Source organism: Rhizobium sp. ERR 1071 (assembly GCF_007828675.1).
GTDB classification, from domain to species: Bacteria; Pseudomonadota; Alphaproteobacteria; order Rhizobiales; family Rhizobiaceae; genus Rhizobium; species Rhizobium dioscoreae.
In genome coordinates, this window is sequence record NZ_VITM01000008.1 from 57,672 (window position 1) to 115,342 (window position 57,671).

At 56.6% G+C, this 57,671-nt stretch carries 52 protein-coding genes and 1 tRNA gene (2 of these 53 cut by a window edge); 30 read left to right on the forward strand and 23 right to left on the reverse strand.

Annotation, left to right across the window (positions count from 1 at the left end; translation table 11 throughout):
- From FBZ99_RS23990 to FBZ99_RS24005, 4 genes are all read left to right on the forward strand, one after another.
- A protein-coding gene (locus tag FBZ99_RS23990; RefSeq protein ID WP_145635340.1) for a YeeE/YedE family protein crosses the window boundary here: on the forward strand, positions 1-327 show its 3' portion. The gene continues 84 nt to the left of window position 1, outside the view; only the last 327 of its 411 coding nucleotides appear in the window; its start codon lies beyond the left edge, outside the window; its stop codon occupies positions 325-327.
- A complete protein-coding gene (locus FBZ99_RS23995; RefSeq protein WP_145635342.1) occupies positions 324-755 on the forward strand; it encodes a YeeE/YedE family protein in 432 nt (143 codons plus the stop codon). The genes FBZ99_RS23990 and FBZ99_RS23995 overlap by 4 nt, the downstream gene beginning before the upstream one ends.
- Entirely contained in the window at positions 752-1,018 is a 267-nt protein-coding gene (locus FBZ99_RS24000) for a TSUP family transporter (protein WP_145635344.1), read from the forward strand. Before FBZ99_RS23995 ends, FBZ99_RS24000 begins: the two co-directional genes overlap by 4 nt.
- Positions 1,019-1,251: 233 nt before the next feature.
- Complete coding sequence (locus FBZ99_RS24005) at positions 1,252-6,003, forward strand: autotransporter domain-containing protein (RefSeq protein ID WP_145635346.1); 4,752 nt, start codon at positions 1,252-1,254, stop codon at positions 6,001-6,003.
- Between the two features lie 1,087 nt (positions 6,004-7,090).
- Here FBZ99_RS24005 and tetR read toward each other — a convergent pair.
- Complete coding sequence (gene tetR, locus FBZ99_RS24015; RefSeq protein WP_145635351.1) at positions 7,091-7,696, reverse strand: tetracycline resistance transcriptional repressor TetR; 606 nt, start codon at positions 7,694-7,696, stop codon at positions 7,091-7,093.
- Between the two features lie 74 nt (positions 7,697-7,770).
- On the opposite strand from tetR, the gene FBZ99_RS24020 reads away from it, so the two are divergent.
- On the forward strand, positions 7,771-8,988 hold the full coding sequence (locus FBZ99_RS24020; RefSeq protein ID WP_145635353.1) for a TCR/Tet family MFS transporter: 1,218 nt from the start codon (positions 7,771-7,773) through the stop codon (positions 8,986-8,988).
- 85 nt (positions 8,989-9,073) lie between these two features.
- Here the strand turns inward: FBZ99_RS24020 and FBZ99_RS24025 are convergent, their stop codons facing one another.
- A complete protein-coding gene (locus tag FBZ99_RS24025) occupies positions 9,074-9,991 on the reverse strand; it encodes a DUF1003 domain-containing protein (RefSeq protein WP_145635355.1) in 918 nt (305 codons plus the stop codon).
- 469 nt (positions 9,992-10,460) lie between these two features.
- Here FBZ99_RS24025 and FBZ99_RS24030 point away from each other — a divergent pair, with 469 nt between their 5' ends.
- Positions 10,461-11,417 carry a hypothetical protein gene (locus tag FBZ99_RS24030; protein WP_145635358.1) on the forward strand — a complete coding sequence of 319 codons (957 nt, stop codon included), beginning with the start codon at positions 10,461-10,463 and terminating at the stop codon, positions 11,415-11,417.
- A 120-nt stretch (positions 11,418-11,537) separates the two neighbouring features.
- Here FBZ99_RS24030 and FBZ99_RS24035 read toward each other — a convergent pair whose 3' ends face one another.
- From FBZ99_RS24035 to FBZ99_RS24055, 5 genes are all read right to left on the reverse strand, one after another.
- Positions 11,538-12,017: a DoxX family protein gene (locus FBZ99_RS24035; RefSeq protein ID WP_145635360.1), complete on the reverse strand. Its 480-nt coding sequence runs from the start codon at positions 12,015-12,017 to the stop codon at positions 11,538-11,540.
- An 18-nt stretch (positions 12,018-12,035) separates the two neighbouring features.
- Positions 12,036-12,791, reverse strand: coding sequence for an HvfC/BufC N-terminal domain-containing protein (locus FBZ99_RS24040; RefSeq protein WP_145635363.1), 756 nt, complete (start codon positions 12,789-12,791; stop codon positions 12,036-12,038).
- 10 nt (positions 12,792-12,801) lie between these two features.
- Entirely contained in the window at positions 12,802-13,656 is an 855-nt protein-coding gene (gene bufB, locus FBZ99_RS24045; RefSeq protein ID WP_145635365.1) for an MNIO family bufferin maturase, read from the reverse strand.
- A gap of 158 nt (positions 13,657-13,814) precedes the next feature.
- Positions 13,815-14,099, reverse strand: a complete 285-nt coding sequence (locus tag FBZ99_RS24050) for a BufA1 family periplasmic bufferin-type metallophore (RefSeq protein WP_069611435.1) — start codon at positions 14,097-14,099, stop codon at positions 13,815-13,817.
- Between the two features lie 47 nt (positions 14,100-14,146).
- The gene (locus FBZ99_RS24055; RefSeq protein WP_113331357.1) at positions 14,147-14,413 is read right to left on the reverse strand and encodes a BufA1 family periplasmic bufferin-type metallophore; all 267 of its coding nucleotides are present in this window, start codon (positions 14,411-14,413) and stop codon (positions 14,147-14,149) included.
- A 288-nt stretch (positions 14,414-14,701) separates the two neighbouring features.
- Between FBZ99_RS24055 and FBZ99_RS24060 the strand changes: the two genes are divergently transcribed.
- From FBZ99_RS24060 to FBZ99_RS24070, 3 genes are all read left to right on the forward strand, one after another.
- Positions 14,702-15,268 (forward strand): sigma-70 family RNA polymerase sigma factor, encoded by a 567-nt coding sequence (locus FBZ99_RS24060; RefSeq protein WP_113367124.1) that lies wholly within the window; start codon positions 14,702-14,704, stop codon positions 15,266-15,268.
- Entirely contained in the window at positions 15,255-15,890 is a 636-nt protein-coding gene (locus FBZ99_RS24065) for an NrsF family protein (protein WP_145635367.1), read from the forward strand. Before FBZ99_RS24060 ends, FBZ99_RS24065 begins: the two co-directional genes overlap by 14 nt.
- 237 nt (positions 15,891-16,127) lie before the next feature.
- A tRNA-Gln gene (locus tag FBZ99_RS24070) sits at positions 16,128-16,201 on the forward strand.
- Between the two features lie 103 nt (positions 16,202-16,304).
- Here FBZ99_RS24070 and traG read toward each other — a convergent pair.
- From traG to FBZ99_RS24090, 4 genes are all read right to left on the reverse strand, one after another.
- A complete protein-coding gene (gene traG, locus FBZ99_RS24075; protein WP_145635369.1) occupies positions 16,305-18,218 on the reverse strand; it encodes a Ti-type conjugative transfer system protein TraG in 1,914 nt (637 codons plus the stop codon).
- Between the two features lie 276 nt (positions 18,219-18,494).
- Positions 18,495-18,944 (reverse strand): SMa0974 family conjugal transfer regulator, encoded by a 450-nt coding sequence (rctB, locus tag FBZ99_RS24080; protein ID WP_145635371.1) that lies wholly within the window; start codon positions 18,942-18,944, stop codon positions 18,495-18,497.
- Positions 18,945-19,019: 75 nt separating this feature from the next.
- A complete protein-coding gene (locus tag FBZ99_RS24085) occupies positions 19,020-20,279 on the reverse strand; it encodes an 8-amino-7-oxononanoate synthase family protein (protein WP_145635373.1) in 1,260 nt (419 codons plus the stop codon).
- A gap of 251 nt (positions 20,280-20,530) precedes the next feature.
- Entirely contained in the window at positions 20,531-21,253 is a 723-nt protein-coding gene (locus FBZ99_RS24090) for a winged helix-turn-helix transcriptional regulator (RefSeq protein WP_186450345.1), read from the reverse strand.
- 403 nt (positions 21,254-21,656) lie between these two features.
- Between FBZ99_RS24090 and FBZ99_RS24095 the strand changes: the two genes are divergently transcribed.
- On the forward strand, positions 21,657-21,950 hold the full coding sequence (locus FBZ99_RS24095; RefSeq protein WP_145635378.1) for a hypothetical protein: 294 nt from the start codon (positions 21,657-21,659) through the stop codon (positions 21,948-21,950).
- A 230-nt stretch (positions 21,951-22,180) separates the two neighbouring features.
- On the opposite strand, the gene FBZ99_RS24100 is transcribed toward FBZ99_RS24095, so the two are convergent.
- The 5 genes from FBZ99_RS24100 to FBZ99_RS24120 all read right to left on the reverse strand — a co-directional run bounded on the left by FBZ99_RS24100 (position 22,181) and on the right by FBZ99_RS24120 (position 27,744).
- Complete coding sequence (locus FBZ99_RS24100; RefSeq protein WP_145635380.1) at positions 22,181-23,077, reverse strand: nucleotidyltransferase and HEPN domain-containing protein; 897 nt, start codon at positions 23,075-23,077, stop codon at positions 22,181-22,183.
- Positions 23,078-23,768: 691 nt separating this feature from the next.
- Positions 23,769-24,800, reverse strand: coding sequence for an extracellular solute-binding protein (locus FBZ99_RS24105; protein WP_145635382.1), 1,032 nt, complete (start codon positions 24,798-24,800; stop codon positions 23,769-23,771).
- Positions 24,801-24,884: 84 nt separating this feature from the next.
- Positions 24,885-25,661, reverse strand: a complete 777-nt coding sequence (locus tag FBZ99_RS24110; RefSeq protein WP_145635384.1) for an ABC transporter permease — start codon at positions 25,659-25,661, stop codon at positions 24,885-24,887.
- Positions 25,662-25,734: 73 nt separating this feature from the next.
- Entirely contained in the window at positions 25,735-26,634 is a 900-nt protein-coding gene (locus FBZ99_RS24115) for an ABC transporter permease (protein WP_246661192.1), read from the reverse strand.
- Positions 26,635-26,637: 3 nt separating this feature from the next.
- Complete coding sequence (locus FBZ99_RS24120; RefSeq protein WP_145635386.1) at positions 26,638-27,744, reverse strand: ABC transporter ATP-binding protein; 1,107 nt, start codon at positions 27,742-27,744, stop codon at positions 26,638-26,640.
- Positions 27,745-27,973: 229 nt separating this feature from the next.
- Between FBZ99_RS24120 and FBZ99_RS24125 the strand changes: the two genes are divergently transcribed.
- The 5 genes from FBZ99_RS24125 (at position 27,974) to FBZ99_RS33250 (ending at position 33,418) form a co-directional block, all read left to right on the forward strand.
- Positions 27,974-28,678 (forward strand): GntR family transcriptional regulator, encoded by a 705-nt coding sequence (locus tag FBZ99_RS24125; protein ID WP_145635388.1) that lies wholly within the window; start codon positions 27,974-27,976, stop codon positions 28,676-28,678.
- Between the two features lie 97 nt (positions 28,679-28,775).
- Entirely contained in the window at positions 28,776-30,137 is a 1,362-nt protein-coding gene (locus tag FBZ99_RS24130) for an aspartate aminotransferase family protein (RefSeq protein WP_145635391.1), read from the forward strand.
- Positions 30,134-31,846, forward strand: a complete 1,713-nt coding sequence (locus tag FBZ99_RS24135; RefSeq protein WP_145635394.1) for an acetolactate synthase catalytic subunit — start codon at positions 30,134-30,136, stop codon at positions 31,844-31,846. Before FBZ99_RS24130 ends, FBZ99_RS24135 begins: the two co-directional genes overlap by 4 nt.
- Positions 31,843-32,616 carry a 3-oxoacyl-ACP reductase FabG gene (gene fabG / locus FBZ99_RS24140; protein ID WP_145635396.1) on the forward strand — a complete coding sequence of 258 codons (774 nt, stop codon included), beginning with the start codon at positions 31,843-31,845 and terminating at the stop codon, positions 32,614-32,616. Before FBZ99_RS24135 ends, fabG begins: the two co-directional genes overlap by 4 nt.
- Positions 32,617-32,665: 49 nt before the next feature.
- Positions 32,666-33,418, forward strand: a complete 753-nt coding sequence (locus FBZ99_RS33250) for a winged helix-turn-helix transcriptional regulator (RefSeq protein WP_186450347.1) — start codon at positions 32,666-32,668, stop codon at positions 33,416-33,418.
- 69 nt (positions 33,419-33,487) lie between these two features.
- Here the strand turns inward: FBZ99_RS33250 and FBZ99_RS24150 are convergent, their stop codons facing one another.
- Positions 33,488-33,841 (reverse strand): MarR family transcriptional regulator, encoded by a 354-nt coding sequence (locus FBZ99_RS24150; RefSeq protein WP_095436095.1) that lies wholly within the window; start codon positions 33,839-33,841, stop codon positions 33,488-33,490.
- A 99-nt stretch (positions 33,842-33,940) separates the two neighbouring features.
- On the opposite strand from FBZ99_RS24150, the gene FBZ99_RS24155 reads away from it, so the two are divergent.
- Genes FBZ99_RS24155 through virB11 form a run of 13 tightly spaced genes read left to right on the forward strand, consistent with a single transcriptional unit; the run spans position 33,941 to position 44,046 of the window.
- Positions 33,941-34,480 carry a hypothetical protein gene (locus FBZ99_RS24155; protein ID WP_145635400.1) on the forward strand — a complete coding sequence of 180 codons (540 nt, stop codon included), beginning with the start codon at positions 33,941-33,943 and terminating at the stop codon, positions 34,478-34,480.
- A gap of 2 nt (positions 34,481-34,482) precedes the next feature.
- Entirely contained in the window at positions 34,483-35,151 is a 669-nt protein-coding gene (locus FBZ99_RS24160) for a lytic transglycosylase domain-containing protein (RefSeq protein ID WP_145635519.1), read from the forward strand.
- Entirely contained in the window at positions 35,148-35,450 is a 303-nt protein-coding gene (locus FBZ99_RS24165) for a TrbC/VirB2 family protein (RefSeq protein WP_145321873.1), read from the forward strand. The genes FBZ99_RS24160 and FBZ99_RS24165 overlap by 4 nt, the downstream gene beginning before the upstream one ends.
- Before the next feature lie 5 nt (positions 35,451-35,455).
- Positions 35,456-35,794: a type IV secretion system protein VirB3 gene (locus tag FBZ99_RS24170; RefSeq protein WP_113367162.1), complete on the forward strand. Its 339-nt coding sequence runs from the start codon at positions 35,456-35,458 to the stop codon at positions 35,792-35,794.
- Complete coding sequence (locus FBZ99_RS24175) at positions 35,787-38,153, forward strand: VirB4 family type IV secretion/conjugal transfer ATPase (protein ID WP_145635402.1); 2,367 nt, start codon at positions 35,787-35,789, stop codon at positions 38,151-38,153. The genes FBZ99_RS24170 and FBZ99_RS24175 overlap by 8 nt, the downstream gene beginning before the upstream one ends.
- The gene (gene virB5, locus FBZ99_RS24180) at positions 38,153-38,848 is read left to right on the forward strand and encodes a P-type DNA transfer protein VirB5 (RefSeq protein WP_145635406.1); all 696 of its coding nucleotides are present in this window, start codon (positions 38,153-38,155) and stop codon (positions 38,846-38,848) included. The genes FBZ99_RS24175 and virB5 overlap by 1 nt, the downstream gene beginning before the upstream one ends.
- Positions 38,845-39,075, forward strand: a complete 231-nt coding sequence (locus tag FBZ99_RS24185; RefSeq protein ID WP_113352763.1) for an EexN family lipoprotein — start codon at positions 38,845-38,847, stop codon at positions 39,073-39,075. The genes virB5 and FBZ99_RS24185 overlap by 4 nt, the downstream gene beginning before the upstream one ends.
- A 3-nt stretch (positions 39,076-39,078) precedes the next feature.
- Positions 39,079-40,011 carry a type IV secretion system protein gene (locus FBZ99_RS24190; protein ID WP_145635408.1) on the forward strand — a complete coding sequence of 311 codons (933 nt, stop codon included), beginning with the start codon at positions 39,079-39,081 and terminating at the stop codon, positions 40,009-40,011.
- 35 nt (positions 40,012-40,046) lie between these two features.
- Positions 40,047-40,334, forward strand: a complete 288-nt coding sequence (locus FBZ99_RS33635; RefSeq protein ID WP_145321877.1) for a hypothetical protein — start codon at positions 40,047-40,049, stop codon at positions 40,332-40,334.
- Complete coding sequence (locus FBZ99_RS24200) at positions 40,334-41,005, forward strand: virB8 family protein (protein WP_145635521.1); 672 nt, start codon at positions 40,334-40,336, stop codon at positions 41,003-41,005. The genes FBZ99_RS33635 and FBZ99_RS24200 overlap by 1 nt, the downstream gene beginning before the upstream one ends.
- 5 nt (positions 41,006-41,010) lie before the next feature.
- Entirely contained in the window at positions 41,011-41,889 is an 879-nt protein-coding gene (gene virB9, locus FBZ99_RS24205) for a P-type conjugative transfer protein VirB9 (protein WP_186450350.1), read from the forward strand.
- The gene (gene virB10, locus FBZ99_RS24210) at positions 41,879-43,048 is read left to right on the forward strand and encodes a type IV secretion system protein VirB10 (protein ID WP_145635412.1); all 1,170 of its coding nucleotides are present in this window, start codon (positions 41,879-41,881) and stop codon (positions 43,046-43,048) included. The genes virB9 and virB10 overlap by 11 nt, the downstream gene beginning before the upstream one ends.
- 8 nt (positions 43,049-43,056) lie before the next feature.
- Positions 43,057-44,046 (forward strand): P-type DNA transfer ATPase VirB11, encoded by a 990-nt coding sequence (gene virB11 / locus FBZ99_RS24215; protein ID WP_145635414.1) that lies wholly within the window; start codon positions 43,057-43,059, stop codon positions 44,044-44,046.
- Between the two features lie 937 nt (positions 44,047-44,983).
- Here the strand turns inward: virB11 and FBZ99_RS24220 are convergent.
- The gene (locus tag FBZ99_RS24220) at positions 44,984-45,814 is read right to left on the reverse strand and encodes a glycosyltransferase family 25 protein (RefSeq protein WP_246661193.1); all 831 of its coding nucleotides are present in this window, start codon (positions 45,812-45,814) and stop codon (positions 44,984-44,986) included.
- 1,100 nt (positions 45,815-46,914) lie between these two features.
- Between FBZ99_RS24220 and FBZ99_RS24225 the strand changes: the two genes are divergently transcribed.
- Positions 46,915-47,847, forward strand: a complete 933-nt coding sequence (locus tag FBZ99_RS24225) for a class I SAM-dependent methyltransferase (protein ID WP_145635416.1) — start codon at positions 46,915-46,917, stop codon at positions 47,845-47,847.
- Positions 47,848-47,966: 119 nt separating this feature from the next.
- Positions 47,967-49,094, forward strand: coding sequence for an acyltransferase family protein (locus tag FBZ99_RS24230; RefSeq protein ID WP_145635419.1), 1,128 nt, complete (start codon positions 47,967-47,969; stop codon positions 49,092-49,094).
- A gap of 147 nt (positions 49,095-49,241) precedes the next feature.
- Here the strand turns inward: FBZ99_RS24230 and FBZ99_RS24235 are convergent, their stop codons facing one another.
- The 5 genes in view from FBZ99_RS24235 to FBZ99_RS24255 are tightly spaced (at most 57 nt apart) and all read right to left on the reverse strand, a layout consistent with a single transcriptional unit that may run on beyond the window.
- Entirely contained in the window at positions 49,242-50,381 is a 1,140-nt protein-coding gene (locus tag FBZ99_RS24235) for a rhamnosyltransferase WsaF family glycosyltransferase (RefSeq protein ID WP_145635422.1), read from the reverse strand.
- Positions 50,382-50,383: 2 nt separating this feature from the next.
- The gene (locus FBZ99_RS24240) at positions 50,384-52,843 is read right to left on the reverse strand and encodes a class I SAM-dependent methyltransferase (protein WP_145635425.1); all 2,460 of its coding nucleotides are present in this window, start codon (positions 52,841-52,843) and stop codon (positions 50,384-50,386) included.
- 4 nt (positions 52,844-52,847) lie between these two features.
- A complete protein-coding gene (locus FBZ99_RS24245) occupies positions 52,848-55,334 on the reverse strand; it encodes an HAD family hydrolase (protein ID WP_145635427.1) in 2,487 nt (828 codons plus the stop codon).
- Complete coding sequence (locus FBZ99_RS24250) at positions 55,303-56,565, reverse strand: glycosyltransferase (protein ID WP_145635429.1); 1,263 nt, start codon at positions 56,563-56,565, stop codon at positions 55,303-55,305. The genes FBZ99_RS24245 and FBZ99_RS24250 overlap by 32 nt, the downstream gene beginning before the upstream one ends.
- 57 nt (positions 56,566-56,622) lie before the next feature.
- Positions 56,623-57,671, reverse strand: the 3' portion of a protein-coding gene (locus FBZ99_RS24255) for a hypothetical protein (RefSeq protein ID WP_145635432.1). Its footprint extends 58 nt past the window's final position; 1,049 of the gene's 1,107 nt are visible here — the last part of the coding sequence; the start codon falls outside the window, past its right edge; it ends in the stop codon at positions 56,623-56,625.

Below are 57,671 nucleotides of genomic sequence, written 5' to 3' on the forward strand. Positions count from 1 at the left end.
GCTGGCATCAGCGGTATCGTCGGGCGTCTGGCCCAAGGCGTCGGGCTGGCTACCAATCTCGCCTTCGTGCTCGGGCTGCTGCTTGGCCCGTTGGCCTACCTACTGGCATTCGGCGGGTGGCCGGTTGTTGAGATTACCGCAAGCTGGCCTCTTATTGTTGTGGCCGGTCTGCTCGTCGGCTTCGGCTCGCGCATGGGATCTGGGTGCACCAGCGGCCACGGCGTACTCGGGCTTGCCCGCCTGTCTGCGCGATCGATGGTGGCCGTCGCCACCTTCCTGTCAACCGGCATGATCGCGGTCACGGTTCTTCGAGGGCTCGGACTATGAACAGAAACATCTACCAGTTCCTCGCGGCGCTCTTGTCAGGCATAGCCTTCGGCTTCGGCCTGTCGCTTTCCGGCATGCTGAACCCCATGCGCGTCCAGGGTTTTCTCGACGTCTTCAGTAACTGGGATCCAAGTCTTGCCTTCGTCCTCGGCGGCGCAGTCATCGTCGCCTTCATCGGCGTGCAGGTCATGAAGCGGTTAAGACATCCCGCGTTCGACGACAGCTTCCAGGTACCTGGGAACCGGAAGATTGACTCGCCGCTCGTCGTCGGTTCGGCTTTGTTCGGCCTCGGCTGGGGGATTGGCGGCTTCTGTCCCGGCCCTGCCGTCGCCTCCCTGTCGATTGGTATCCCGCAGACGGTGCTATTCGTGGTCGCCATGCTGATCGGCATGACATTCCACGACCGGGTTTGGAGCAGAAGGACATGAGCTTCTCCATTTTGCCGGCCGTTGGCTCCGGTGGAATCGTTGGCTTCATGTTTGGCCTGCTCGGTGGCGGAGGCTCGATCCTGGCGACGCCGCTCCTGCTCTATGTCGTCGGCGTCGCGCAACCTCATATCGCTATTGGTACCGGCGCGCTTCGGCGGCGTTTAGCGGCCCCTGCCAAGGGTCGTTCAAAAATATTGCCTTTGAACATGGCCATGGCCGCTTACTTTTCCAATTACCTGTCGTGTGAAGTCCGGCCTCAATAACGAATGTTTGGAGTAGCAATTGCCCAACCGCGAGCGGCTGGGTGCCGTAACATAGTCGCGAAATGCGCGCCGAAGATGCATGTTGCGCAATTTTCATGTTGTTCTCTGGCTGTAAAATGCTCCTCATGATAGAGGGAATTGAAAGGCACTCCCGCGTTTGACGAGAAAGCGCAAGCACGGTGCTGACATTGGGGCGTGGGGCAGCCAGTCTGCGAAGACGTGTTGGGGATGGGATGGAAACGAAAAAATTTGCTGTGCCTTTCGTTGAGCGACGGCGTTCCTTTCTTTTCCTAACCCCTCGGGCCTGGCCGACACCACTGATGAGCGCATCGGCTTTGGCGATGGCGAGCTTTTTTACTCTGACGGATGGTTATCTTACATCGGCGTGGGCCGCATGCGGCCCGGCCGCGACCGCTCCTTGCAGCGCCGAAGGGGGTGCCGGCGTTCCAAACCGCTCGGGAAATGGTGGCGCCGGCAACGGCGATGGCGGTGGTACGAGTGTTTTCAATGAGCGGACGGGCAACATCGATGTGATCGCCGGCGATGCAAGCACAAACGGCACGGGTGGAGATGGCGCAGCCGGCGACTTTTCTGAAGGGACGGGGGGCGCCACGGGGATATCCTTTTCGGATGCTTCCGTTGTGATTGCGGCCGACGTGGTCGGCGGTGATGGGACAGCCGGCCCGGATGGCGTTGGCTTTGCAAGCGGGGGTGGTGGCGGGGGAGCAGGTATCTTTTCCGGCAAAGACCTGACCATCGCCAGTGGTGTGACCGTGTCCGGGGGCAATGGAGGTCACGGGGGCGCGGCACCCAACATCGGCGGCAATGGCGGCGGCGGTGGTGGTGGTGGTGCAGGTATAATATTGGTACTTCCCGCAGCCACCATTTACAATGAAGGTACCGTCTTAGGAGGAATTGGAGGAAACGGTGGTAGTACCTTTAGCGGCGGTGGTGGCGGCGGTGGCGGCGACGGCCTGCTCGTCTTTGGTACCGAGACGAAAGTTACCAATATCGGCTCCATTACCGGCGGCATGGGAGGCAGCCCCGGAACAGGTTCTATGGGCGGATCCGCTAGTGCCGGGGCGAGTGGCGCGGGTGTCAATCTTGGCGGCTTCGGCAGCTTTCTGCAGAACTTTGGCACAATCACCGGCGGGGCGGGAAATGGCGCAGCCGCGGGCGCGGGCATGATCACCTGGGGAGATAGTTTCATTACCAATGGTGGCACCATCGCTGGCGGGCTGAATAGCGACGGTGTGACCCGCGCCGCGGCCATACAGTTCCATGGCACCAGAAACGTCCTTCAGCTATTGGACGGCTCGAACCTCATCGGCAATATCGAAATCGCGCCAGGCGCGGGTGCGGTTATCTCGCCACTGCGCGGCGGGCTAATTCTAAACAATTCAATTGACCTGCAAGACGGTATGTCGACGATCGGCTTCGACACCAGCGCGGCCGATTTTGTCGACGCGAGCACCATCTCGGGAGCCGGTAGCGTAATAAAATCCCGCAGTGGACGATTGATCCTTACTGGGGTGAACACCTATCTGGGCGGCACGACGATCAGCGGTGGGACCCTGTCAGTCTCGTCTGACAACAACCTCGGTGCGCTTTCAGGTGCCTTGACATTCGACATGGGCACACTGCAGGCGACAAGTTCCTTTACCACCGCACGCGATATTGTCCTAGACAACAATGGAACGCTTCAGACCGATGCCGATTTTGAACTGAGCGGGGTCATCAGCGGTTCCGGGCCGCTCACGAAAACGGGTGGCGGCAAACTGACATTGTCGGGCTCTAGCACCTATATCGGCGCGACGACCGTCGCGGATGGCATGCTTAGCGTCGAAGGCTCCCTTGCCAATACCGCTGTGACCGTGGCTAGCGGTGCCACACTCGGCGGTTCCGGCTCGATCGCCGGATCCGTCACCGTGGCGGATGGCGGCATAATCGCGCCGGGGTCGAGCCCCGGCACCCTGACGGTGGGTTCGCTTTCATTTAATGGCGGTTCCATTCTCAATTATCAGCTCGGTCGCCCGGGCGTAATCGGCGGCGGTGTCAACGATCTGATCGAGGTCACTGGCAACCTTACTCTGGACGGCACGTTGAACGTCATCGACGTCGACGGCTTCAGCGCTGGTGTCTATCGGTTGATGAACTATGGCGGGGGACTGACGGATAACGGCCTGGCCCTGGGCGCTCTACCCAGCGGCGTCAGTTCGAGCGACCTCTATGTCCAAACCAATATTGCAGGTCAGATAAATCTCATCTCCAGCGTCGGCGCCACACTCGGCTTTTGGGACGGTGGCGATGTCGCTCGCCACGATGACGGCACCATAACCGGCGGCAGCGGAAGGTGGGACGCCTCCAGCCGCAATTGGACCGATGCGAATGGCGCGATCAATGGCATCTGGCGGCAGGATTTCGCCGTATTTGGGGGTAGCGCCGGTACTGTCACCGTTGACAATTCCGCTGGTGCCGTTGGTTTCACGGGCATTCAGTTCATGAGCGATGGCTATGTGATCGACGGAGATACCCTGACCGCCAGCGATGCGGCGACCACGATCAGGACCGACCCGGGCGTGGTGGCGACTATAAACGCCCAAATTTCTGGAAGCGGCGGGTTGGTGAAGACGGATGCCGGGACACTCATCTTATCAGGAGTAAACACCTATGCCGGCGGAACGAGCATTCTGGGCGGCGCCGTGCGGGTTTCCTCCGACGCCAATCTGGGCCTGACGGCGGGCGCGCTCACGTTTGACGCAGGCGTGCTTCAAACAACCGCAGCGTTCGGCACCGCCCGCAACATGACGCTCAATGGCGGTGGCGGCACGCTTCAAACAGACTCCGACCTTACCGCGAGCGGTGTCATCAGCGGCGGTGGCGCGCTCGTCAAGACCGGCAGCGGCACGCTGACGCTGACGGGCGCCAACACCTATGCCGGCGGCACGACGATCAGAGACGGAACACTCCTGATTTCTTCGGACTCTAATCTTGGCACCGAAGCCGGTGGACTAACCCTCGACGGCGGCAGCCTTAGAAATACATCCGATATTGTAACCTTGCGGGCAATTAGCTTGGATACCGGCGGCGGCACGCTTCAGACGGATGCGGACCTTCGGGTGGGTGGCATTATCACAGGTGTGGGGGAACTTGTTAAAGCGGGGGCCGGCACGCTCACGCTGACGGGAACCAACAGCTATGCCGGCAATACGATAATCAGCGACGGAACCTTGAAGCTCGGTGTTGGCGGCACATCAGGCTCAATTGTGGGCGACGTCGTTGACAAGGCAACGCTCGCTTTCGACCGTTCCGACGATTTTGTCTTTGCCGGTAGGATCAGTGGCGGCGGCAACATACGGCAGCTTGGCTCTGGCAGCATCAACCTTTCGGCCGACTCGAGCGCCTTTACCGGTACAACAACGATCTCGGCCGGCACGCTCTTCGTCGATGGTAAGCTCGGCGGAACGCTCAACATCGCTTCCGGCGGTAAACTTGGCGGCACCGGCACGGTCGGAACTACGACTATCGCTCAAGGCGGCACCATCTCTCCCGGTCATTCGCCGGGAACCCTCAATGTCAATGGCGATATCACATTTGATGAAGGCTCGACCTATGCTGTGGACATCACCCCGAGCTTGGCCGGGGACTTGATCGGAGCGACGGGTGCAGCAACTATTCATGGTGGCACGGTTGATGTGGTGAAGTCCGCTGGCACTTTCACTCCGGGCAGTCGCTGGGTCATCCTGTCGGCTGGTGACGGCGTGACGGGCACCTTTGAGCAGCTGAAGCAGAATATGCCTTTTGTGAATTTGTCGCTCTCCTACGATCCTGATAAGGTTTTTGTCGACGTCACGCGCAACGCGGTCAGGTACTGTGATGTCGCCCGCACATCCAATCAGTGCGTGGCGGCCAATGGATTAGAGAGCAGCGGGCAAGGCAATTTGGTCAATCAGGCCTTGGCGGCGATTCCCGACGCGAGCGACGCACAGCGGGCACTGGACGCGTTATCAGGTGAGATTCATGCCTCACTCCAGGGGGCGATATTGGAGGACAGCCGCTTCATTCGCGAGGCGGCGATTGATCGATCGCGCGCTGCCTTTTTGGACATCGACACGGCAGGTGCGCGGCCATCCGGGCCGGACACGGCGCCGGTGAGAGGAACTGCCATTACCGCCTGGGCGCGTGGCTTCGGCTCCTGGGGGCGATGGGACGGTAATGGCAATGCAGAATCGTTCGATCGTTCGATTGGTGGGTTTCTGCTCGGCGCTGACGCGAACGTTAACGATGATTGGCGCTTCGGCTTTGTCACCGGCTACGACCACGCCTCCAATGATCTCGCAAGCCGCGCCTCCAACGCTGGCGTCGACACATATCATATCGGTGCCTATGGTGGGTCCGAGATTGGCCGCCTGGGTTTGCGTTTCGGAACCGCTTATTCCTGGCACAATGTCGATACGACCCGGTCTGTCGCTTTTCCGGGCTTTTCCGAAACGGAAAGAGGTAGCTATCACGCAGCCACCGCGCAGATTTTCGGCGAGGCTGGATATCGGCTCGAAGGGGAGGCGCTCTCGTTGGAGCCGTTTGCTGGTCTCGCTCATGTAAATTACAATAGCAACAACTTTACGGAGAAGGGCGGCGATGCGGCTCTAAACGGATCGCGGGGCGGAGAGGACGTCACCTATTCCACGCTAGGCCTGAGGGGGGACACCCGATTTGCGCTCGGGGATGCCGAGGCTACGGCACGCGCCATGGTTGGTTGGCGTCACACCTTTGGAGACAAAGTGCCGACCGCGTCACTCGCATTTGCGGAGGGCAATCCGTACACGGTAGCTGGCGTGCCGATTGCTGAGAACGTGGCCGTCATCGAGACCGGTCTTGATCTCAATCTTACTAACGGCGCGATGCTGGGGCTCTCATATTCCGGCTCACTCGCTCGCAACGCGCGAGAGCATGGATTGCGGGCCGATCTGAAGGTGAGATTTTGAAATCCGCTTTATGGACAGGTATACGTCGCTTGTCATTTGAGATTCGATTTCCGGCGAATGATAGGGCCGCTCCCCAGCCACTCGGAAATGGCGCTTACAGCTCTAGGCTCTCCGCCATGATCCGCGCCTTCACATTATTCTGCCAACGCCGCTCTCTTGAGCTGCGTGAAGTTTTCGACCCGGTTTTGCCTTTCGTCATGACCCGGCCCCGCCTGCGAAGCATCGATCTTTTCAGGATATTAGGTCCGTCTAGACGAGTTAGTACGAAATTGTAATTCGGGGTCAAAATCTCGCGAAACTCAACAGTCTCGACGACGATGCTAACACGCGGGAGCTTGCAGCGTCCGCCGTGACCTGCACGCGGATTAAGCGCTGGTTGCCCAACCTGATCATCGATCCGCTATCAATGACTATCGGATTCCCCTCGGTGTCCTTCATAAAGCGCCCAGGCAACGTCAATCGTCGCCAGAAGAACATCGCTTTCGCTCCATCCAGCTGCGATCGCAGTTCGAACGACTTCGCTGATGATGGGCTGCAAGTGACGCTGGCATTCCCTGGCTAGATCGCCAGCGTCCCCTGATTGAGAGGCCGGAGTAAAATTTAAATCCATCCTTGTTGCCTTCGTGTAATGTCAGCTTCACCTTTCGCGGTGCGCAAGCTGCGCCCAGTAAGGGGCCTGGCGGCGTTCCTTCTTCATTTCTGCAAAAATTATTGTCGGGAGGGGACTCAAGGCAAGCAGCATGTTGCGAAGAACTGCTGCGATGTACGTTCGCTTATCGCGACGACCGACAGTGATCGCGGGTCGTTACGCCCATGCATTGAGGCATGCCCCAGGCAATTCAATAGTTGTAGAAAGGTAGATCACGTAGCTTCGGCTAGCTGGATGCTGGCTACAATTCGGGAGCGGGTAAGGCCAGCGAACGCGCGTATCGTCATCGTCTGTGCCATCATATCGACACCAGCAGATGCAGCCCGCTGTTTTACTGATTTTGACATTGTTTCGGTATTGGGCCGGATCTCGGCCGCGCTTTCGAGGCTGAGAGATGATCACTTTTCGGCCGGAACGGCCCCCCGGGCGAGCCGGTATCTATTTGTCGGTCTCGGCCCCGCTGATTAGCAGCTCGAGGCCGGCTTCGAACAGGGCTTCATGGCCTTTGGCGCGATAGACCGACAGGGCTTTGGCAAGGTTCGGATGGCTTTCGGCCACGGCATCAATTGCCGACCGGTCCCTGGAAGTGGCTTCGTGCGCCTGCTCCTCAAGCACGCACCCCACCACGTAGCGACTGATCGCGATCTGTAGCCCCAGAGCCTTCTCGGGATCAAAACCGGCAGCATGCAGGCATTCGAGCTGTGCTTCGATTGCATCGAGGTGCGGAGCATCGATCTCGGTTCCCGCATGAACGCGAGCGCCGTCGCGCCAAGCCAGCAGGGCCGAGCGAAAGCTGCGGGCATTGGCGCGCAGGAATTCCTGCCAGGTCTCTCCGGCAAGGGGTATGTTTCGGGTGTGATTTCGCCTCAGCATCTCGGCATTCATAGCCGCAAGAAGGGCCTGCTTGCCCTTGAAATGCCAATAGAGCGCGGGCTGCTGCACGCCGAGACGCTGGGCGATCAGCCGCGTCGACAGGCCGTCGATGCCGACTTCGTTCAGAATGGTCAGCGCCGCATCGACGATCTGGCTTCGATCGATTTTCATCGTCTCTCCGATTGACAGTCTCTCTCGTATAATTTATCGGCGATAAAGTTCCTTATCAATGATAAGTTTCCGCTATGAACAAGATGCTTTTGACTATTTTGGCGGTCGTCGTTCTCGATGCCGCCGGCACCGGCCTTGTTATGCCAATCCTGCCGGAGCTTCTGCTGAGCGTGGCGCATTCGCCCGAACTCGGTTGGCGCTACGGCGCTTTCCTATCGCTCTATGCGGCATTGCAGTTCCTCGCCTCTCCCATTCTCGGGACGCTGAGCGATCGTTACGGCCGCCGACCCGTGCTGCTCGCTTCGTTGGCGGGTGGCATGATCGACTACGCCTTCATGGCATGGGCGCCAGGCTTCTGGTGGCTGTTCCTTGGCCGTGCCATCGCCGGCCTGACCGCGGCGAATGCCGCGGTTGCGAGTGCTTGCCTCGCCGACATCACCCCGGAGCAGCGCCGGACGCGCGCCTTCGGGCTTCTCAGTGCCTGTTTCGGCATCGGCTTCATCCTCGGACCGGTCATCGGTGGAGTACTCGGCATGATTTCGCTACGTGCGCCTTTCGTCGCGGCCGCGATTCTGGTGATGGTGAATTTCGTCGTTGCGCTTGTCGCGCTGCCCGAGACAAGAACGGCGAAGCCCGAGCGGATCGATCCGGCGGCCTTTCATCCGCTGGCGGCGCTGCGCTGGATCGGTGCGTTTCCAGCGCTGGTGCCGCTGCTCTTCATGTCCATCCTCCTTGCCATTGTCGGCGAGGTCGGCGGCACCGTCTGGGTGCTCTATGGTCAGGACAAGTTCGGCTGGGACACGGCGACGGTCGGCCTGTCTCTCGCTGGTTTCGGCCTGTTCCATGCGCTCGCCCAGGCTTTTTTCGCCGGTCCCTTGAGTGAGCGCTGGGGCGAACGCTGCGCGCTGATGGTCGCGATTGTCTGCGACGGCGCGGCTTATGTCGCCATCGCTTTCGTCACACGGGGATTTCTCGTCTTTTTTCTGTTCCCGCTCTTCTGCCTCGGCGGGATCGGCCAGCCGGCGCTGCTGTCCTTGATGACCAAGCGCGTGGGTCCGGACGAACAGGGGCGTTTGCAAGGTGTGCTGACCAGCCTGACGAGCCTCGCATCGATGATCGCGCCTCTGGCGATCAGCGAGATCTACTTCGTCTCGAGGCATGTCTTTCCCGGACTGATCTGGGTACTTGGTGCTTTGCTCTATCTCCTATGCGTGCCGGTTCTCTTCGCAAACCGCCAGCGGGCAGATCGACAGAAGGACGGAGTGCGGCACCGGCAAGTGGAGCCGCGGTGAGCGGCACCCTAGCGAGCTAAGTGAATGGGCAAGCGAACAATCCTGTCTATGCAGGTACGCCGGTAATGGCAGCCGCTTGCCCATGTCAGTTGACGGAATCGTCCGGATCGGAATCCTTGACCTTGGTAAAGAGGCTCTTCAGCGCACTGGTCTTCGCCTTCGCTGCCTTATTGGCCTTGATCGCCCGGGTCGCCGCCTTGGCCTGTTCCAGCATCATCTCGATCTGGATCTGCTGGATTTCGGTCAAGCGCTCCCACTGGCGATTGAGGAGGTGGTCGACCTTTTCATGCAGGTGACGGATTTCCAGTTCGGCTTTTAGGTTGACCTTGTAGTCGTTGAGGGCACGCAGGCGGTCCTTTTCTTCCTGGCGGCGCTGGCTCATCATGATGATCGGCGCCTGGAGTGCTGCGATGGTCGACAGAACGAGGTTTAGCAGGATAAACGGATAGGCATCGAAGGCCTGCTTTTCGCCCATGGCAAGATTGATGCCCATCCAGACGGCGAGAAACAGACAGAAGGAGATGATGAAGGTCCAACTGCCGCCGAAGGACGCGACGCCATCGGCCATGCGGTCGCCGATCGAGCGGTGGTCCTCATAGTCCTCTTCGATGTTTTCCGCCAGCGTGTCATGTGTCTTCAGGCTTTCGACGACCTCGTCCTCGAGGTTAGAAAGCTCGCCGCGCTCCACCGTCAGCAGCTCGGCGATATATTGAGCGCGATAATCGTCCATGACCTTGCGGCTGATATAATCGTCGGCACGAAGCTCCGGATGCTTCAGCCGCATGAAATCTGCGAGCGACGGTCGGAGGTCATCGACATGCACGGCATCTTTTTTCTTGAGCACCTGACCGGTGATGGCGTCGACCAGCTTGACGGACTTGGCCTTCGCCTGGGCAAGGCTTTTGGTATAATCGTCCATCTCCACCACGGTTGGGCTTTCGCCCTCACCCGCGTCGAAATCGACGATGCCTTCCGCCGGCTCAAAGGTCTTCGCTTCTGTCATCTAAGGGGCCTTCTTTGACGTTTTCTCGCTCATTTAGCCAATAATGCGAACAGGAATATGACTGTTAGAAGACAGGGAATATAGCGACAGATACATGCCGCCATCTTCCGTCTGCAATTTTTCTCTTCCAATCGTTCCTATCAAGTTTCTAGCGCCATTATCCTAAGCAACGGCAAACGCGACGGCCTTCCTTGCGATCCGCTCCGCCGGACCGGACCGGGCCCTCAAAAACAACCGTTCCGGGCGATTTTGCAAATGTTTTCAAAAGCCTCACGTGTTTCTGCGAGAATTTCCACCACTTCATTCAGGTTTTGGCTTCTCGGCCTCTTGACCAAGATCGTCCCACCTCTATTTGCGGCGATGCAGCAGATATTCGAGATCGCGAATAAATATCGAAGTTTCAAATGATTACATCAACGGGAGTTGGGCCTGTTGCCACGGGTTTTGCACATGTGCAGAAAGGATAGCTATGCACAATTCCCCGGCAAATGACTTGGAGTCCGTCGCCCGGCAGGGCGGCCGTTTCAAGCGTATGGCTGTCAGGATACCGACTTACCTGACCGATCTCAAAGAAAATCCGGCTTGGTTGCCCATGTTCCTGCTAGCCAGGACCCTGCCGTTTCGGCGCATCCATTGGCTGGCCACCAAGCAGCCCGTCAGACTTCCGGTTTCCGGCACCTCGATGTTTGCCGGCACTGAGCGCAGCGCCGTCGTCAACGCTCTGCGGACCGATGGCATCTATCCGAGCCTGATGCTGCCGGATCATATTCATCGAGAAATCGCAGAATTCGCTTCCAACACCGCCTGCTTCGGCAATTTCGACAGGAAGCTCGAATTCGTCGCAGGCGAACATAAGGAGGCGGAGGCTCGTTTTGGGCGGCCGATTCTGAGCGGACACTTCTTCGAGCGCTCGCTCGATTGCGAAGCGGTCATGGCGGTCCAGCGCGATCCGCTGCTGATCGACGTCGCCCGCCAATATCTCGGCGGTCAGGCCAAGGTGATCACCACCCGCATCTGGTGGAGCTTCCCGACCCAGGCTTCCGAAGCCGACCGCAGCCTCGCTTCGCTCGACAAATACCACTTCGATCTCGACGATTGGCGGATGCTCAAATTCTTCTTCAATCTCGTCGATGTTGATGAGGGCACCGGCCCGCATGTCTTCGTCAAGGGAAGTCATCGCCGCCGCCGGGTCCGCCATCAGCTGACCTTGCTTGTTGGGCATCCGGCTAACGAGGTGCTCGATTATTATGGCGAGGCGAATGCGCTGACGCTGACCGGCAAAGCAGGCTTCGGCTTTGTCGAAGATCCCTTCGGTTTCCATATGGGCACCGTGCCGACCCAGAAACCGCGGTTGATGATGGAGGTGGGTTTCGGAGTTTCGAAGCCGTCGCGTCGCCGCTTCCACGGAGAACCCGTCCTGCGTTAAGGCACCTCGCGCAGAAGTATGCATTGGCTTTCAGACGACGACATGCGCGGAATAAAACGCGCATTTAACAGCATCATGGAGCGCCGCTCGTATTGGCGCTCCCGTCTACCGATCTCAGGCTCAGCGCGTGAACCGCCTGACCATCAGGTGGTCGAGCGCGATACGCCCAGGCCCACCTGCGATGATCACCAGAAAGCAGGTTGCCCATGTGCCATGCGTCGGCCAGGCATCGGGATAGACGAAGATCTCGATGACCAGCGTCATGCCAAGCAGCGCCAGCGCCGAGAGCCGGCTCGCAAATCCGATGACGAGCAGAAATGGGAAGAAATGCTCACTGAAAGCGGCAATATGGGCGGCGATCCAGGGATCGACCAGCGGTAGCTTGTATTCCGTCTGGAAGAGATAGACGGCATTGTCGGTCACGTGCCAGCCATCCACCTTAGTCTGACCGGATTGCCAGAAGACGGCGGCGATAGACAGCCGCGCGATAAGTGCGATCAGGTCATGCGGGATATGGTCGAGAAGCTTTAGGGCGCCATAGAGCCTTTGGGCCACGGTTTCTCGTTCGGCCGGAGCGGCCGTCATCATCTGGTTCTGCATTTTGGTTCTCCCTGGCGTTCAGCGAATGGCCATGAAGGCGCCTGCCGTGAACGCGCCGGCGAGGTTGGCGGAAAGATCGAAATTGGCGGCTTCAGCAAGAGCCGTCTCATAGGCCTGGCCAAGAGCAGCGCCAGAAAACAGCTCTTCCAGAAAGGTTGCGCCACCCGGCGGCAGGCGATGCACCTCGACGATCATCTGCGGGCGAATGACGAGGGCATCCTCGCCCGTCCAATCGCTAATATCTTCGAGTTCAATCTCGCCGGTGTTCATCGCCCAGATGGTGACGGCTGGATAGGCGGAACGTGTGACCGAGGCGGAAGGATGCGGCACGAAAGCCAGTTCCGCCAGACCGGCCGGCTCGATGGTCGCCACGAGCGCCGCATCGAGCGGCACGGCGTCCGCCGCATGATAAGCCCGCCCCCGGAGCGCCTCCAGTCGCATGACATCGGGCAGATAGGGGATTTCCTGCGCCGGTTCGAAACTCCCGGCGAAATCGGGGAAGTCATCGCCATAGGCAAGCAACAGCGGCGAGCGCGGCGGATGCAGCCTGATGAACTCATGCGCCATGGCGGCGAAGAATTCCTCGCCGACGATCCTTTCCGCAGCCGGAAAGCGCGAGGCGAGCGCGCCGATCAGGCCGATGGCGACATTATTGCGATAGACACCGAAACGCCGTGCCGGCTGTGGGCCATTCCAGGCCGTCAATCCATCGGGCACCGCGAGAGCGGGATCGATGAGTGCTGCGGCGAATTCGCTTTGCGTGACGAGAGACATCGATCCCTCCTCAGGCTGCTCTGCGTGCCGCGGCACGCTTCAGGATGGCATCGGCCGCTTCGGCCTCAGCCCTTAGAACCGGCCATTCCGGCACGTCATTATCCCATTCGACCAGGCTGGCTACTGGACCGATCCGGCCGATGAGCTCTTCATAGAGCGCCCAGACGGGATCTTTCACCGGCGTATCGTGACTGTCGATCAAAAGCGGCGCACCGGCATCGTCGACGGTTTCCGAATGGCCGCTCAGATGGATCTCGCGCACCCATTGCACCGGGAAACGCTTGAGATAGGCGCGCGCGTCCATGTGGTGATTGGTGGCGGCGACGAAGACATTGTTGACGTCGAGCAGCAGGCCGCAGCCGGTACGTCTGGCGACCTCGGCTAGAAATTCGGTTTCCTCGATCGTGCTCTCTTCGAACAGAAGGTAGGTAGCCGGATTCTCGAGCAGCATCTGACGGCCGAGCGATGTCTGCACCTGATCGATATGGGTGCAGACTTGCGCCAGCGTCGCTTCGGTATAGGGCAGGGGCAGAAGATCGTTGAGAAAGGTCGTGTCGTGGGTCGACCAGGCGAGATGTTCCGAAAAGCTCTCCGGCTCGTAGCGATCGCAGACGACCTTCAGGCGAGCGAGATGCTCGCTATCCAAAGGCTGCATCGAGCCGATGGAGAGGCCGACGCCGTGGATGGACAAGGCATAATCCTGGCGCAGCCTGCCGAGTTGGGCATGTGGCGGACCACCAGCACCCATATAGTTTTCCGCATGGACTTCGAAGAAGCCAATCGACTGCGTGGCGTCGTTGATCGCGGCAAAATGCTCCGGCTTGAAGCCGACGCCGGCGCGACGGGGGAGTTCTGACGGTTTCATTGCGGGCCTCCGGATTGAGCAGTTCCAGCAAAATTGCGCAGCGGCATCGCGTCCGAAATTGCGCAAGAACAAAGTAATCAATCATTCCGTTTAGGAGGCAGGCGGCGCCGGTAAAGGATGCGCCGCCCACACCTTTGCGATGCTTATTCAGACCGGGGTCAGACCGGGGCCGGACCCTGCATCAGGGTACCATGGCCGTTCGGCGTCTTGATCGTCTCGCAGGTTCCGGCGGGAACCAACTTCCACGAATTGCGCTGATAGTCGACTTTCGACGTGCCGGCGCAAGTCGTGCCGGGGCCGGCGGCGCAATCGTTCTGGCCCTTGAGGGCGACACCGTAGCATTTTTCCTTGGCATCGGCGGCGGATACGGTCGTTGCGCCGGCAACCAGCGTCACCGCCGTTGCGACCGATGCGGCCAGGGCGAGTGCGGACATCTTGGTCATGATAAACTCCTTACGAGCGATGATTGACGATCAATCCGGTTTTCGGATCAGGCCGGTGTCAACGAGCCGTGGCCCTTCGGGGTCTTCATCGAGGTGCAGGTCCCGGTGGGAACGAGCTTGAAGGACATCTTGTCGTAGCTCATGGTCGACTTGCCGGCGCAGTCATGCTTGCCTGCGGCGCAATCGTTCTGGCCCTTCAGGGCGACACCATAGCATTTTTCCTTGGAATCGGCCGCCGAAGCCGGAACGGCGACGGATGCAAGTGCCGATGCGATCGAGCCGGCAATGGCCAGGGTGAGGATGCTGTTCTTCATGGATCTGTCTCCTAGATGAATGCGAGCCGTCATTGGCTTGCATCGAGGTCTACGGAGCGTCTCGAGCGGATGTTACAGCCGCGTCAGAATTTTTTTTCGAGATCCGTCACTTATAGTATGCCGGCTCTGCCGCGGTAGGAAATAGCCGGGCGGATGTGGGGCAAGGCCGACAAGTGCGTGGGTAGAAGCGCATTTGGCGAAGAACCCGCCGTTGAGACGAAAAGGCTTGAAAAATAGTTGCCGTTGCCGGTAACGAAAGCCTGCGGTCCCGCGTAGAGGAGATGTCGGATGAATCATTCGGCGCGCGAAGAGGAATGGGCAGTCTGGATGCGCGCGGCGATCGGCGGCGATGCGCAGGCCTATCACCGTTTCCTCACCGCGGTCGCGCCGCATCTGCGCGCCATGGCGCGCCGGCGCTGCGATCAGCTGGGTGCGCCGGTAAGCGAGGCCGAGGATGTGGTGCAGGAAGTGCTGCTCGCCATCCATCTGAAGCGCGGCACGTGGGATTCATCCCGCCCGATCGGACCCTGGCTGTCGACGATCGTGCGCAACAAGCTGATCGACAGCCTGAGAAGGCGCGGGCGGCATATGAGCGTACCGATCGATGATGTGATCGATTTCCTGGAGGCGGAAGAGCATACCGATGCCTCGGATCGGTTTGATGTCGATCGTATGTTGGAGCGGCTTAAAGATCCGCAGAAGACCATCGTGCGCTCGATTTCCGTCGAGGGAAGCAGCGTCCGAGAAACGGCGGACCGGCTGAAGATGACGGAAGGGGCGGTGCGCGTCGCGTTGCACCGCGCGTTGAAGATGCTTGCGGCTTTGTATCGGAGTGAGACCAGTGAAAACCGATGACCTCATCAATCTTCTGGCGCAGGACGCGCCGGTCCGCATGCGGATCGGCAAAGTCCTGACCCTGGCGGTCGTCGCGGGCATCCTGATCAGCGGCGGTATCTTCTTCGCCATGATCGGCTTTCGCGCTGATATCGATACAGCGATGGAGACCGTCCGTTTCCTGTTCAAGTTCGTCGTGACCATCGCGCTTGCCGCAACAGCCTGTGCCGTCGTCTTCCGTATCGGGCGGCCGGGTGCATCGCTGCGCCTCTGGGGTTGGACGCTGCTCTTGGCGCCCATCTTGCTGCTTGCCGCCGCAGCCGTCGAAATGGCCGTCATGCCGGCCGACAGCTGGAGCGCGCGGATGATCGGGCACAATGCCCGCTTCTGCCTGACACTCATCCCGCTGCTTTCGGTCGGGCCACTTGCCTGCTTCCTTTACGCGCTGCGCTATGGCGCGCCGGAAAAGCCGGGGGCGGCCGGCGCCGTTGCTGGCCTTGCCGCCAGCGGCATCGCCGCGACCTTCTATGCCTCCAATTGCACAGATGACAGCCCGCTTTTCGTCCTGCTCTGGTATCCTATCGCGATCGCCATGGTGACCGCTGTCGGATATGTCCTCGGCAAGCGCCTGTTGCGCTGGTGAGACGATTGAAGACGCGATCGCGAAACCGGCGAGTCGCTCCTCGGCGGCTGACTCTGGCCATTGGGCCAGTACGGCTTGCAAATCTGCTGGCAGCATGCGGATTTGTGACCTATCATGATGGTTTGGTGCGACTCTCAAAAAATCGCATTTTCCTGCGTTAAAGTGTTTGCATCCGCGGCAAATTCGATTATAGAGGCCCTGCTTTCCCCGCAGGGGCATTCAACGCCCGGCGGCTGTTGGGAAATAGTTCAATGGTAGAACAGCGGACTCTGACTCCGTTAATCTTGGTTCGAATCCAGGTTTCCCAGCCATCTGATTTCATATAGTAGAAACAAGCATTTTCGATGGGCCTCGTACCCAAGAGGTACCATTGTTCGTATCTCTCGCAATAGGCTTCAGCTTTATCGCCAATGCCTAGAACTTCGCAAAACGATTGACCTTTGCCGCCACATCCATCTCCTTGCGACGGAAATAGATCGCCCGTCCGCAGCGAATTGGACTGTGGCCCTGTACAATGATGATCTGCTCGTCCTTGCGCATCGACTGAGTGATTTCGTGCGGCATAATCAGCGGCCGGCGCTGGAAACTGATGCTTTCGGATTTGCGGGCGCTGCTGTTGGAGTTGCTCCAGCCGACATTGCGCGAACGTCCCCGCACTTCAACGGTCATCTCTCCGCATTGGGCGGAGACATTGCGCGCCGTGTCGAGTGCCTTGATTGCGGCGTACGACGTGAAGGCGCAGCCTTCGATCCAAGAGGTTGCTCCGTCCTTTCCGAAATGACGCTCGAGCTGGCCGACGGATTGGTACATCAACATCAGTGTGATGCCATACTTACGTCCGCGGTCGCGCGCTTCTTCAAGAATACGCATGTAACCCAGCAGATCGACTTCGTCGAGCATGAAGAGCGCGCGCCGGCGGAAGTTGCCGTCGGCCTGGACCATGGCGTTGATCAGCGCGCCGCTGATCACTCGGCCAATGCCGGGATAGGAGCGCAGGATCGATGCGGGGATGTTGAGGAAGACGTCCTTCCGTCCGGAAGCGATGTCGCTCGATTTGAACGCATTTCCGCAGACGAGCGCAGCATAATTGTCGAGCGACAACCATTGCGTATCCTTGGATGCGGTGGAATATACGCCCGAGAAGGTCTGCTCCGTCATGTTGGTGAAGACACCGAGTGTCTCGCGAATAAAGGCGGACGCGGAGTTTTCCTGGATGTCGCGCAACATGGCAAGCACCGATGGTTCGGGTTCGGAAACGATAAGACGCAGGCTACGTAAGTTACGGCGACCAGCGAAATCCGGCGATAACATCACATGTGCCAGAAGCCCAGTTAGCAGGTTGTGCGCCTGGTTCTGGAAATAGGAGCCAGTCGAAGTATCGAAGCGTAGGCTCTCCGACAAAAGCATATGTGCGATCCCTACGATGTCCTCTTCCTTACGCGTCGATCGCTCGATCCCATCAAGAACGTTGAAACCCATGACCGGATTAGTGGGGTCGAGTACCATGACTTCCCGGTCGATCGCATGGACGCGATGATCGAGAACTATCGGCGCGATTTCGGTTGATGGATCGAGACAGATCAGTGGCCCCTTGTAGCGCAGCGCTGTAGGAATGACATTGCTGGTCGTCTTGAAGCCGCCGGAACCTGCGAAGAATAACATATGGGTGGAATCGAAATTCTGATTGAAGGTCATGAGTGGCGCCTTGCCACCCTGCCCCCAAGTCCCGGGATCGTTTGGATCAAAAGGCAACTTATGAACGCGATCACGGTCGACGCGGTAGCGCTCGCCGACAACGATCTCTCCGTCCGAGGGGAAGAGCTTAGCCACTTCCGGCATGGGTAGCCAATTAGCATCTCCGAAAATGCCGCGCTTGGCCCGCTTGATCGGATCGGGAACGACGATCGAGATCCGCGCGGAGATTGCGACAATACCAAATCCGAGAATGATCGCGGTAACAGAGAAGGCGTCGAGATATGCGAGCGCCTCGTTCCATGTGACGGCACCATTCTCCACCCATGGAACCAGACGGGCATACTCCCGCTGAGCGTAAAATCCTGCCACCCATAAAAAGCAAAGAAGGCTCGCAAGAGCGATAGGCCGACGGCGATGTAGCGGCAATACCGAAATCGTCAGAAGTGAGGTGATAGGCCCGAGAAGGAGATTGGGAAGAGGAACAGCTCGCAGGAACCAATAGGTCATTCGTGGCGGCATGCCGATCGCCAAATCCTGCCATTGCCATCCAGTGATACAGAGTGTTAGCGCTGTCGCTGCGACCGGCACCAGGGTGAGCAGTAAGCTTGGATGTAGTCTGTCTTTCAGCGCCATGAATAAACTTTCTCGGGTTGCAGTATTTCCGGTTCATGATAGGGCACTTTGAACGCAGTCCTTCTAGTCTGCCGACGATCTGCTCCCCGTGCCGGACTAGCTCGGGGGTCTGCCTGGCTCCGATCTTCTGGTTGATGGCCGCGCTACGTGCGCAACATCGTAACGGCGGTGCTGACGAAATTGATACTGCTGGTTCGCGCCGAGCGATCGAGGCGACGAGGTTGCCGAGCCGAAATGGCACTAATCTTATTGCCAGCCTCAAACCCACCGCGGTCCTTAATGCTCCATTCTATGTGAAGGCAAGTGAGGCGGTTCACGTCCCGCATCGAACCACTCGATCGCGTCATTGGAGATGGCCGCGAGTTTCAAAAGGCTACCCTCGAGAAGCGTTCGGATTCCGTAGAAAATAAGGAGGTTCCGGGCAGAAATGCGAACAAATACACCATCGTTGGTCGCCCGTATGATGGCGCAGCCGTCATCAAAGTTCAGAAATCTGTCGGCTCCTTCAGTGACCGCAGATTGGCTATCGTACCAAAACTGCGGACCCCGCTCGGCAACAAGATCCGTAGGGCTGAGAGTTGCGTGTTCTTTCTCGCATTTGAACCTTCTTTCCCGCCCGTTGGAGATTATTGAAGGGCATAGCTCGGCAGCTTTTTGGCAAATCTGCTCAAGCGATACATCGGCATCGGATAAGGTAACGTAGGTTTCGGCGATATATTTCAGCATATCGATCTCGTCGGCCTTTAAGCTGGCGTTGCGGCTAGTTTCCTGTGTCAGTCAGAATGACGCTGATTGGGTCGATCATGGATTTGGTCCTCCTTCGGCGAGCGCCTCGTTGATCGCATGTCCCAACCCTTCAATTTCCCAAATGCCGTGCCCAGCGGTAGGGCAGACCCGCAGGCCCGCCTTGGCCTTTGCGACGGTGGGAAAGAAGATCGCCGAGGTGTAGAAACCTTTGTTGAGAATATGGGCCGCGGCACGAATGGATTGTCTTTCGCTGCCGAACTCTATGGTGCGGATTGGTAGCTTTGAGCCGGCTTGCTGGCTGGCAACCATCCTGTCGAAAACAGCTAACCGAGCCGCAAGCGCATCCTGGCGCAACTTGAGCTCATCGGTGCGGTGCAGCGCCTGAGACGCCATGGCAGCGCCGATTGCCGCCAAATTAAGCGACGCGGAAAAGGCGTAGGCGATCGAGAAGCGCCGGAACAATTCTTCCTGCCGAGAAGTGCCGAGCATCAGCAAGCCGCCCGACGCTCCAAAGCCTTTGCCGAGCGATGCAGCAATGATTGTGCGCTCGCCAAGGGCTGCGCCGACTTGGGATCGTACAAAACCCTCGCCAGACTTTCCGAACAAGGAAACGCCATGGGCATCGTCGATATAAAGAAACAGGCCGTAGCGATCCTGGAGTGCGAGGAGGTCGGTAATCGGCGCACTGCCGCCCATGGAATAGACGCCATCGCACACATAGACTACGCGATCGTTGCGCCTGCAAATATCCTCGAGTGCGTTCAGATCGTTATGAGCAATCGTTTCAATCGGGGTTTCAGCGGCGATGACAGGTTTGTGAAATGCAAGCGTCGCATGCGCTAATCGGTCGAAAACGACCGTAGGTCTTTTATTCTCAGTGAGATATCCGGAGGCTAGGAGTGGTAGGGCACTCATATTCGCGGCCAGGACCGTCGTGTAGGTTATCACCCGCGCCGTAAACAAGTCGGAGAGCGCTTCTTCCAGCTTGCCTAGTAGGCTGAAATTAAGCCTCGTTCTTGCGCAGGACCAATGGAGCGCCTTGCATCGCTGCACCGCCTCTATTGCGCCTTCGAGGATGAGCGGGTGATTGTCGAGGCCGAGATAAGAGCAGCGAACGAAGTCAGTCACTTGTCTCTTCTGAGGCGCCATGGGCAACATGACGGAGCGATCCTTATCCGGATCAACGTATAGCGCCATGACCCCCTCCTGCTCGGCCGCAGCAAGGTTTTGGTCGGCGGAAACAATCACGCTGTGTGTATTGCGGTAGGGTCGCGACACAGCGTTAGCGGTGGGCGGATGATGATCATCGCTCATGGGAATATCCAAATTGTTGGTAGTGGAACAATGATGCCGCAGAAGATGGATATCTGCTCCAGCACATCGCATCTCACTGAGGATGCGATGCTATTTTATTGCCGTGGAATGGGGCCGCGAACAACGATCGTTCCGGTAATATTGTTTGAAGGTTCTGTGACGCCAATGTTTCGAACGCGAGAGGCTTGAGAAACACAACAGGCGGAACGTCAAATTGATGCTCAACGGAGTCTCTCCGCAATCTCGGTGCCCTACGAAGCCCTATCTGCCCACTGACGCTCATCCAGCGCATAACCGGTAGCTCGCACCGTGCGGATAACATCGCGACCTAGCGCAGCTCGCATGGTCCGCCGGAGGCGCCCGACATGAACGTCGACGGTGCGGGGCTCCACAAAGGTACCTCGCGGCCATGCAGCCTCGATGAGATCGTCGCGGCTGAAAACGTAGCCTGGTTTTTGTAGAAAATGCTGGAGAAGGCGAAATTCGATCGGACTGAGTTGGACATCCATGCCGTTGCACTCGACGCGCCTTCTATCGAGTTGCATCGTGATTTCCGCATAAATAAGCGAATTGCCGGAAGCTTTTTCCGTGCAAGATCTTGCGTTGTCGTCTGGCGATAAATCTGAGAGATAAGATAGAAAACGCTCTGGGTTGAACGGGCGTATGAAAATTTCGCTCACGCCGGTTTTGAGCACTTCGAGATAAAGTTGTTGATTGCCTGCTCTCACGAAGACCGCGATCGGTAGCGCTGTATCGGTCAGTGTCCCTCTGATCTGGCTGACGAGATCACCGATGCGGAAGGCATCGCTATGATAGTCTATTATCACGGCCACCAAGTCATCGGATTTGATGCTAGCGAGAGCCTCCTCCGCTCCTTCCACCAGTGAAGCTTCAAAACCTCTCATGTTGAGGATCTGAGCGAGCAGAAGGTAGAATTCGTAATCCGTGGAGCAAATGAGGATGAGTGGCTTCATTGATGATAACCTTTCGATCAGTGGGCGGCAGCACGCAAAAGATGAGAGGGTCGGAGACTCTGCATAACCTTCGAACATTTTGACGCAACAAAAATACCCGCAAGAATTGCGATATTTCCTGCTTCTTCCGAAAATCGCAGCAATTTACCTGTCATAAATGTGCATTGCACGTAAAGAGGGAAAATGATATTTGTTCGATCACAATTTTGTTGCATCAAAAGGAGGCGCTCGCGAGCGAATTCGGTTGGCTCGCCCAAGATTCACGGGTTGGTGTACGTTGAGATAAAGTAGGAAGTGGCCAGGGATCACACGACATATGCGGCATCCGCGGTCGTGACTCACTTGTGAGAACAAAGTCCGGCCAAATTTCGTCCCGTGCCGGACATTCACGGGAGAGCTTCCTATGACTTTTGCGGATCCATCAAAATATCCCCAGCCACCGTCCTCGGCTGATGACATCTCTATTTGGTGTGATAAGGACCCTGCGCTCACGGCCCTGGCCGCAAAAGCGGCCTATGGTACCGATGCCACCCTTGCTGTGGCTTGGTGCGCTTTAGGCGCGAAGGTGGATGGACGTGCTGCCGACGGCCATTTCTGGTTCAAGGTTTTTTGCCTGCTGAGTGCTAGCGAAACGCAGATGCGGGCTGTTCGACCGGCGCGGCGCGGATTCGGTAACGCAGACGTCAAATTGAATTAGGTTTCCTGTAGCCAACATGGCCGGGCGGGACCGGTATCTCTGTGCTTCTCGGTAACGCCCCACCACTCGAGTATCGGCCGCGCTAAGCGATGGGAGTGCGGATAGAGGGGAGTTTCCCAAGATGGCGGAGCAGGGCAGGACGGTGATCCGATAAGGGCCAACTGCCCTGAGAAAGACGGCGGCACGGCCGGCCGGCGGTAGGAAGGTTGACCAGCGCTTGCTAACAGCGCTCAGAGCTTTTTCCGCAGCTTTTCGATATGCTCCTCACAAATCGCTTTTACCAGTTGCTGCAGTGCGTCCGTACGTTCGCCAAGCCAGACGAGCGCTTCTTCGGTGATCTTGAAATGCTCGGAATAGCGGGCTTTCACGTAGGCGTGGTTGATGATGTTGAACCAGGCAGTATAGCGCTGCCGATCTTGTGGCCAGATCTCAGCAAGCTGCCGATCACGACCTTCTGCAAGTGTCCTTAAATGGTTGAGGTTATGTGAGGCAGGGCTGTAATTCGTCAATGTCAGCAGTAAGGTCGAATACGCCTGTTCAATCGCTTGATGGAGGAGGAATGCTGCTTCATCCGTGTCGCCTTCGCTTGCGGAAAAGCGAGCAACCTTAAGAAATTTCTCGCTTTTGTGAAATCTCTTAAAATGCTGTTGAGCGACGCGATATTTCTCCGCTGGTGTGAGCGGCTTGGGTTCGACAAGTTCCTCATCGTCGAGTTCGTAGAGAACGATGCCGTCGCGCCGGATTTCGCTGAAGAAATAATTGCCGAGTTTCAGTGCTGTGTTGACCTCACGCAGCGAATGGACGTTGAGGCTGACCGGCGGCTTGATGATACGAGGAAAGCGATCGGCCGCCTTGCGCCAGTATGAACCGAAGTCGGTCAGCTTGCGATTGTTGACGATTACCAGCAGATCGTAGTCGGACTTATAGCCTTTGCCGATGTTCTCTTCATCGACCCAATCGCCACGAGCATAGGAGCCGAAAAGAATGATCTTGAGGATGCGACCCTTCTTCTTGAAATCGGCCGTACCTTCCTTCAGTGCATCCTCGAATTCTTCATGCACGATATCGACAATCCGCGACAGTTCGACGCGTTTGCGTTCCGGCAGATGATCGAGGCTGAACTTCATGGAGAGCGGGATCCTTTCTGATGATTCCAGTTCTAGGTACGATCCGGTTGCAATGCCAGTCCGATTTTGAAGCTATCCCAACCGGATAACGTAGCGGAAGAGATCTTTCAGCCCTTTGATCGAATTCGGATTTCGAGGGCGCCTGCTCAATAACGTGGTCGACATAGGTCACGATAAATTCCGCATGTTCCCTTTATGTTCTTATGTTTGAAATGAGAAGTCAAGTTTGACTTTAGAGCATTAAGGGGGCGTCGCCTCTTTATAGGGCGGCCGATAAAGATCAATTGGCATCCGGGCATTTTCCCCTCTGAGACTGCAGGCGGCTATGTTATTGTCTTTGCGATATACCCGGTCACCGGGGACCTCTCGGCATCCACCGACGGATTGCCTCGATGCTTTTGGTGCCGTCCCAATTGCAAGCCGCTCCCGTTGATAAACGCAAAACCAAAGAGAGGGCAGCGGCGCGCGGCAAAGGGGCATTTCTGCCTGCTTGCGATGCCTCATTGGGCAAGAGAGGTCCGCTCGGCTCCCAGCCTTTCTGTTCGCAGACGGACCTCCTGCCAATGTTTATAAGGAAGCATCGGCGTCGGATTCGTAGCATTCATCGAATGGACATTCGCTGAAGGTTCATCTTTCCAACGTCACGGCGCCGGCATGATCATGCCCAATGTTTTCACATCCTTATCCTGCTTTAGCGGACCCAGTTGTTCCACCGCTCCAGCAACTCCGAGGCATGATCGTTGATCCATTTGGCATCGGGGATGACGATACTGTCGCGCACGTCTTCGGCGCTCGGCATTTGATCGCGAATCGCTTGCGGCATCATCATAATCGCCGCGCTGCTTGGTGGCGTGCAAAGCAATGCCTCGCAAACCTTGGCCTGGATCTCTGGCGAGTCCAACCAGAAGGCGATGAGCTTCAGAGCATTGTCGCGATTGGGGGCACCTTTGATAACCGTGAGACGATCCCCTACCAGAAATGCCGCCTTGTTCGACCAGGCGATTGAACGTCCTTCTGCCTTGAGCGCGCTGGCCCTCGTTAGCCAAATCTGTCCGATGCTGTAATCCCGCTCACGGAATCCCTGGACGCTCTGATCTCCGGTTTTCCACCAAAGCGAGATGGATGGCCGCAATGCATCAAGTTTCTTAAGCGCACGATCGACGTCGAGCGGAAAGAGGTTCTCGCGTTTGACACCATCTGCCAAAAGGGCAGCCGCCATGACACGCCAAGGATCGTCGAAATTCGGAAACGAGCGTCCGCCAGGGAACTTCGAAGTATCCCACATATCCGCCCAGGTGATGGGCTCGTTGCCTTTGAAGGCCTGCGGATCGTAGGCCATCAATGTGGCTGTCGAAAACAGCCGCACGCCGGCCGGGATGCAGGCATCGGAAACGAGATCCTGACGGTCCTTAAACTGTGTGCAAAAGCTACCGAGCGGTTCAGAAATAGCCAGATGATCGTTTGAGCTCACCTGGATTTCTCCATCGGGGTACAGATCCCAGCTGATATTGCCAGTTTTCACCATAGCGGTCGCTTTAGCGCGCATCTCGGCGTTGGTTGCCGCTACGGAAATGACCTGGATACCCGTCTTGGCGGTGAACGGCTCGAACCACCATTTGCGTAGCGCTGCATCATAGGCGCCGCCAGTCGTGGCGATTACGACCTGCTCACTGGCAAGTGCTGGATTGGGCGTTTCTCCCAGAAGAATGGCTGCGCAAAGCATAGCAATGCCGCTCAGCCGGATGGCTGCTCTTATTGTCATCAATGTTTCCCTCTTATGTCCCGCCTGCGGCGGGTGTTTTTGCCGCTATTGCTGCTCCCGGCGGCTGTTCAGGAGATGTATGGAACCCATCAAAAGCAGCGAAACGGCAACCACGATGACCGAGACGGCGGCAATGACAGGCGTCAGGTTGAAATCGATATCCTCGAACATTTTCCGGCTAATCGTCTTCCCGCCGGTATCAGAGATGAAGAATGCCACGGTCGCTTCATCGAAGGAGGTCAGGAACGCAAAGATCGCGGCGGTCGCGACGGCCGGCGCCAGATTTGGAAGTGTCACGGCAAAGAAGGCTCTGAGCCGCCCCGCTCCGCAGCTTAAGGCCGCCAGTTCCAACAGAGGGTCCATTCTTCCCAGCGCTGCGGAAACGATGATAACGACAAAAGGTACCGCCAGCACCGAATGGGCAAGGACGAATCCCGTCAGATTCCCGGTCAGCTGCAAAGGTGAGAAGACCAGATAGAGCGCCACGCCGAAGACGATTGCCGGGACGATCATCGGCCCAAGGCATAGGGCCTGCAGCAGTGCCCTACCCGGTAGTTTGCCACGTACAAGAGCAACCGCCGCCATCGTCCCGATGACCGTCGCTACCACGGTGGCTAGTGCGGCGATCTGCAGGCTGAAAATGGTCGAGCGCACCCAGTCGGGATCGGACAGATACGCCTCGAACCAGCGTAGGGTCAGTCCCTGCGGTGGGAAGGTGATATAGGAGGCATCGTTGAGGGCCAACGGTATCACCAGCAGCGTCGGAAGGATGAGAAAGAAAAGCACCGCCGCGATCATCAGATTGGATGTATGTCGTGCCATCCATGGCCAGACCGAACGATACCGGCGAGCCTCGGACGATGGTGTTGCCAATCGCTGCGTAAAGGATTCAGATTCAATGGACACTGTTCAAACCTTTGCTGAAAGAAAGTGCACGGCGAAAGAGCAGCACCAGCAGCAACGTCGCGGTGAGCAGGATGACCGAGAGGGCGGCCGCAAAAGGCCAATCCAGAAGGACGATTGTCTGTTGGCCGATCAGGGTCGCCATCATCAGCGCGCCGGGTCCACCGACTAGGGCGGGCGTGATGTAAAAACCGATGGCGAGAATGAAGCAGATCACACAGCCGGCGAATACGCCGGATAGGCTGAGTGGAAAGGTCACGCGCCAGAAGGCGACGATCCGGCTGGCGCCGAGATTTCGTGCCGCTTGCTCATACGCGCTCGGCACCGAACGCAAGGCCGAATGGATCGGCAGGATCATGAAGGGCATCAGCACATGCGTCATCGCGAGAATGACAGCGCCCTCCGTATAGAGCATTTTCAGCGGCGTTGAGATAATACCGAGCTGGATCAGCCCGTCGTTGATGATGCCGTTGCGACCCAGCAGTACGATCCACGCATAGGAGCGTACAAGCACCGAAGTCCATAGCGGAATGAACAAGCATGCCGTTCCGAGCTTTACCCACTTGGCGCGCATGCGCGCGATCGCATAGGCGGTCGGATATCCGATTGCAAAACAGGCAACGGTTACGATCGCTGCGATGCGGAAGGTTCTGAGCAGGACCTGAATATAAAGTGGACTGTCGAACACACGTTGGTAGGGAGCAAGTGGGGCTTCCCCGGAAAGGCTGATGCCGATAAGCCTGAGCACCGGATAGACGAAGCCTCCTGCCAAGAGGAGGAGCAGTGGCAGGATCAGCAAGATGGCCAATAGCGGCGAATAATGCTGACTCGATCCTGTAAGGATCCAACTGCGGAAAGTGCCGGTTGATTGTCTCGCGAAGGATGATGCCACGGATTAGACCTCCGCTTTTGCAAACAGCCGCAAGGCGTTCGCTTCTGGGATGACGTCAACCAAGTCTCCCTGATGAAGGCCTGCCGCTACATTTCCGACGGGCATCTGGATCTGGAGGAGGCGGTCATCGCTGTTCTGGGTTCGTACGAAGAAGAGGAAAAACGAACCGGCGAAAACAGTTGCATCTATGGTGCCTGTCAGAATGGCGCCGCGGTCGCGACCGTGAGGGGCTAGCGACAGCCGTTCGGGGCGAACCGCGATACTGACAGCTTGGCGTGGGGAAAAGGGGCTTGCCCCGTCTTCGGCAGCCGCCGCAACAACGACATTGCCGCCTTTTGGCCGTATCATGTACTTCCCGTTATCTTGACCGAGATATTCGCCGTCGAGAAAGTTCATGCGGCCAATGAAGTCTCCGACAAAGGCTGAGGCAGGCGAACGGTAAAGATCGAGCGGCGATCCCACTTGAGCCAGGCGACCTTTTGCGACCACCGCAACGCGATCAGACATTGTGAGTGCTTCCTCCTGATCATGCGTCACATAGACGACGGTCGCCCCAAGGCGTTGCTGCAAGCTCTTGATTTCCAATTGCAGCGCTTCCCGCAGTTTCTTGTCCAGGGCCCCAAGTGGTTCGTCCATCAAGAGAACGGGCGGCTCGAAGACGATCGCCCGAGCGACGGCGACGCGTTGCTGCTGACCTCCGGAGAGTTGATGGGGATATCGATCGCCATAGCCGTCGAGATGTACCTGCGCCAGTACCGCCTCGACCTTGCGGCTGATGAGACCTTTGTCCATTCGGCGCATGCGCAACGGAAAAGCAATGTTGGCCGCCACCGACAAATGCGGAAAGAGCGCATAGCGCTGGAACACCATACCGATGTTGCGCCTGTTTGGTGCCACATAGGTAACATCGCGCCGGCCGATCATGATCTGGCCGTTGCTCGGGCTCTCGAAGCCCGCAATCATCGTTAGTAGCGTCGTCTTGCCAGAGCCCGAAGGACCAAGGATCGACAGGAATTCACCTGCCCGGATGGCAAGCGAGATGCCATCCACGGCAAGCGATGTGTCATATCGCTTTTCAAGCCCTTGCAGCGTAAGTGCTTCACCAATCAAAGTCCCTCTCCTTATTGTTGTCGTTATGAACGTTGTCGTTTGCGCCGGCGCTGCAACTCACTCACCGATCGCTTGGCTTCTGGTCCGGTTCCCGAATTGAACTTTGGGAAGACGGGAATTTGCGAACGTGCTATGACTTTTAATGTCACATAATGTTTGCAAGCACGTCGCTTTTCATTTTTGTTGCAACAAAATGAACGTTTGTCAAAGGAAATTGGAGAAATTTTCAATGGAAATCGCACCGGATGACGAAGGCCATCATCGACATCAGCCCAATCGATTGGGCGAAATGGCATACAGCAACATGAAGGAGCGACTGATCCGAGGCGCTTTCTCCCCCGGAGATAAGCTCACAATTCGGGCGGTTTCGGAAATGCTGGATGTCAGCACAACGCCCGCTCGTGATGCTATTAACCGCCTGGTGATCGATGGCGCGCTCATTTATTCCGGCCCGAAAACCGTTATCGTTCCTCACTTAAGATTGTCGGATCTCGAGGAGATCACGCAGATGCGCCTAGCCCTGGAAGGGCTTGCGGCGGCGCTGTCCGTCAAGGCTGCAAGCGAGGCGACGATCGAAGAACTGGAGCTACTTCAGGCGAAAATTGACGCCGCACTAGACGAAAAGCGTTATTTTGACGCCCTCTGGCATAATAAGGAGTTCCATTTCGCGATCTACCGTTTGAGCGGTATGCCCTATCTTTTGCAGACGATCGAGACCCTGTGGCTGCGGGTTGGTGCGTCATTTAATGGCCTCTACCCAGAATTTTCCGAGACCCGCCACGGTGCTCGCAACCATCGTGCCGCAATAGAGGCGCTCGTTGACAAGGATGCCGCGGCCGCCCGAGCCGCCATCGAGAACGACATTCGTGATGGATTTCGCCAGATGAAGAAAATCACCGCTGACCACGATCAAAGGAATCTCTCTCGTCGCTGAATAATTATGTTGCACTTTCCTTCTCTCCGTGTTTTTTTGTTGCAACAAAAATGTGAACGGGGTGCGAACGCGCATCTCGACATAGAGAGGGCAAGGCATGCTTCATCAGGATTTTCCATCATTTCGGCGCGCAGCGCTCAGATCGCGCTCGCAATATTTCTTCGAGCGAGGGCGGATCGTGTTTCCCGATGGAACCACGCGCGTCACCGTCGAGCGCGACCCTCTGCCAACGTATATTTCTCGTGGTGAGGGTGCCTATCTGATTGATGTCGACGGCAATCGGCTCCTCGACCTCAATAACAATTTCACGACGCTGATCCATGGTCACGGTTACCTCCCCGTCGCCGACGCGATCGCAGATCTGCTGCAGAAAGGAACCTGTTTTTCCAATCCAACGGAGCACGAGCTGGGATTGGCGGAATTGCTCGTGCAGCGCATTCCCGCGATCGAGCAGATCCGCTTCGTCAATAGTGGCACCGAGGCCGTCATGTTTGCTATCAAGGCGGCCCGCGCCTTCACCGGGCGGTCGCGCATTGCCCGCGTCGAAGGAGCCTATCACGGTGCCTATGATTGGGCCGAGGTAAGCCAAGGCGCGTCGCCCGCATCCTGGGGCCTCGCGGACGCCCCCGCATCCACGACCTCTTATATCGGTGCGCCGCAAAGTGTCGCCGAAGAGGTCGATGTGATCCGTTTCAATGATGTCGAAGGCCTGGAGCGAAGGATGGCCGCGTCTGGTGGCGACCTTGCTTGTATCCTGATGGATCCCATGCCGAGCAGGGCAGGTTTGCTCGCTCCTGAGCCAGCCTTCATCGAAGCCATTTCCGATCTGGCCCGACAATATGGCGTTCTCGTCGTAGCCGATGAAGTGCTGAATCTGCGTCAGGGATATCGCGGTGCATCGGCGCGTTTCGGGCTAGTGCCGGATCTTATCGCCGCCGGGAAGATTATCGGCGGCGGCTTCCCAGTCGGCGCGGTTGGTGGTCGCAAGGAGGTGATGGCGGTGTTCGCAAGCTCAGGCGCGAGGCCAGCGGTCCCACAGGGCGGTACCTTTTCGGCCAATCCGGTGTCAATGGTCGCAGGAAGGGTGGCGATGGAGGCACTGACCTCGGCAAGCTTCGAGCGTCTTGATGAAATGGGTGCGCGTGTGCGCGACGGTCTTTCTGCCGCGATCGTGCGTCACAACGCGCCATTTATCGTTACGGGTTCGGCTTCGCTTTTTCGCATCCACCCCAAGCGGCAGGTGCCCCGTGACTATCGGCATGCTTTTCCGACACCAGAACAGAACAGTTGGATGACCAATCTGACAAGCCATTTCCGTCAACTCGATATCCTCCTGCCCTTTGGGGCCGCCGCCTGCCTCTCCACGGCGATGACGAATACCGATCTTGATTTGATCGTCGAAGTCTTCGGCGATTTTCTCGAAACCTACGAAGCCGATTTTGCTGGAGCAACCGTATGACCTCGATGTCTATAGAAACTGTCGCCGAATGCCTGGCTCGCTCGCTGGTGCGCCACGACGTCACCCATATATTTGCCCAGAGCCTCCCATCAGCGCTCATCCTCGCTGCTGAAGCGGCAGGCATTCGTCAGGTCGCTTACCGGCAGGAGAATATGGGCGGCGCCATGGCCGATGGCTATGCTCGACGATCCGGAAAGATCGGCGTGGTGGCCGCCCAGAATGGTCCGGCTGCCACGCTGCTGGTTCCACCCATGGCCGAAGCGCTGAAGGCGAGTGTTCCGATCGTAGCACTTGTGCAGGAGGTCGAGCGTGATCAGATGGATCGGAACGCATTCCAGGAGCTCGACCATATCGCGCTCTTCCAATCCTGCACGAAATGGGTGCGCAGGGTCATGGTCCCGGAGCGAATCGAGGACTATGTCGATGCCGCCTTCACTGCTGCTGCCTCGGGTCGACCCGGGCCGGTCGCTTTGCTGCTGCCCGCCGATCTGCTGCGTTCGGAGCTCACTGTCAAAACCCAATCACGATCTCTGAATCTTGGCCATTGGCCGCTTGATCGGTCGTCCCCTGATCGCGCGAGTTTGCAAAGGGCAGCGGAGTTGATCGCGAATGCCCGCAATCCCGTTGTAATCGCGGGCGGCGGTGTCCTCGGCAGCGATGCCTGCCATGAACTTGCCGCGCTGCAGGATCTGGCTGTACTCCCAATTTTGACCACCAACATGGGCAAGGGCGCGGTCAATGAGTATCATCCGCTTTCGGCAGGCGTGTTGGGATCGCTCGTGGGTCCCAGGTCACTCGGGCACCATACGGCTGCTCTAGTCGGTGACGCAGACCTTGTCATTCTGATTGGAACCCGAACCAATCAGAATGGCACGGATAGCTGGCGGCAAATTCCTGCTGGTGCTCAGGTGATCCACATTGATGTCGATCCTCAGGAGATCGGCCGCAATTATCAAGCGCTGCGCCTGGTCGGGGATGCGCGCGAGACGCTCAGAGAGCTTGTTCATGCCCTGAACGGGCAAGATTTATCCCTACGTCGGGACCAACGGACTGCTATTAGTGACCGTATAGCCGAGTGCTGGCGGCGGTTCGATGAGGATCGGCATCAGCTCATGCATGCTACCGCCTCGCCGATCCGCCCGGAGCGCATCATGGCAGAACTGCAGGCGTCATTGACACCGCAGACGACCGTCGTTGCGGATGCAAGCTATTCATCGATGTGGGTCGTCGGCCAATTGCGATCGCTTGACTCAGGAATGCGGTTCCTGACGCCGCGCGGTCTTGCGGGACTGGGATGGGGCCTGCCTCTGGCTCTTGGCGCAAAGGCAGCGAGGCCCGAGCATCCGGTGGTCGCCATCATTGGCGACGGCGGGTTCGCCCATAGCTGGGCGGAGATGGAAACAATGGTTCGTTCCGATCTTCCCATAACCATCATCCTTCTCAACAACGGAATCCTCGGTTTCCAACGGGATGCCGAGATGGTGAAGTTCGGGCGCTTCACATCGGCGTGCCATTTCGCGCCTGTCGATCATGTGCAGATCGCTCAAGCCTGCGGATGCCAGGCAGTGCGCGTTGAGGATCCAGCCGAGCTCACGGCGCATCTACAAGGTCGACTGGCAGGCAAGGGGCCGCTGTTTATCGAGGTCATGACAGATCCTGAGGCTCATCCGGCGTTATCCTTGTTTGCCGGCTTGGATGAGGCTGCATGATGCCAGAGCCGTCTCGCATCGCCGTCGTGACAGGAGGGACGAGCGGTATCGGATTGGCGACGGCGCGAAAGCTATTGGCGGCGGGGCATTGCGTCGCCGTCTTCAGTCACAGCGCTAAAACTGTGACTGACGCAATTACCTTGCTATCCACGGAGTTCGGATCTGGACGGGTCTTGGGCCGAGTTGTCGATCTGTCGGATCCTGTGGCTGTTACCAATTTCTTCGAAGAGCTTTCATCCACCTGGGGAGATGCCGAAATTCTCGTCTGTAACGCCGGGATATCGCCGAAGGGCCTTGCTGGCGCTCGGCCGTTCGAGGATATCGGGCTGGAAGAATGGAACGAAGTGCTGGCCGTTAATCTGACCGGCGCCATGTTATGTTGTCAGGCAGTCCTCAGGGGAATGCGGCAGGCGGGGTTCGGACGCATCATTTTGATCGGATCGCTCGCCGGACGCACACGCCCTCGTATCGCCGGTGGCGCTTACGCCGCCAGCAAGGCAGCACTGGCCGGGCTGATGCGAGCGCTTGTCGGGTCGTGTGGTCCTTTCGGTATAACCGTTAATCTCGTGGCGCCTGGCAGGATCTTGACGCCCTTGACTGGCGATACCAATACGCCGGTCAATCGGGAGGCGATTACACGCATTCCTTCCGCCAGACTGGGAACGCCGGAGGACATCGCCGCTGCCATTGCCTTCCTGGCGTCGGAGGAGGCGGGTTTCGTGAATGGTGCCATCCTCGATATCAACGGTGGCGAATATGCGCCAGCCTAGAGCCGTACAACGGTCCAGCGGGTCCAACTTCAAGCGCTCCGATGCGGCAGTGAAGCTCGAAGTGGCGGCCTGCAACGAAGTCATTATCTGGACCTGCGATGCAGAGCTGTTCCTGCCGTTTAGCTATATCCTGAAGACGGAAGGCTTTCTTCCCTCTTTGGCTTGCAGCGCCGAGGATGTTCTGGCTTCCTGCGCGAACCGCTTACCGTGTGCAGTCCTTTTCGATTGCACTCAAGAAGCCAAGGATGCCGTTTCCATTTGCGGCGAAATCAGACGATCCACAACATATGACAACCACGTCCGCCTGATTGCGCTTTTGCGAAGCGAAGCGCAGCCGCTTCATCTGGCCTTGCTGCAAGCCGGTGTTGATGACTGCCTGTTCAGACCGCTTTCTCCGGAGAAGTTGCTGACATCTCTCAGACAGGCGGCGGGGCAGGCTATGGAAACGGCCAACTCAAAAGGGATTGCCTCGCCGGCTGCTGCCGACTTGGAAGTCGATGTCGACAGTCGACGAATACATTGCAACGGTCGCGACCTTGCGCTGCCACCCATCGAGTTCAATATTCTACGTCATCTAATGAAGAGGGAAGGGCAGCTCTGCAGCCGTTTCGAACTGATTGCTTCGGCTTGGCCGGCTTCCGCAGAAGTCGCGCCGCGAACGGTGGATGTTCACGTTGGCCGCCTGCGCAAGGCACTCGGGGAGTTGCCCGGATGTAGTGCTGCCATTCGCACCGTCCATGCAGCTGGCTATGTGTTCAAGCCACGGGGCCTGCGAAAGAGCAATTCAAGCACATCAGCATAGCCGCTTTGTTTGCATCCGAATTTTATTGATTCTTTCAATGCAGTTTGATTCGGCCGCTGAGATGGTCATTCACCGTGCTTGAAAGCTCCGTAGCTTCTCGAAAATTTCCGGCGCGATCTCGAATTGCCGGGCCTTCCCGCGCCCCATGGAATTCTTCACGAACGTCTCCGTCAGGATCCCACGTTTCACCAGTGGCTCGATCGTCTCCGTCACGCCCATGCGCGTGAGCTTTGTAATTTCGACTATATTCGAGATAGTTAGCGCCTGGTGAGCTTGGTTCATGATGTAGAGAACACTCATCATACCGACCTGTTTCAGCCGCGATTGCGGTGTCTCGTCCTCCTGCGGATTATCCATGATCTCATGCAGGATGAAGGCTGCGAACGAAAGACTGTGCCACTGCGTGGTTAGGGTACTTGTCATCTTTTTAACTGCATTATATAAGTAACTATAAATTACGACCGACGTTAGATTCGTCGCCGGACGGATCGTTGAATATCGCCACATTGAAGGATCATGCTGATGAAACGCCTTCTGGTTGGAACAGTCTTCGCCCTTGCCGGCTGCATCCCTTTATACCTCATTTCCGAGCGGCATGCGCGCGCCGATGATTGGGGATGTCAGGTTATCCTGTGCCTTTCCAATCCTAGTGGGCCTACACAATATGCCGCCTGCCGTCCGCCGATCAGCAAGCTCTGGCGGGAGCTTGCCAAGGGGCATTCCTTTCCCACTTGCAGCGGTGTCGGCTTCCGGGCATCGCGTCCTGGTTACGAACCCTATTTCTGCAGTGGCAACTATCGCTTGACGGCACGCTATGGCGAGCGCGGTCAACAGGAGACCTGCGTTTCGCGAACCCTTTCCAAGGTTGACGGCGGCTATTGCGCCTCCGGTCGTAGTAGTGGCGCTAGAGACGACGGGTTAGTGATATCGGCGCGTTGGCAGCGGGATGGCCGGCACGTTCAGTGCATGGGCTATCCGACGGCGCGGCCGAATGTGCGATCCGAGCCCCATTATGTCGATGTGATCATCGACGGCGTTGGAAGCCAGCGGGTGTGGTACTGATCATGGCCGTCTCCTTCACCGATCTTGCCCAGACCTGTGCGCCGGCGATTGCGATCGAAACGCTTGCAGCGGTTGTCAGTCTCGAAAGCCAGTTCCAGCCTTTTGATATTCGCGTGCGAGGAAGTTCATCTCTCCATGAACAGCCAAAGAACAAAGCCGAAGCGGTCGAAACCGCAACGGTGCTGATGGCGGAGCATAAAGATGTCCAGCTAGGGCTTGGCGGCATTGGCATCGCCGAATTGCGCAAATTTGATCTCAGTATCGCGGATGCCTTCGATCCGTGCCTCAACCTCAAGGCAACGGCGGCACTGCTCGATGGTTATTATCGTCTGGCCGTGCGCGGCGGCGCGACATTGCAACAGGCTGAGCGCGTGATGCTGCAATCCTACTACGGGCGCTCCGATCCTTCGGTCGGAAAGATGGCTCAGTATGACGATCAGGTCCAAAGCGAGGCCAAGCGGCTCTCGAAGACCCTGTCCACCATAGAGATAGGGCAGAGTGCGCGGCGGCCGACGGTTCCCCAATTCCGCACCAATGATCCGTCCTTGAACGGTGAGGAAAAGCTTTTGCCCGAACGGTCGGTGAAACCACCGTCTTGGGATGTCTTCCATGTAGCGCGGCAATCACCCGCGCTGGTCTTCCAAAATGATCAACCGGAGCAGTCTGAATGATGTCGAGGATCAATATTCGTGCATTTAGTGCCACCGTTGCGATGGCAACTGTTCTTTCGATCGCCATGATCGAGCCAGCCTTCGCGCAGAGCGCCGGCGGGATCGAGACGGTTCTGCAGAATATCGTCACCTTGCTCACCGGCAACGTCGCCAAGCTCCTGGCAACGATCGCCGTCATCATCGTCGGTATCGCCTGGATGTTCGGCTATCTCGATCTTCGCAAGGCCGCCTATGTTGTGCTTGGTATCGGCATTCTCTTTGGCGCCTCGCAGATCGTCAGCACGATTTCCGGGGGCTGAAGGCAATGGTGGAGAGGGTTTTGCTTGAGGAAGATACCCTGTTCCTGGCCTGCACTCGGCCGGCGATGATCGCCGGGGTGACGATGGAGGCCATGGGCGTCAACATTATGCTGACGACAATCCTCTACATTGTAGCTGGCTCGATTGCCTATGGGCTTGTCGGTGTGGTCTTTCATTTCATTTTTCGCTCACTCGTCAAGCATGACCACAACATGTTCCGCATTCTGCTGGCCTGGATCGAAACCCGCGGTCGTTCGCGCAACGGCGCCTATTGGAGGGGTGCTTCGCTGACGCCGTTGAGGCTGGTGCGACACTATGACGAAAGGGACCTTGGCCATGCCTAATGTGTCCCGTCTCAAATCCCGTGAACTCGAGCCGGAAACCTTCATCCCCTATGTCCGGCACGTGGACGAGACCGTGATCGCGCTCGATTCCAGGGCTTTGCTAGCGATGATCGCTGTGGAGGGCGTATCGTTCGAGACAATCGATCCTATCGATTTGAATAGCCTGCAGGGCGATCTCAACACGCTCTACCGCAACATTGCGGACGAGCGTCTGGCAATCTGGACCCACCTCATCCGCCGCCGCGATAACACTTATCCCGACGGTGGATTCACCAATCCCTTCTCGGCAGCTCTGAATGACAAATATCGCGAGCGAATGGTGAGAGAAGACCTATTCCGCAACGATCTCTATCTCTCCCTGCTTTGGCATCCCGGACGCGATCCAGCCGAACGGCTTGCAAATCTGTTGCCACGTCTTCGCAAGGCCCAACGAGCTACTGTCGAGCTCGATGAGGGCAGCTTGAAGCATTTGCGGGACAAGGTAACCGATGTCACTGCCGGACTGAGACGCTTCGGCCCCCGCGTGCTGTCGCTCTACGATCAGAACGGCATCCTGTTTTCCGAACCGAGCGAGGTGCTGCATCAGTTGATCGGCGGCCGCCGAGAACCGATCCCATTGACGGAAGGCAGGGTCTCCTCGGCGATCTATTCCGATCGTGTGATCTTCGGGCGGGAGACCGTCGAGATCCGCGATGAAGGGACAAGCCGTTATGCGGGCATGTTCGGTTTCAAGGAATATCCGGCGAGAACCCGCGGCGGTATGCTGGACGGCATTCTGACGGCACCTTTCGAGCTGATCCTCACCCAGTCCTTCGCGTTCAGGTCCAAAACCGATGCACGCACTATCATGGGCCGCAAGCAGAACCAAATGGTGAGTGCGCTCGACAAGGCAGCCTCCCAAATTGAAGAGCTTGATGCGGCAATGGACGAGCTGGAATCGAACCGTTTCGTGCTCGGCGAACACCATCTGACCCTCGGAGTCTTCGCTTCATCTGTCAAAGATCTTGCTGACAATCTTGCGAAGGTGCGCTCGCATCTGACCAATGGTGGCGCCGTCGTGGCGCGTGAGGAACTAGGGCTGGAAGCTGCATGGTGGGCACAATTGCCCGGTAATTTTCGGTATCGGGCCCGTTCCGGTGCAATCACCTCGCGGAATTTTGCAGCACTTTCTCCGTTTCATTCCTATCCCATGGGCAGGAAGGACGGCAACGAATGGGGACCAGCCGTCGCCATGCTGAAGACGGCGTCGGGCTCGCCGTTCTATTTCAATTTCCACTATGGCGATCTGGGCAACACCTTCGTCTGCGGTCCGTCGGGTGCTGGCAAGACCGTACTTCTCAATTTCATGCTATCGCAACTCGAAAAGCATGACCCGCACATGGTCTTCTTCGACAAGGATCGTGGCGCCGACCTCTTCGTCCGGGCTGCCGGCGGTACCTATTTGCCGCTAAAGAACGGGCTTCCCACCGGATGTGCACCGCTGAAAGCCTTAGAGCTGACACCGGAGAACAAGATATTCCTGGCACGATTTATCGCCAAGCTAGCCGGAGCGGCGGCGCGTGATTTTGCGGTCAGCGATGTCAGCGATATCGCGCTGGCGATCGATGGTCTTGCTGATCTGCCGAAAGAGCAGCGCACGATCGGCGCTTTGCGCACCTTTCTCAACAATACCGATCCGGAAGGGATCGCGGCGCGCCTGCGTCGGTGGGAAAGAGGCGGGCCGCTTGGTTGGGTCTTCGACAACGAGGCCGATGAGATCGGTATCGGCGCCAAATTTCTCGGATACGACATGACCGATTTCCTCGACAACGAGGAAATCCGCAATCCCTTGATGGCTTATCTTTTCCATCGGGTCGAACAGTTGATCGATGGCCGACGGATCATCATTGTTATCGACGAGTTCTGGAAGGCGCTGCAGGACGAGAGCTTTCTTGATCTTGCCCAGAATAAGCTCAAGACCATTCGCAAGCAGAACGGCTTGATGCTCTTTGCCACGCAAAGCCCGCGAGACGCCATCAACTCACCGATCGCGCATACGATCATCGAGCAGTGCCCAACCCAGGTTTTCCTACCGAATTCCCGCGGTGATCAAGACGATTATGTCAGTGGCTTCAAGCTCACCGAACGCGAATTCGAGTTGGTTGCCCGCGAGCTCTCCGCCGAAAGCCGGCGCTTTATCGTTAAACAGGGTCACAACAGCGTTGTCGCCGAGCTCAATCTCAACGGTTTTGGCGACGAGCTCGCAATCCTCTCCGGGCGAACGGCAAACGTGGAACTTGCCGAGGCGATCCGGGCAGAGCTTGGCGATGACCGGGACGAATGGTTGCGGATATTCCAACAGACAAGGAGTGCAAGCTGATGGCGCAGAGCAGAATGATTCCCATGACAGCGATAGTACTGTTCCTTTCTTCGCATGCCGCCGACGCACAGGGTATCCCTGTTATCGACCAGACCGCGATTGCCAAGCAGATCGAAAGCATAACCCAACTGAAATCGCAGCTCGATGCGCTGAACCAGCAACTCCAGCAGGCCCAGCAGCTCTACGGTTCGCTAAACAAGCTGACCAACATGGCCGACGTCGCCAGCCTGTTGAACGATCCGGCGATCCGCAAGGCGTTGCCAGGGGACTTTTCTGCCGTCGAAAGCCTGCTCAGGGGCGCAGGTTCAGGCACGCTTGGCGATGCCGCCTCAAAGTTCTTGACCGACAATTCGACCTACAAAACGAGCGCTAACGACTTTTATGCTCAAGAACTGTCGCGTCTTCAGAACAAGAATGCTGGGCAAATGGGCCTCGGCCAGCAGATTTACGATACCGCGACCAAGCGGATCGACGGGATTGATCAATTGCGCCGGCAAATCTCTTCGGCGAGCGATGCCAAGGACATCGCCGACCTGCAGGCGCGGCTGCAGGCCGAAACGGCCTTTCTCCAGACCGATATGCTCAGGATGCAGGCGTTGCAGATGGTGCAGCAGGCCCAGGTTCAGGTCGATGAACAGCGCAAGGCCGAGGATTGGCGCAAGCGCATGGATACGATGGGAGCGGCCCTTCAATGAAGTTTCTTGTTCTCCTCACACTCGGTGTCTCTTTGTTCGGCTGCTCGAAGCCCGAACGTATCTATTCGGTCGACGAGCTGATGGCTAACCAGACGCTGCTGTCGGATCTCATCGCCAAATGCAAAAGCAATCCCGGCGAGTTGCGAGCCACGCCGAACTGCGTGAATGCCGAGGCGGCGGATTGGAAATCCCGCCTGGAGCGCATGGGCAAAGCGCTTGGAGGCTGAGGTATGTATCAAATCTTTGCCTTCGTCGATGGGCAGTTCAAGGCGCCGTTGGAGAACTTCATATCGTCAGGTACGTCGAATATCGCCAGCTGGGTCACCGGGCCATTGACGGCGGCATTGACACTTTATGTCATCCTCTACGGCTTCCTGATCCTGCGGGGATCAGTCCACGAACCGATCATGGATTTCGCCTTTCGGGCAATAAAGCTTGCTATCATCCTGATGCTGGTCACGAATGCTGGCGAGTATCAGACTTATGTCGGCAGTGTCTTCTTCGACACCTTGCCCAAGGAGATTTCACAGGCGTTGAACTCCGGCACGATTCCAAGCGCCTCGACCTTCGACAGCCTATTGGATAAAGGTCAGAAATGCGCTCACGAGATCTGGGCGCGCGCCTCATGGGGCGTCGACATCGTCACCGGCCTCGGTGGCATGCTGGTCATCTTGGCAAGTTTCGTGGTTGCCGCGATCGGCTATATTGTCTCGCTTTATGCCCGTCTCGCACTGGCGATCGTGCTCGCTATCGGCCCGATTTTCGTAGCGCTCGCCATGTTCCGCTCGACACGCCGCTTTACCGAAGCCTGGATCGGGCAACTCGCCAACTTCGTGATCCTGCAGGTACTGGTCGTGGCGGTTGGCTCGCTACTCATTAGTTGCATCGATTCCACCTTCACAATGATCGAGAGCTACAGCGACGTACTCATGCGACCGGTTGCGCTCGGCGCCATTTGCCTTGCCTCCCTCTACGTTTTTTATCAGCTTCCAGGCATCGCCTCGGCGCTTGCCGCGGGCGGAGCGTCGCTCACCTACGGCTATGGCGCGGCACGCGACGCGCATGAAGGCACGCTTGCCCGAGGTGCTACCTACATGGCGCGAGCGACTGGTCGGGGTGCACGTGCCGTTGGCCGCAGCTTTCGTTCCCAAAGAGCCGGCTGATGTGGAACTTCAAGCAAATAACAAGATGGTTGACGATGATCCGAATATTCGTGCTTTTTTGTGTGGCATCAACGCTCGGCGGTTGCGCGTCACATTCCTATCCCCTGCCCAAATGCGACGGCTATTCGCGCCGGCCGCTCAATCGCGCCATGTGGCAATGGAGCGGCGATAGTCGGTCCACACCACAACCGCCTCGCTCTTCATCGGCACAGTCCGGTGGCAAGCCACCTGCCTACGTCGAGGAAAAACCGGATATCGTTTCCGCCGCCTTCGCGCATTTTGATGTCGGCCACTCCTATCGCCCATGCGGAGGGCAGCGGTGATGGTGACGACGGACAGTCTCAAGGATTATTTCGATAAGGCCCGGCGCTTCGACCAGGATCGCATGATCCAGATGGAACGTTCGGCTCGGATTGCTTGGTTCGTAGCCACCGGGGCCGGCATTCTTGCGGCGACTTCGATCGTTGCAATCGCAGGTTTGACACCGCTGAAGACGGTCGAGCCTTTTGTCGTGAGAGTCGACAATTCCACCGGTATTGTCGATGTCGTTTCGGCACTCACGTCGACCGCAGGCACCTACGACGAAGCTGTGACCAAATATTTTGCCGCTCGCTATGTTCGTGCCCGCGAGGGTTATGTCTGGAGTGAGGCGGAGGAGAATTTTCGCACGGTTTCGCTGCTCTCAACGGCGCCGGAACAGACCCGCTTTGCCGCGATTTATCGCGGTGGCAATCCGGATTCCCCGCAAAATATCTACGGTCGCGGCGCCACGTCGCGGATCAACATCGTTTCCATCTCGCTGATCAACGCCCATGTCCTGTCTGTTCGCTATATGCGTACCATCACCCGCGGTGACGAGACCCATACGACCCATTGGGTGGCAACGCTTACCTTCTCCTATGTGAATGCTCCAATGTCCTCGAGCGATCGGTTGATAAATCCGCTCGGCTTCGCCGTCAGCGACTATCGATCCGATCCGGAGGCCATCAATTGAAACATCTGAAACATCACTGTTTGATCGCACTGCTCCTGACTGCTGGCTGGCCATCGGCAGCCCTTGCGCTGGAAACGCCGCGCGGGGCCTCCCAGGACAGTCGGATCCGCTTCGTCGACTATCAGCCTTACAATATTACCAGGATCGTGGGCTCGTTGCGCTCCTCCGTCCAGGTGGAGTTTGCCGCCGACGAGGAAATTGCCCATGTGGCGCTTGGCAACACGGTCGCATGGGAAGTGGCGCCGGCCGGCAATATCCTCTTCCTGAAGGCGCGAGAGAACCAGCCGGTCACCAACATCTCCGTGGTCACGACACGTCGTGACGGTTCGACGCGCAGTTACCAGATGGAGTTGACGGTCCGAGACGGTCCGGTTGCGGTCGGCCAGGATACTTACTTCTATGTCAAATATCGCTATCCAGCCGATGATGCCGAACGCCGTCGTCAGGAGGCGCTCGCGCGAACCCAGGCAGCACAAGCCGGACAAGCCGACACAGTGCTGGCTTTGCACGAGCAATATGGACCACGCAATTGGCGTTATTCAGCGCAGGGATCAGGAGCGTTGGAGCCGAACGCTGTTTATGACAACGGCAAGATCACGACCATCGCCTTCACCGGCAATCAGGAAATCCCGGCAATCTATATGGAAAACTCCGACGGCACCGAGAGCCTGGTACCTAAGTCGGTTTCCGGTGACCTCGTGCTCGTTCATGCGATCAGTCGCAAATTCATTCTGCGGCGGGGAGGAGACGTGCTCTGCATCTTTAACGAAGCTTACGATCCGACCGGCATCGATCCCAACACCAATACGACATCGCCTTCGGTCGAGCGCGTCGTGCAAGCGCAGGCGGCTGGTGCCGCAACAGGAGGAGCCCATGGCGGATGAGGCGGAAGACCGTATCCCAGGTGAGCGCGCCGAGACGGATGTCAACCAGCGAACTGAGGGCCGTCCATTCCTGAAGCGCGGTGGCGTGGTTCTAGCGATGGTCGCCTTTGTTGCGTTTTCGCTGTGGTCGATGCGTGACCGGCAAAAGGCTGAGACGAAAGAGCCCGACCATGTCGTCATTCGCCAGACGGCTGACTTCGAGCCGGCGAAGGAAGAGGTAAAGCCGGCGACACCCCTTCCTGAGGTGTTGCTACCGACGCCTGCATCAAAGGAGCAGGTCACACCCGCTGAGGACACCTTGTTGGACTCCGCCCGCCGTGCGCCCGTCATGGCCTATAATGGACAGCAGTCATCATTGCAACGCCGCGACACAGCAGCCGCGATGTCGCAAGACCCCGGTTCCAATTACCTGCCCGTTCCTGGCAGCCTTGGAGGCGCCCAACCTGAAACCCAGGACCAGCGTTTCGACAGGATGTTGACGCCGACTCATCTGGAAGGATCACGTGCGGGCACGCTCGGCAATCGCGACTTCATTGTCGCTATGGGAACTTCCATTCCGTGCGTGCTCGAGACGGCGCTCGCTTCCGATCAGCCGGGCTTCGCCAGCTGCGTCATCAATCGCGATGTTCTTTCCGACAACGGCCGCGTGGTCCTGATGGAGAAAGGAACTCAGATCGTCGGAGAATATCGAGGCGGCTTGAGTCGCGGCCAGAAGCGCCTGTTCGTGCTTTGGAATCGCGCAAAGACGCCAAAAGGTGTGATTATTACACTCGCCTCGCCTGCGACCGACGCACTCGGGCGGGCGGGCATGGATGGCTATGTCGACACGCATTGGTGGGAGCGCTTTGGCAGTGCCATACTGCTCTCCATCGTCGGGGACGCGACGACCTATGCCGGCAGCCGGCTGCAGGATAGCGACGTTCAAGCGCAGAATACGGTGACGGCTGGCCAGCAGGCGGCAGCGATCGCCGTCGAGCAATCCATCAATATTGTGCCGACATTGACAAAGCATCAAGGCGAACTCGTCTCGATTTTTGTCGCCCGCGATCTCGATTTTTCCGACGTCTATAGCCTGCGTGTCACCGAACCCCGCAACAGGATCCTCGATCGGGCGGTATCGGGGGATTTCGGGCCTCGATCAACGCTCGTGACCAAGTAGGGCGGAAGATGGCGGAAGCTTCAGATGCTCGTGTGGTGCGTGAATTGCTTTTGCCATTGTCTCGCTTCCTGAAGGACACGTCGCTGTATGAGATCGTCGTTAACCGCCCAGGTGAAGTCCTGACCGAGGGAATGGAGGGATGGCGACGCCATGCGCTGCCGGATCTTAGCTTCGAGAAGCTCATGCGTCTGGCCCGGGCCATCGCAAGCTATTCGAACCAGGCAATCGACGAGGCCCGGCCAATCCTGTCGGCCACCTTGCCAGATGAAGAGCGGATTCAGATTGTTGTTCCGCCGGCAACGAGCAAGGGCACGGTCAGCGTCACGATCAGAAAGCCGTCGTCGGTGACGCTGACGTTGGATGATCTCGAAAGGGGTGAATTATTTTCCAATGTCTCCTCGTCGAACCGTCATAGCGAATCCTCCGATGCGAGATTGGACAAGATCCTTAAGGCAGGCGATTACGCGACGTTTCTGCGTGCGGCGGTTCTTGCGCGCAAGAACATTATCATCTCGGGGGCGACCGGATCGGGCAAGACCACCCTGTCGAAGGCATTGATCCGGCATATCCCGGAGCATGAGCGGATAATCTCGATTGAGGATACGCCGGAGCTGGTCATCTCGCAGCCCAATCACGTTAAGCTTTTCTATTCGAAAGGAGGGCAGGGGCTGGCGAAAATCAGCGCGAAAGATCTGCTCGAATCGTGCCTCAGGATGCGACCCGATCGCATTCTTCTACAGGAGCTGCGCGACGGCTCGGCCTTCTACTACATCCGCAATGTCAATTCAGGACATCCTGGATCGATCACAACGGTGCATGCCGATTCTGCCGCGCTGGCGCTTGAGCAACTGACGTTGCTCGTAAAAGAGTCGGAAGGAGGTCGTGACCTTGAGCGCGGCGATGTTCGTAGTTTGCTGAAGGTCGCGGTCGATATCATTGTGCAGTGCAGGCGGATCGACGGGAAGTTTCGGGTGAGCGAGATTTACTTTGAGCCGTGATTGAGCGGAGAAATGTTTAGTTCCTGCATTTTGGTTTGTTCGCTTCAGCCGAGGCTCCTTGTAAACGGAAAACAGGTCTAGCCGATTTTCTAGAGCTTTCCTTTTCTTCGTGTTCAAGCGAACCGCCTCGCTCATCGGAAAACTGAGCCGGAAAATGGCCGATGTGAAAGCGAATTCGGGGTACGTGAGCGCTCTCCAGGGCCACACGCCGTCTTTCGTCGCGCAGCCTCGTAGTTGCCCGCAGGTTATCCGAAAAAAATCGAGAGCATTGGCGTGCAAATACTTTGATTTCGCAGTGGCGAGCCGGTCGATCGCAGCATCATCGACTTGGCAATGACGCTTTTAGTGTGTTGCTGAGCGAAAAGGCGATTTCGTCAGTCGCTTTGGGATTCTAATTGGTTTTCTATATCGGCTTCCGTTACTAATCGATTTTCGATGCGAAACTTACGGTTTCGATGAGGCTTATGCCCACTGTTAATCAATTTTCGATATGATTAATCGTATATAAGCGTTTTTCGATACGGATAATTGATTTCCGATATAAGCGATTTTCGATATTATGCCTCGAAAATAATCATTTTTCGATGATGTAACTTGTTTTTCGATGCGGAAATTCGATGCGGAAAGAAGTCGGCATGACAGCCAATCCCACAAATCGAGCGGAGAAATGATTAATCCCTACGTTCTACGTTGTTCGCTTCAGCTGAGGTTCCCTGTAAACGCAATATGGGTGACCGAAGTGCCCCTTTTTGACCAGATAAGGGAACGGCATCATTTCGGTATAAGGGGTGGAATGCCTCGGAATTTGCAATTAGGAGAAGCGGGCATTCGAGAACCATAATGGGATGTGAACCGGTGCGGGCTACTAAGATTGCGCGGGCGTTTCATTTTCCACTCATCAGGTCCATCCTATTGGGGTATTTTGTGTGCCGCCACCCTACGGCGTCGTCAGCACGTACGCGATGCGCCGAAAGAAATCCACGGTTCGGAAGACGTATGCTGGTATACGGCGCCACGCAGGCGCCTTGGCAGCGCGATAATCGCGGCGCAAGCCGATCATCGTCGTTCGCTGCAGCCGGCTGAAACTGGCGATATTTGTGCGGGTGCTGACGATGGATATATTCATGTCCCAGCCACGCTCCACGGCCACATCCCAGGGCAGCGACATGATGGCCAGCGACTTCACGATCTTTTCGGCGCCTTTGCGCGTGACGAGATAGCAGGCCGTCGAGCCTTGCGGACCAAAAAGGCAGCGCCCGATGATATCGCCCTTGAGGCTGTGTGCCACGGCGCGAAAGCCATTCCAGCGGTGGTTGACGAGCTTGATTAGGTCGGCATTGGGTGCAGCGTTCTTTGCCGTCACCGCGCGTGCAAGGAAATCGACATCCAGCGCGACATCGTCCTCGATGATGACAGCGATCGCGTCGCCGCCCGCCAAAAACCGGTGCAGCGCCAGCAGATGACTGCGATAGCAGCCGTATTCACCCGGCAGTATGGTGCGACCGTGCCGCCGCTGGAAACGATCATGATCGACGTCGATCCACTCGTCGCGTGGAATGAGAGCGCCGTCGACGCCGTGGATACGCTCGAATCGAAAACCGAACTCGTCGCTCTGCCGCTGAATCTCCGCCAGTCGCTCGGCCGCCCGGTCGATATTGATAAGATAAACCGGCATGGTTTGTGACGGTGCAAAAGAAGTTTCGGCGAGCGCAGTTACGGACATCGAGCACACTTGATTATTTCCATCGGCGCAAACAGCCAGCGCCAAGCCATATATGATTGCGCATCAGCATAGAAGCCAGTTCTTATGCCGCGCTTCTCATTCTTGACTCCAGCCGCTATCAATCAACCGTGATATGGCGACCGGCCTAGAGGCTGACGATTGCGCCAGCCTCAAAGCTTTAGTCAAGGGCGGACAATCGCAGAAGTGGTGTCGCTCGCCCAAACGATGAGCAATCCGACAGAAATCCCAAACAGAACAAGCAAAGCACCGACGCCTAGAAGCCAAATGAGCCGCCACTCCGAAATGGCCGGTAAGACTTCCTTGTGATCTTTCGCGACCGTTTGCTTGAGGGCAGTTACGTGGTTTTGGACTTGGGCGTCAACCTAGCCGGCTATAACAATCGTCTCATCGGTCTTTGCCATCTGTTTCGCATGGTCATCGAGTCGCCGATGAATGACCGCACGGCTCTGGTGCGCGTTTTCCTTCTCCTCCTGAAAATCCTCTCTGATTCGGTCAAGGCCTTCTTCATACGGCGGAGAGCGCGCATGGTCTCGTGTAGCAGATCGCTTTGCGCCGGTATTCAATTCGGGCTTGCGCGGCAGGAGGGATCTCAGGGCGGGTGCGATCACATAGAAGAAGGCACCAGTCGATAGAAGGAAGAGAGGCTCACGCGCGCCGACATCACCAGCATTTCTGCCGCTGACCGAACCTATTGCGGGCCGTGAGGTAGTTGCTAAATGGGCGATCTGTTTGCAGGATCGTTACCGGCGTTGCCAGGCTGGGCGTTAGTTTCTGCCATCCGCCGCACGCTTTCTGCAGTGTCGTCATCTGACTGCCATCGACCTGAGAGTGTCAGAGACTCCGGCCGGAAGGTGTCTAGCTAGTGGACGAATGCCAAGAAAGTCGTGCTGACTCACCTCCATAGAAATGCTGAAGGGAAGATTGGGATGCGCCGAAGCACTCGTCCCGATTAGGGGGAGTTTTGGCTTCAGGGCTTCGCGAGCCTCAGCTCGCACTCCTTACAGATGGTCTCGGAAAATCAGAAGTGAAAAAAATGTCGTCGACGACGGATAGATTTATGGTTGCGGTTGTCTCTTCTGATTGGTACGACAACTCTAAGAGGATAATATGATTGGGGGATCATAATGGGCGCGATCGATACAATTCTCGATTCCTACAGGCCGACCGGAGAAAAAGCGTTCGGACCAATTGACCGCTTGTTCTCAACGCTCAGTAAGAGCGACATATCTCTGGTCGAGCGATTGGCCGCTGAAAATGGCATCACTTTACCTTCCAAGGACAGCCAATACCGATACTGGATTGTCGAAATTCTGCGAATAGGGGCCAGCCTTGACCATGAAATCTCACGGAAGACAGGCCTGATCAATAAGGCGCCACCCAGTCACGTCCACAGCATGCAACGCATAGATATGGACGTCGGATCGCTCTATCATCCAAATCTGATTGACGAAGTTGTCAATTCCGTGGGTCGCAGGGTTGAGGGACGAGTTCTTGATTTCGGCTGCTCCTCCGGGCGTGTGGCGCGGGTCATGAGAGCAGCTTACAAGACGCTAGAGCTCTATGCGTGCGATCCAGAGGCTGGCACCGTAGAGTGGGCTAAGAACGCGTTTCCAGGCATAGAATTTTCTACATCGCCGTTTACGCCACCCACAAAGTATCAATGCTCCTTTTTTGATCTTGTTTACGCAATTTCGATTTGGTCGCACTTCGACGAACCGAGCGCGATGGAGTGGTTCGAGGAAATGAGTCGCGTCATCAAGCCGGGCGGCCTGTTGTATTGGACGACGCACGGACGCCAATCGCTGGCCCATTGGCAAACGCTAAACACGAGGCCTCGCGGCCAACTTCAATACCTAGCGTCAAGACTTGTCGTCGATGGCTTCGTATTCGAGAGGGCTTATGAAAGTGACTGGGGCGCTGACGTTAGTCGTTGGGGCATGACCTACATTGCCCCTGAGTGGGTGCTGACCAAGCTTCTCGGAAAGTGGCGAGTTCTGCAATATCGCCCTGGCTATGAGAGCTGGAACCAAGATGTCTACCTTATGGAGAGGGTGTAGCGACCCTCTCTTTACCCCTATTACGTGGGCGGTTCGGCCCCGGCACTCGCAATGTCCAACAATTTTAGTTACGCGAGCCACATGATCGAGTAATTAAAGCTCGAGCTCGGAGCCGACTGATGGGAAAAAATAAGGACATTCAAGCACTGCGCGGGATTGCGGTGCTTATGGTATTTCTACAGCATTATCGAAGCCGGCTTCCGACACCCGAGTGGTATCACGGCATTTTTACTTATGCGGGCTTCTGGGGGGGCGTTGATCTATTTTTTGTCATATCCGGCTTTGTGATCGCTCGGTCGCTAATCAATAGAGGTGACTGGGGCGATGGTCACAAGTTAACCGGATCTTCGCTGAAGGACTTTTGGCTCAGGCGCTTTAACCGGCTGGCTCCAGCAGCGTGGTGCTGGATCGCACTTTCTACCGTACTGTCGCTGAGCACGATAAGCATGTCGTATGGCGGGACCCTCGCGACGGCATTGACCAGTGCCGCGTCGGCATTAACGGCAACCTCAAATTTCTATTGGTCTAACTGTATTGTTGCACACAGAGTCGGCAGTAGCTGCATGAATCCAGACTTCAACGGGGTATTTTGGAGTTTATCTCTGGAGGAGCAATTCTATTTTCTATTTGCAGTACTTTCCTTCTTTTTCACGTATTCACGACTTTATAAAGTTTATTGGGCGATTCTACTTATCTCGCTGGCCGCAAACTATTTTCTTATTTCCGGTACATTTTCTCTTGCTTGGGCATTACGCCCTCAAGGTTTGATAGTCGGCGTGCTGCTTGCGATCCACCATGACCGAATGGCCGGCATTGTCGAGCGGCTTTCGCATCGGGTCAGAATTGTCGCTTGCATGCTGACCATCGTGCTCATTTGCTTTGTCTCCGCGCGGATGGACCTCAATTGGTCAATCCCGCTATTGGCGATAGCATCCGGCCTAGCGGTCTCTATTTCTCTACCTGACGAAGCAATATCGAAGGGACGCGTCGGACTAGTGCTACAATGGATTGGGGATAGATCATACTCCTTGTACCTCTGTCATTTACCAGCAATTATACTTGTCCGCGAATTGCTGTTTCGGATTTTTGGTGTCCAGCTTGTAAATTCGTCCTCAAATGCTGCTTTCACAATAACCTTCTCGATGGCACTGATTTTGGCATTGTGCGCAGCCAGTCTGAGCTGCATGTACATAGAGAATAACCATCGTATGAAAATCAGCAGGAGTTCCGTTCAGGCCGCCGCGTAGCCGCTGAACTTTCATCCAACGGCGATTAGAGCATCGGCGATGCCCAAAATTAAAATCGTCATGGATCGGCTCCTCTTCCTTCAACGACGGATCATCATACTCGATGTCCTCGGAAGGGCGGCCCATTCCATAATCAACACCTAGATTTCAGCCATTTTCAAAAAAAGCAATATAAGCCTTACTTAGCCGATGGCGTAATCGTAGCCATGCTGATGACGTTATTTCAATCCCGCCAGCTGTACGTGAGACCGTTGCAATGGGCGGCGCCCGCAACATTTGGCGAAATGCAAGTGCGCTTGCGTCCAATTCACTGGCCGTTTCGCCTTCAATTGAATTCCCGAGCGTCGGCGACCTGTTCAGCTTGGCTGCCAAGCCTTCATCAACCGCACGAATCATGACAGCTGCCAGAGAAGCGGGGTCCGCCGGTGTCAGGAGGAAGGCCTCCATTAGGGCATCCGCGCGCGTATTCTCCGCGTCAATGTCGACGACTGGCAACCCGCAAGCCGCCATTTCAAATGGAATTCGGGAGGGATTGCTGGCGCTAATACATAGGCCAACTGCAGCTTTGTTGTAGAGATCCGCGCAAGCATTGTGTGTCAGAACGCCAAAGTGCTTAGTTTCGAGACCGGGTGCGCGTTTCGAACCGTAAGACCAGATTTCTATGTCAGGACGTTGTGTCCTGACAATCTGCAACGCCGCCTGAGCAAGTGCAGCGCAGCGACGGGGTTTTTCAGGTTGATGAAGATAGCAGATCGCTTTCGATCGCTGGCTGGAAGGCGTCTGTTTATAGATATTGGTATCAACCGTAAAAGGCAGGACGAAGGGCTGCTGACTAGATAAGCTTCCAACCTTGTTTGCTAGCCACCGACCCAATACTATTGGCGTCAACCCTAGACGATAGCTTTGCTCGGCCCTCAGAAATTGATCGCCATGAGGAAAGAACCAAGGTTCATAGTCTTGGATGAAATAGGCCTTGTACGGAGCGGTAGACGCAGCAACGTCAAAGGCTGTCTGCCAAGAGGTGGCGACCGCAATATCGGCATCCTTGGCGATCGCCTCATGCCCAAACTCAACGTCAATGCCCTTCTTCGTCAGCAGCGTTCGTAACTCGCGAAGCCGAGTTCGGCGGGATGAAAGGGGTGACGATACATGTCGCAAGTCCACGCATGCGATACAGTTATAACCGTCAGCAACCATGCGCTCCATGTGAGCATAGATCGTTCTATGTCCTCCGGACGCGACGATGGGAAATGGAATCAGCCAGCGTGCCGTTAGCTTGTGCTGCATTATTATCTAAACCAGAATTTGGACCGTGGCTTAGGTGCCCGGCGCTGCAGCTCAGTGAGACGCTGTTCGGCGATTTGATAAAGTTCCTGTCGTTCTGCGCTAAGGCGTTCTAATTCGGCGAGACGCAGTTCGGCAATTTCATAGAGTTCCTGTCGCTCTGCGGCGAGGCGTCTTGTTTCAGCGAGACGCTGCTCGGCAATTTCAAGGAGTTCCTGTCGCTCCGCGCCGAGGCGTCTTGTTTCGGCGAGACGCTGTTCGGCGATTTCAAAGAGTTCCTGTCGCTCCGCACCGAGGCGTCTTGTTTCGGCGAGACGCTGTTCGGCGATTTCAAAGAGTTCCTGTCGCTCCGCGCCAAGGCGTCTTGTTTCGGCGAGACGCTGTTCGGCGATTTCATAGAGTTCCTGTCGCTCTGCGCCGAGGCGTCCTATTTCGGCGAGACGCTGTTCGGCGGTCTCGTAAAGCTCTTGTCTTTCCGTAGCGAGGCGACGAATTTCCTTCAGCCGCTGGTCCGCAACTAAATTTAGATCGGTGAACAATAGGGCAGACCGCTCTCGTATGGCCGTCCAATCACGCATTGTAAGCGTGTACATGAGTCCAGTGTCTAAGCAGCCTGCCCTTAGGCAATCCAAAGCAAAGGCACAGCGACTGCCGATATCTGTCAACAGGGATATTTCTGGCAGACCGAAACTCAGCGGGTTATCGACAGTACCGATGACATTCGTCCAGTCGCTCAGAAGACCGGCTCGCGTCACCAGCAGGCCTTGAGTCCAGTAATTCTCCGCGGCCTTACGGTCATCGCGTTGCAATGCCATGACGCCGAGAGTGAACCAAGCGTTACAGGTCTTGATCAGAAGCAGCGGACTGAATTGAAGAGCATCGTAACGCGTAACTGCCAGGAGAGCGCCTTCAGCATCCTCCATTTTACCATTCATCAATAATAGCTGAGCTTTCAAGTAGGTCAGCGAGACACCCCAGCGAATACCAATCGGGCTATCAGGAAGTATCGCGATTGCATCGGTCAGTCGAATGATAAATGGTTCTCGCGTGGATCCTGTCGGATCATCGAGAAGACGGTATCCTAGTACAGCCAGTCCAGCGGCGGCATCGATCGCCGGCATATTTTCTGATTCGATAACTGTTTGAGCAAGCTCGAAAAGGGCATCCTTCGACTGCAGCCGCCAAGGCATTGCAATCAGCGACTTATAGAGCCAGGGATTGGCATAATCTCGCTCGATAGCCAGTACGTTATAGCCTTCTAGCGCATTGTGATCTGGAAAAGATGTCTCGCGGTAGGCCGCGTCCCGATGCGAAATGGGATCCTTCATCGCGGTTGCCAAAAGCCATTCCGCGTCATCAAGCATGTTGTCATCTGGCTCGTTACGCACATCCCATATGCGTCGCGCACCCCCGTGGCATTTAAAGCCTCCGCCCGCCGTCTGCCCAAACACCTCATCGAGAAGGAAATGGGCTGACAATTCGCGCGTTAGTCGCTGACGATCATAGACCTGCAAGTGATAGGGATTGGGATCGGTACCCGTTTCATCCACCCATAGGTTTGGGACGCTGACCATGAGGCGGCCCGTTGGGCGTAGCACGCGCAACGCCTCCCTAATCACAGCTTCAGGATCACTTATATGCTCCAACGTTTCGAAGGAGGTGAAAAAATCCACGGAATTATCGGGTATTGCTCGAAGATTCGTCGCCGAACCTACCTGGAAATGAAGCCTATCGTTCTGATAATTAAGCTTGGCGTATTCGACTGCGAACTCATCGAGATCGATACCGGTAATCAGGGAAGCTTGAGAGCAGGCGGCAAGCATCGCCGCGCCGTAGCCGAGACCGCAGGCGACATCGACAACCACATCGCCAGGTCGAATCCGCGATGCCGCCTGGTGATAGCGAACCATGTGGCCATCGGATCGGCGACCGCTCTCGCGTGCCATATCCATATGCAATGAGCGTTCGGCTATTAATTTCTCATACGGATAATAATCGAGCGAGGCTTGCGGCACCTTCTGCATTAACAGAGTGCCTGAGCTGCCCTCGAATTCGAGGCCGCTATAGGAAAGCACATCGAAATAACGTGGGCTTTTTCTGAAGCCATGCTCGACAAGCTTCGTCTCCCACCAATGGCGTGGCCTATAGGTCGGAAATGCGCCCTCCGCTTCGTAGCTGACCTTTAAAACGATGTCACGGACGTTGAGTCGCGCGGCTGTCGCGCAAAAGACATCAAATTGCGCTTCATCAAGCGTATCGAGAGCATGGTAGGCGATAATCGTATCGGCACAACCTTCTAAAGCATACGTGTCACCCAGAAATGTTTGGAGATTGATTATTTCTGAGCGGATCCCCCGCTGTCGCAAATATGTCGTTGCGGGAGTAGAGTCTCCTGCAATTTCCACGAAAGACCGTATGCCGACAGCTCTCAGTATGTCTTCGACGAAGCTCGCAATTTTATTCATGAATTCACCTTATCCCGAGCGGTCTATTCAATCGTCTCCTAGCCGCACGAGCGATCTTAACAACTCGATTCCAGTGGTTTTCTCTCATAATGAGACCACGAAGCGAGATACAGGAAGCAGACGGAATGTGTCGCTTTTTCAGTCGAGCGACGATCCGAAGCGCTCGATATGATAAATAGAGCGGCAACATGTCCCCTGCGCTCAGGGGAGCCGTCAACTCATGCAGTTGAACGATTTTTCCTTGACGGCGCCCTTTCTCGATCATCGATTGCATACCGTCCATGCCCAACGTCTCCAGGCTATTCGTTGCCATTGCAGGCTTCGGAAGAGATGACTGAAGGCGTTGCGACGCCGGTTCATGCCAAACAATCCAAGGCACCAACGGCTGATGTACGGGCGGCAATAGACGCAGACCTTTAATAATAGAAACAGCCGCCTGACCTGTCCTACCGAATCGTGAGCGAACGAGTGCATAAGGCCAGAAAGATCGCGCGATTAGCCGGAGTATTTGGCGCGGCCGAAATAACGGTAACCCAGTTTCAGCTAGCGAAACGATTTCGGAAGAGCCGAGATCGGAAACGTTCTTAATACGAGAAATCCAATCGGCTTCTTCTCTGTTCGGGAAGCGTACCGCGCGCGCGACGCTCGAGCGGGCGTACGGCATTGCATCATTGGCATCGATATCGAATATCCGCGAGGCCATAACGTAACGCCTTGCATATTCCAAGATGCCGCTCTGGACGCTCGCGATCGCCGGATCGGTCTTGATTTCAGTAAGGCGTGACAGTTCATCGTCTGCTTTAATTTCAGGTTCATAACGGCCGTCGCGCTCACGATAGCCGATCACAGTGCCATGCGGCGCGCGCGTCATAACTTCAAAAAGAAAGACAAATTCTAAAGCTGCCCAGCCATACCATTCGGCATGACCTTGATCGCACAAGCTCCAGTCGACCCAGCTCTGTCCGGTCTTGCGCGCGTGGGCGACAGCGTTCAAGCCGAGATACATGCCCATTATCTGCGGTCGGTTCCCGTGCCCTTCCACCGCAACCGCCAGATTCTCCTGAATTTGGGCGCCCCAACCGACATCGACAACCGAGACGCGATTGGACTTGAAGAAATTCATGCTTTCCAAATAGCCAAGCAGCCCTGCTTTGCCCTTCGCTGCCCGATCCCGCAAGATTTCGCGAAAATCATCGTGACGCAAACATGCGGCTAAAGGCGGCCAGCTCAGAAAATGCGGCGGTAGCGCGGCGTCAATGTCGAATATGCCAACGGATTGAGCGATCGACTTCAGCTTATCTTCTTCGATGCGAAGTGGCTGCAAGAGATTACGCAACGAGAAATGTCCAGTGTTGGCGAGAGAGGATGCTATCTCGCGCAATCCATAGTGGTTCTCGTCCATAGCCGCCAGAAAGGTCGACAGACGCGAGACCCCTAAATAATATGTGGCTGGCAGTTCCTCATCCTGATAGACCAATGGCGCCACTAGGTCAAAGATTTGCTTTAGCAACAGGCCTTCTCGAGCGAGGAAGTAGATCGCTTCTACGCCATAGCTCTTGTTTCGCGCTGCAATCGCATGAATAAAAGGCACAAGAATCGGGCCCAGCACTTTGAGGCCATAGGCTTGTTCCGGACTGCCTACTATGCCGGGTGCTGTCTGCGCATAGGCCGCAGCGCAGACGCCTTTCCAGGCCCGATCGCTCTTTTGCCTTGCGTAATCATACTCCAGCCTGTCGTAACGCCCTGCAAGCACTCTGTCACGTATGACAAATGCCTGAATCCCGGCTCTCTGCGCCATGACGCCGTCACTAATCGGATTGTCACCGGTATGGATAATTTTATCGGCCGGCACATTTGTCGCTTCGACAATGTGCTGGAACATCCGCCCGGTGTGCTTCAGCTTTCCGGTGTCGGCGGAAACGAACAACTGCTCGTACAGGCCGTCGAAGCCATGGGCCGATAATATCTTTTCTATATATTTCCGGCCAAGGTACATGTCCGACGTGAGGATTATGCGGGCGCCATCCGCTTTGAGGTCGGAGAGCAGCGTCAACATCACCGGATTAGGGAAGATCGAATCGATCTCCAGGTCGATTTCGCGCTTGATGAAATATTCAGCCAGCTCCTCGTCACCGTCGAAGGTGCCGCCGGCCAAGCCCCGCACCCAGGGCAGCATCATATCGTCGATATGAGCATCGACGTCCAAGCCTTGATCTACCAGCTTTTTTGCTGCCTCGAGGTAGGCATCGGATCGCGACGTAAATAAATCCGGGAAACTTATTATCCCGCGTTTGCGCAGCGCCTGGCATATCTCACGTCCAATCGCCTCTAACAGAGCATTCGGCGCTGCGCGCCGGTGGATGAGGGTGTCGAAGACGTCAAATGAAAATAGCAATGTGCGGTCATTCTCATGACGACGCCGAATTTCGACCGAGAGCTTATTAAAATCTTTAAAGCGCTTAAGCATATTTAATCTGGCCCGTTTTTTCACGTAGCCGGGCCTCTATCAGTCGTTCGTAAAGTTGAACATGAGCAGTGATAAATTTTCTGTGCGAATAAACGGTTTCCGCCCGCTGTCTTGCCGCCAAGCTCCAGCGAGCTAGGATACTGGGCACTAGGGCAGTATTCAACGCCTCTGCCAGTGCGGCTATATCCAAGGCCGGAACCGCAATTCCCGTCTCGTTCTGCACTATCATCTCGGGGATACCACCAACGCCGAACCCGACGAAGGGCACGCCACACGCCATTGCCTCGAGAATTGTCAGAGGCATATTTTCAGCCAGAGAGCAGAACAATAGAAGATCACTCGCTGCATAGATTTCAGCCAATTTGTCTGGGTTTGAGATATAACCTGTTTCAAATATGGCAAAACCTTCGAGCATCTTGCGGGCATCGTCGTCGATCACTCCAACGAGCATCAGCCGCGGCCGAACCTCTTCGTCGAAATGGCGCATTGCATTCAAGGCATGTTGAACACCCTTGCGTGGATCTTTGATGTGGCCGGCAGTCAACAATACGATCGGTCGATCATCGGGAATTGCGTGTTTCAGACGGATCGCTGTTCGATCAACCGGATGGAATCGATCGGTGTCAACGCCGTTCGGGATCACCACTGGCTTCTCATGGAGAAGACCGCTCGACATCGCAAAATCGGCCATCCACTGTGATGGCGTGACCATCGTCACGCGTTCGGTAGCGTGAAGACGCGCCTTCAATCCGCGAAGAAAATATGTGAAATCGAAACGCGTATCGATTGGCCACTCACCGATCTGAGGGCAAGAGCCGCAACCGATTTTATAACGCTCACACTCCATGGGATATAGACAGCCACCTGTCACGGGCGAGCAATCGTGCATCGTCCAGACAACCGGCCGCTTCTGCGATATGGTTTGCAGCGTAAGTGACGAAATTGCTGAAGAAAGATCGTGGAAATGAAACAGGTCGAACTGATCGATCCGTCCATTCCGATAGAAAATCGGAAGTTCGTAGGGGATGGCTTCCGGTAACGATAGCAGAGCTTTCGTGGAGTTATGCGCCTTGCGGATATAGCGCTCCAAGCTTCCGTATAGTGGGCGCCTGTGATCGTCATAACCTTTGCCGGTCCAACTGACCCAGTGTTGAGATGAATAGCCCTCTTCAAGCAACAGTTCACAGAGCTCTCCAGCGACCCTGCTTGCACCGCCTCCGAACGCATCGGCCTTACTAACTTGGCAAATCCGCATTTATCTCTCTACTATTCGGTTCAATGTCTGTGACTGTAGCTTGTAGTTATTGCAAGTCTAGGTATGTTGCCTCGGCTTACCTAACGAGAGATCCAGCCTTAGCAAGGCATGCCGAAGCAGCGACGCGAAAACTGGGGTGTCTCGTCGGAGCATGGCCCACGGCCAGCCGGATAGAGCAAGTCTTCTGGCAACTGAGCGGCGCGTCTCGCTACTGAATATCGAGAGCATCAGCTCGGCGGTCGATATTTTCTCTATATCGAGAAAATCACCTGACCCGAAACGCTCGTCTCGCCGGGTCGCAAAATAGAGTTCATACACTTTGCTGCTCGGCCTTTCTAGCAATGTCAGAGCTGCGTTTAACGCCACACCGCGGTCGGCCGTGTCGTCGAGACTGAAATTAACAGCAGCCAGCTCCATCTCGGCGCGCAATTGCAGCAGTCCTTCCCATATTCCTGAATCGAAAAGGTCGTTGCCTTGCTCTATTTCCGGAGTCGCGCTGCCGCCAGCGAGGTAGTAGCCAAGTACAGCTCCGCCATGGTGTGCAAGTAAAAACTCGAGCGGCGCGGTAAAACGTAATCGGCGCAGCAGTTTTTTGTTGCGATTTTCGGCCGGCAGTACGAACTCTTCTTTCGATATATTTGCCGCCTGATCAACGATGAAGGGCTGCAGATGAAAATACAAACCGTGCCATGCCATTTCTGGATGCAATCTCGCAAGATTGTCCTGAATGCTGCCGCGCCATCCGATGTCGGCAACAAATGCATCGTTATCTTTCGTCACGCCATTCTGGTCAAGATAGACGTTCAATGCTTGCCGTTGCGTTTTTCGCCGCTCTTCCAGCCATTGCTCTGCATCACCGTCTCCCTCGTAGCCGAAGCTGCTCAACATGGCCGTATCGCTTGACGTCCGGTATTGGCCGCGCCTGTATGACGACTTGGCATCTTCGACAGAAGAGAAACTTGGCAGGTAGGTAGACAGTCGGCTGACTGCCAGATGACATCCCAAGGGATAGTCGTCGGGCCGCTTTGCACGACTGCGCAGAAGTTCATACTGGCTGCTAAGCCACAGGCCCTCTCTTGATAGAAAATATATGCGCTTCGCACCAA

Coding starts and splice junctions, on each gene's coding strand:
- FBZ99_RS24100 (WP_145635380.1), bottom strand. CDS start 23,077: ATGAAGTTCAGCCTCGATCATCTGCCGGAACGCAAACGCGTCGAACTG.
- FBZ99_RS24170 (WP_113367162.1), top strand. CDS start 35,456: ATGGTGGAGAGGGTTTTGCTTGAGGAAGATACCCTGTTCCTGGCCTGC.
- FBZ99_RS24060 (WP_113367124.1), top strand. CDS start 14,702: ATGAATCATTCGGCGCGCGAAGAGGAATGGGCAGTCTGGATGCGCGCG.
- FBZ99_RS24150 (WP_095436095.1), bottom strand. CDS start 33,841: ATGACAAGTACCCTAACCACGCAGTGGCACAGTCTTTCGTTCGCAGCC.
- FBZ99_RS24000 (WP_145635344.1), top strand. CDS start 752: ATGAGCTTCTCCATTTTGCCGGCCGTTGGCTCCGGTGGAATCGTTGGC.
- FBZ99_RS24035 (WP_145635360.1), bottom strand. CDS start 12,017: ATGCAGAACCAGATGATGACGGCCGCTCCGGCCGAACGAGAAACCGTG.
- FBZ99_RS24200 (WP_145635521.1), top strand. CDS start 40,334: ATGGTGACGACGGACAGTCTCAAGGATTATTTCGATAAGGCCCGGCGC.
- FBZ99_RS24095 (WP_145635378.1), top strand. CDS start 21,657: ATGACTTTTGCGGATCCATCAAAATATCCCCAGCCACCGTCCTCGGCT.
- fabG (WP_145635396.1), top strand. CDS start 31,843: ATGATGCCAGAGCCGTCTCGCATCGCCGTCGTGACAGGAGGGACGAGC.
- traG (WP_145635369.1), bottom strand. CDS start 18,218: ATGGCGCTGAAAGACAGACTACATCCAAGCTTACTGCTCACCCTGGTG.
- FBZ99_RS24050 (WP_069611435.1), bottom strand. CDS start 14,099: ATGACCAAGATGTCCGCACTCGCCCTGGCCGCATCGGTCGCAACGGCG.
- FBZ99_RS24085 (WP_145635373.1), bottom strand. CDS start 20,279: ATGAGCGATGATCATCATCCGCCCACCGCTAACGCTGTGTCGCGACCC.
- FBZ99_RS24125 (WP_145635388.1), top strand. CDS start 27,974: ATGGAAATCGCACCGGATGACGAAGGCCATCATCGACATCAGCCCAAT.
- FBZ99_RS33635 (WP_145321877.1), top strand. CDS start 40,047: ATGATCCGAATATTCGTGCTTTTTTGTGTGGCATCAACGCTCGGCGGT.
- FBZ99_RS24105 (WP_145635382.1), bottom strand. CDS start 24,800: ATGCTTTGCGCAGCCATTCTTCTGGGAGAAACGCCCAATCCAGCACTT.
- FBZ99_RS24040 (WP_145635363.1), bottom strand. CDS start 12,791: ATGTCTCTCGTCACGCAAAGCGAATTCGCCGCAGCACTCATCGATCCC.
- bufB (WP_145635365.1), bottom strand. CDS start 13,656: ATGAAACCGTCAGAACTCCCCCGTCGCGCCGGCGTCGGCTTCAAGCCG.
- FBZ99_RS24240 (WP_145635425.1), bottom strand. CDS start 52,843: ATGAATAAAATTGCGAGCTTCGTCGAAGACATACTGAGAGCTGTCGGC.
- tetR (WP_145635351.1), bottom strand. CDS start 7,696: ATGAAAATCGATCGAAGCCAGATCGTCGATGCGGCGCTGACCATTCTG.
- FBZ99_RS24155 (WP_145635400.1), top strand. CDS start 33,941: ATGAAACGCCTTCTGGTTGGAACAGTCTTCGCCCTTGCCGGCTGCATC.
- FBZ99_RS24175 (WP_145635402.1), top strand. CDS start 35,787: ATGCCTAATGTGTCCCGTCTCAAATCCCGTGAACTCGAGCCGGAAACC.
- rctB (WP_145635371.1), bottom strand. CDS start 18,944: ATGCTGAAATATATCGCCGAAACCTACGTTACCTTATCCGATGCCGAT.
- FBZ99_RS24130 (WP_145635391.1), top strand. CDS start 28,776: ATGCTTCATCAGGATTTTCCATCATTTCGGCGCGCAGCGCTCAGATCG.
- FBZ99_RS24135 (WP_145635394.1), top strand. CDS start 30,134: ATGACCTCGATGTCTATAGAAACTGTCGCCGAATGCCTGGCTCGCTCG.
- FBZ99_RS23995 (WP_145635342.1), top strand. CDS start 324: ATGAACAGAAACATCTACCAGTTCCTCGCGGCGCTCTTGTCAGGCATA.
- FBZ99_RS24190 (WP_145635408.1), top strand. CDS start 39,079: ATGTATCAAATCTTTGCCTTCGTCGATGGGCAGTTCAAGGCGCCGTTG.
- FBZ99_RS24090 (WP_186450345.1), bottom strand. CDS start 21,253: ATGAAGCCACTCATCCTCATTTGCTCCACGGATTACGAATTCTACCTT.
- FBZ99_RS24225 (WP_145635416.1), top strand. CDS start 46,915: ATGGGCGCGATCGATACAATTCTCGATTCCTACAGGCCGACCGGAGAA.
- FBZ99_RS24185 (WP_113352763.1), top strand. CDS start 38,845: ATGAAGTTTCTTGTTCTCCTCACACTCGGTGTCTCTTTGTTCGGCTGC.
- virB11 (WP_145635414.1), top strand. CDS start 43,057: ATGGCGGAAGCTTCAGATGCTCGTGTGGTGCGTGAATTGCTTTTGCCA.
- virB5 (WP_145635406.1), top strand. CDS start 38,153: ATGGCGCAGAGCAGAATGATTCCCATGACAGCGATAGTACTGTTCCTT.
- FBZ99_RS24055 (WP_113331357.1), bottom strand. CDS start 14,413: ATGAAGAACAGCATCCTCACCCTGGCCATTGCCGGCTCGATCGCATCG.
- virB10 (WP_145635412.1), top strand. CDS start 41,879: ATGGCGGATGAGGCGGAAGACCGTATCCCAGGTGAGCGCGCCGAGACG.
- FBZ99_RS24020 (WP_145635353.1), top strand. CDS start 7,771: ATGAACAAGATGCTTTTGACTATTTTGGCGGTCGTCGTTCTCGATGCC.
- FBZ99_RS24250 (WP_145635429.1), bottom strand. CDS start 56,565: ATGCGGATTTGCCAAGTTAGTAAGGCCGATGCGTTCGGAGGCGGTGCA.
- FBZ99_RS24235 (WP_145635422.1), bottom strand. CDS start 50,381: ATGCAGCACAAGCTAACGGCACGCTGGCTGATTCCATTTCCCATCGTC.
- FBZ99_RS24030 (WP_145635358.1), top strand. CDS start 10,461: ATGCACAATTCCCCGGCAAATGACTTGGAGTCCGTCGCCCGGCAGGGC.
- FBZ99_RS24025 (WP_145635355.1), bottom strand. CDS start 9,991: ATGACAGAAGCGAAGACCTTTGAGCCGGCGGAAGGCATCGTCGATTTC.
- FBZ99_RS24110 (WP_145635384.1), bottom strand. CDS start 25,661: ATGGCACGACATACATCCAATCTGATGATCGCGGCGGTGCTTTTCTTT.
- FBZ99_RS24165 (WP_145321873.1), top strand. CDS start 35,148: ATGATGTCGAGGATCAATATTCGTGCATTTAGTGCCACCGTTGCGATG.
- FBZ99_RS24005 (WP_145635346.1), top strand. CDS start 1,252: ATGGAAACGAAAAAATTTGCTGTGCCTTTCGTTGAGCGACGGCGTTCC.
- FBZ99_RS24230 (WP_145635419.1), top strand. CDS start 47,967: ATGGGAAAAAATAAGGACATTCAAGCACTGCGCGGGATTGCGGTGCTT.
- FBZ99_RS24160 (WP_145635519.1), top strand. CDS start 34,483: ATGGCCGTCTCCTTCACCGATCTTGCCCAGACCTGTGCGCCGGCGATT.